At 52.3% G+C, this 53,068-nt stretch carries 38 protein-coding genes; all 38 read right to left on the reverse strand.

Annotated elements, in window-relative coordinates:
- Positions 1–127 precede the first annotated feature (127 nt).
- On the reverse strand, positions 128–823 hold the full coding sequence (locus JNK54_08715) for an FHA domain-containing protein (GenBank protein MBL8024344.1): 696 nt from the start codon (positions 821–823) through the stop codon (positions 128–130).
- Complete coding sequence (locus JNK54_08720; protein MBL8024345.1) at positions 820–1,659, reverse strand: Stp1/IreP family PP2C-type Ser/Thr phosphatase; 840 nt, start codon at positions 1,657–1,659, stop codon at positions 820–822. Before JNK54_08720 ends, JNK54_08715 begins: the two co-directional genes overlap by 4 nt.
- Entirely contained in the window at positions 1,656–4,358 is a 2,703-nt protein-coding gene (locus JNK54_08725; GenBank protein ID MBL8024346.1) for a CHASE2 domain-containing protein, read from the reverse strand. Before JNK54_08725 ends, JNK54_08720 begins: the two co-directional genes overlap by 4 nt.
- Before the next feature lie 54 nt (positions 4,359–4,412).
- Positions 4,413–4,871, reverse strand: coding sequence for a cyclic nucleotide-binding domain-containing protein (locus JNK54_08730; protein MBL8024347.1), 459 nt, complete (start codon positions 4,869–4,871; stop codon positions 4,413–4,415).
- A 20-nt stretch (positions 4,872–4,891) separates the two neighbouring features.
- Positions 4,892–6,601 (reverse strand): proline--tRNA ligase, encoded by a 1,710-nt coding sequence (locus JNK54_08735; protein MBL8024348.1) that lies wholly within the window; start codon positions 6,599–6,601, stop codon positions 4,892–4,894.
- Positions 6,602–6,605: 4 nt separating this feature from the next.
- On the reverse strand, positions 6,606–7,703 hold the full coding sequence (rseP, locus tag JNK54_08740) for an RIP metalloprotease RseP (protein ID MBL8024349.1): 1,098 nt from the start codon (positions 7,701–7,703) through the stop codon (positions 6,606–6,608).
- Entirely contained in the window at positions 7,691–8,920 is a 1,230-nt protein-coding gene (locus JNK54_08745) for a 1-deoxy-D-xylulose-5-phosphate reductoisomerase (GenBank protein MBL8024350.1), read from the reverse strand. Before JNK54_08745 ends, rseP begins: the two co-directional genes overlap by 13 nt.
- A 4-nt stretch (positions 8,921–8,924) precedes the next feature.
- Entirely contained in the window at positions 8,925–9,776 is an 852-nt protein-coding gene (locus JNK54_08750) for a phosphatidate cytidylyltransferase (protein ID MBL8024351.1), read from the reverse strand.
- On the reverse strand, positions 9,776–10,543 hold the full coding sequence (locus JNK54_08755; GenBank protein MBL8024352.1) for an isoprenyl transferase: 768 nt from the start codon (positions 10,541–10,543) through the stop codon (positions 9,776–9,778). The genes JNK54_08750 and JNK54_08755 overlap by 1 nt, the downstream gene beginning before the upstream one ends.
- 55 nt (positions 10,544–10,598) lie before the next feature.
- Positions 10,599–11,174 carry a ribosome recycling factor gene (gene frr / locus JNK54_08760; GenBank protein ID MBL8024353.1) on the reverse strand — a complete coding sequence of 192 codons (576 nt, stop codon included), beginning with the start codon at positions 11,172–11,174 and terminating at the stop codon, positions 10,599–10,601.
- 16 nt (positions 11,175–11,190) lie between these two features.
- Positions 11,191–11,901, reverse strand: coding sequence for a UMP kinase (locus JNK54_08765; protein ID MBL8024354.1), 711 nt, complete (start codon positions 11,899–11,901; stop codon positions 11,191–11,193).
- 5 nt (positions 11,902–11,906) lie between these two features.
- The gene (gene tsf / locus JNK54_08770) at positions 11,907–12,797 is read right to left on the reverse strand and encodes a translation elongation factor Ts (GenBank protein ID MBL8024355.1); all 891 of its coding nucleotides are present in this window, start codon (positions 12,795–12,797) and stop codon (positions 11,907–11,909) included.
- A gap of 15 nt (positions 12,798–12,812) precedes the next feature.
- Positions 12,813–13,610, reverse strand: coding sequence for a 30S ribosomal protein S2 (gene rpsB, locus JNK54_08775; protein ID MBL8024356.1), 798 nt, complete (start codon positions 13,608–13,610; stop codon positions 12,813–12,815).
- A gap of 314 nt (positions 13,611–13,924) precedes the next feature.
- Positions 13,925–14,248 carry a ferredoxin family protein gene (locus JNK54_08780; GenBank protein MBL8024357.1) on the reverse strand — a complete coding sequence of 108 codons (324 nt, stop codon included), beginning with the start codon at positions 14,246–14,248 and terminating at the stop codon, positions 13,925–13,927.
- A gap of 63 nt (positions 14,249–14,311) precedes the next feature.
- Positions 14,312–15,046, reverse strand: a complete 735-nt coding sequence (gene tatC / locus JNK54_08785) for a twin-arginine translocase subunit TatC (protein MBL8024358.1) — start codon at positions 15,044–15,046, stop codon at positions 14,312–14,314.
- Between the two features lie 6 nt (positions 15,047–15,052).
- Positions 15,053–15,256, reverse strand: a complete 204-nt coding sequence (locus JNK54_08790; protein ID MBL8024359.1) for a twin-arginine translocase TatA/TatE family subunit — start codon at positions 15,254–15,256, stop codon at positions 15,053–15,055.
- Between the two features lie 29 nt (positions 15,257–15,285).
- Positions 15,286–16,284: a polyprenyl synthetase family protein gene (locus JNK54_08795; GenBank protein ID MBL8024360.1), complete on the reverse strand. Its 999-nt coding sequence runs from the start codon at positions 16,282–16,284 to the stop codon at positions 15,286–15,288.
- Positions 16,275–17,690, reverse strand: a complete 1,416-nt coding sequence (locus JNK54_08800; GenBank protein MBL8024361.1) for an NADH-quinone oxidoreductase subunit N — start codon at positions 17,688–17,690, stop codon at positions 16,275–16,277. Before JNK54_08800 ends, JNK54_08795 begins: the two co-directional genes overlap by 10 nt.
- A gap of 28 nt (positions 17,691–17,718) precedes the next feature.
- The gene (locus JNK54_08805) at positions 17,719–19,209 is read right to left on the reverse strand and encodes an NADH-quinone oxidoreductase subunit M (protein MBL8024362.1); all 1,491 of its coding nucleotides are present in this window, start codon (positions 19,207–19,209) and stop codon (positions 17,719–17,721) included.
- A 29-nt stretch (positions 19,210–19,238) separates the two neighbouring features.
- The gene (gene nuoL, locus JNK54_08810; protein MBL8024363.1) at positions 19,239–21,212 is read right to left on the reverse strand and encodes an NADH-quinone oxidoreductase subunit L; all 1,974 of its coding nucleotides are present in this window, start codon (positions 21,210–21,212) and stop codon (positions 19,239–19,241) included.
- A gap of 1 nt (position 21,213) precedes the next feature.
- Entirely contained in the window at positions 21,214–21,519 is a 306-nt protein-coding gene (nuoK, locus tag JNK54_08815; protein ID MBL8024364.1) for an NADH-quinone oxidoreductase subunit NuoK, read from the reverse strand.
- Positions 21,516–22,013, reverse strand: a complete 498-nt coding sequence (locus tag JNK54_08820) for an NADH-quinone oxidoreductase subunit J (protein ID MBL8024365.1) — start codon at positions 22,011–22,013, stop codon at positions 21,516–21,518. The genes nuoK and JNK54_08820 overlap by 4 nt, the downstream gene beginning before the upstream one ends.
- Before the next feature lie 11 nt (positions 22,014–22,024).
- Positions 22,025–22,558 carry an NADH-quinone oxidoreductase subunit I gene (locus JNK54_08825; GenBank protein ID MBL8024366.1) on the reverse strand — a complete coding sequence of 178 codons (534 nt, stop codon included), beginning with the start codon at positions 22,556–22,558 and terminating at the stop codon, positions 22,025–22,027.
- On the reverse strand, positions 22,555–23,781 hold the full coding sequence (gene nuoH, locus JNK54_08830; GenBank protein MBL8024367.1) for an NADH-quinone oxidoreductase subunit NuoH: 1,227 nt from the start codon (positions 23,779–23,781) through the stop codon (positions 22,555–22,557). The genes JNK54_08825 and nuoH overlap by 4 nt, the downstream gene beginning before the upstream one ends.
- A gap of 19 nt (positions 23,782–23,800) precedes the next feature.
- A complete protein-coding gene (locus JNK54_08835; protein ID MBL8024368.1) occupies positions 23,801–24,910 on the reverse strand; it encodes an NADH-quinone oxidoreductase subunit D in 1,110 nt (369 codons plus the stop codon).
- An 80-nt stretch (positions 24,911–24,990) separates the two neighbouring features.
- Complete coding sequence (locus tag JNK54_08840; GenBank protein MBL8024369.1) at positions 24,991–25,524, reverse strand: NADH-quinone oxidoreductase subunit C; 534 nt, start codon at positions 25,522–25,524, stop codon at positions 24,991–24,993.
- Positions 25,524–25,979: an NADH-quinone oxidoreductase subunit B gene (locus JNK54_08845; GenBank protein ID MBL8024370.1), complete on the reverse strand. Its 456-nt coding sequence runs from the start codon at positions 25,977–25,979 to the stop codon at positions 25,524–25,526. The genes JNK54_08840 and JNK54_08845 overlap by 1 nt, the downstream gene beginning before the upstream one ends.
- Positions 25,980–26,038: 59 nt before the next feature.
- Positions 26,039–26,392, reverse strand: coding sequence for an NADH-quinone oxidoreductase subunit A (ndhC, locus tag JNK54_08850; GenBank protein MBL8024371.1), 354 nt, complete (start codon positions 26,390–26,392; stop codon positions 26,039–26,041).
- Positions 26,392–27,087 (reverse strand): class I SAM-dependent methyltransferase, encoded by a 696-nt coding sequence (locus JNK54_08855; GenBank protein MBL8024372.1) that lies wholly within the window; start codon positions 27,085–27,087, stop codon positions 26,392–26,394. Before JNK54_08855 ends, ndhC begins: the two co-directional genes overlap by 1 nt.
- Positions 27,088–27,177: 90 nt before the next feature.
- On the reverse strand, positions 27,178–27,360 hold the full coding sequence (locus tag JNK54_08860; protein ID MBL8024373.1) for a hypothetical protein: 183 nt from the start codon (positions 27,358–27,360) through the stop codon (positions 27,178–27,180).
- Positions 27,361–27,453: 93 nt separating this feature from the next.
- Positions 27,454–28,239, reverse strand: a complete 786-nt coding sequence (locus tag JNK54_08865) for a HesA/MoeB/ThiF family protein (protein ID MBL8024374.1) — start codon at positions 28,237–28,239, stop codon at positions 27,454–27,456.
- A gap of 222 nt (positions 28,240–28,461) precedes the next feature.
- Positions 28,462–40,299: a DUF488 family protein gene (locus JNK54_08870; protein ID MBL8024375.1), complete on the reverse strand. Its 11,838-nt coding sequence runs from the start codon at positions 40,297–40,299 to the stop codon at positions 28,462–28,464.
- Positions 40,300–40,399: 100 nt separating this feature from the next.
- A complete protein-coding gene (locus JNK54_08875; protein MBL8024376.1) occupies positions 40,400–41,572 on the reverse strand; it encodes an IS4 family transposase in 1,173 nt (390 codons plus the stop codon).
- 150 nt (positions 41,573–41,722) lie between these two features.
- Entirely contained in the window at positions 41,723–43,144 is a 1,422-nt protein-coding gene (locus tag JNK54_08880; protein MBL8024377.1) for an AAA family ATPase, read from the reverse strand.
- Positions 43,145–43,147: 3 nt separating this feature from the next.
- On the reverse strand, positions 43,148–47,947 hold the full coding sequence (locus tag JNK54_08885) for a DEAD/DEAH box helicase (protein MBL8024378.1): 4,800 nt from the start codon (positions 47,945–47,947) through the stop codon (positions 43,148–43,150).
- A complete protein-coding gene (locus JNK54_08890) occupies positions 47,944–49,512 on the reverse strand; it encodes an ATP-binding protein (protein MBL8024379.1) in 1,569 nt (522 codons plus the stop codon). The genes JNK54_08885 and JNK54_08890 overlap by 4 nt, the downstream gene beginning before the upstream one ends.
- Before the next feature lie 59 nt (positions 49,513–49,571).
- Positions 49,572–50,852, reverse strand: a complete 1,281-nt coding sequence (locus JNK54_08895) for a DUF2130 domain-containing protein (GenBank protein MBL8024380.1) — start codon at positions 50,850–50,852, stop codon at positions 49,572–49,574.
- Between the two features lie 541 nt (positions 50,853–51,393).
- Positions 51,394–52,230, reverse strand: coding sequence for a thermonuclease family protein (locus JNK54_08900; protein MBL8024381.1), 837 nt, complete (start codon positions 52,228–52,230; stop codon positions 51,394–51,396).
- Positions 52,231–53,068 lie beyond the last annotated feature (838 nt).

Consider the following 53,068-nt stretch of genomic DNA (forward strand, 5'->3'; position numbering starts at 1 on the left):
TGAAATGCTTGGGATACAAAACTCCAAACGAGGTCTTCAATTCATGGCTTGGTGCAATAGCCGCTTGAATTCACCGATTTCCTTAAAAACTCAGTTGAATAAGGACAGAGGGAATTCTCCTCACGGTTTATTTGGGGTTAGCCTCCTGCAGGAAAAACATCAATTTGAGGCCTGCTGCGTCCACAAGATCCCCCTCTTTAAGGGGGACCACCGCCTGGTCCATGAGGGGATTACCGTTCAGTTTTACGGTTTTTTCTTTGAGCGCTGTCAGATAATATCCGTCCGATTTTTTTGCCACGCAGGCCGCAAGATCGGGAGCGAAGAGCCCCTTTAATTTTACCTGAGCTTGATCGGATTTCCCAATATACGTGGTCAACTGAGTCAGCGGAAGGGGGACCGCGTTACTCCCCGCCAAAATTCGGAGATAACCCACACGTTCCGTCCCCTTCACAGCGGGAGGTGGGGCCGCCATAATCACGGTCGAGTCCGAAGACACCGGACCCGCCGGTTCGGCACGCGAGGAGGGAGGGACTTCCTCATCGTTATAAAATTCAAGGGTATGTTTGGCAATGGCCAGCTCGTCTTTGTGGTGTAGAAGTTCACGTTCCACCCGTCGTTCCCTCAAAAAAGTCCCGTTGGTGCTTTTTAAATCTTCGACAAAATAACCGGCCCCCTCCCAAAAGATTCGACAATGCTTTCCCGAAACCGCTGGATTGTCGATCACCAAATCGTTCTCCGGTTTTCGGCCAACAAAAATATCCGAACCAACCACCGTCAGTTCCTTCACCAACGCGCCGTTAAATTTCAGAATGAGTTTTATCATGGGAGACCTTCCTTATTCTTTCGTGAAGTAAGCATCTTTGACCGAAAAAATGACCGTGCTCGATCCAACAACCGCTCCCTCCCGACCCGCCCCACAGCGACGGTGACGTTGTCCCGGCCGCCACGGTCCAGAGCCAAACGCACTAAGAACGGGCAAAGTCGTTGGGGATCGTTGATCTCCCGGACCGATTGTTTCAAAATTTCATCGTCCGCCATTTTGGTTAGTCCATCGGAACACAAAAGAAACAGGTCCCCGGGACAGACCGTGGGTTCGGCGGCATCCATCTCGATCGTGGGCCCTACCCCCAACGCCCGTGTCAAAATGTTCCCGGATTCGGAGGCCTCCGCCTCCGCAGGGGACAACACCCCTTGAGCCACCTGTTCGGCCACCAGGGAATGATCACGCGTGACCACGGCCAGTTCCCCCCCCCGGAACAAATAAAAACGGCTGTCCCCCACATGGATCACGGAAAGCCGGGAACCGTTTCGCAAAACGGCCACGATCGTCGTCCCCATCCCTTGACGCTCGACACGTTCCTGGGACGCCTGGTATATCACCTCGTTGGCCGTGAACACCGCCGCCGCCAAAAGACGCGTCCGATCCGACCAGTGAGGCGGAGGAACGCCACAGGCGGGGATCGTTCCGGTCCGAAGCCCATGGGCGACCTGATCCCGAACCACGTCCACAGCCAGACGACTGGCCACTTCCCCCGCCGCGTGCCCCCCCATCCCGTCAGCGACCACCACCAAACCCAATTCATCGTCCAACAAACAGGAATCTTCGTTGTGGTGACGGACCTTCCCCGTGTCCGTTAAAACAGTGGCGACAAAGTTCATGGGGTTCCCCCTCCAGGTTCTTTTCCCAGATCCACGGTCCCCTCCCCAATGGATGTTTTGACCGGGTTCAAATCAATCGCTTCTGGGGAAGAGGGCGGGGCGTGAGGCGCGGCGACAGAACCCACCGCCCGCAAGTCCCGCGCCATGTCTGCCCCGCGTTGGTATCGGCGGTCAGGATCTTTGGAAAGGGCGCGGTCAATCACCGCGCTCAAGGCCCCATTGATCCGATCGGGCCGACGGAGTCGAGGATCAGGATGGGCTTCACTGGCGATCCGGAAAAGAAGGGTCGCGATGCTTTCCCCTTCGAAAGGCTTTTCACCGGTCAACATTTCGTAGAGCATGACGCCCAGGGAAAACAGGTCCGACCGCCCATCAATTTTCTTTCCCGACAGTTGTTCCGGCGACATGTAACTGGGGGTGCCCATCACCGTGCCCGTGGCCGTTTTGGACGCGGAGGTGATCCGCGCAATCCCGAAATCCGTCACCCGAAGCGTTCCGTCCTTCAAGCGCATCACGTTGGCGGGTTTAATGTCCCGGTGCACCACCCCGTGCACGTGGGCGTAATCCAGAGCGTCCGCGATGGTGGCCACATCCTCCACCACTTGGGAAACCGGGAGGAGATTGGCTTTTTCCACACATTTTTTAAGATCTTCACCCTCTAAAAGTTCCATAGCGATAAAGGAGATCTCCCCGTCTTCCCCCGCGTCAAAGATCCGGATAATGTGGGGATGGTTCAGCGTCCCCGCCGATTCCGCTTCACGGAAAAAGCGGTCGCGAATGGCCTTGGCGGAATCGGCGTCTGTTTCGTCATCAAACCGCAGGGTTTTCACCGCCACGGAACGATTGATTTTGGGGTCCCGCCCCAAATACACCACCCCCATCGCCCCGCGCCCCAATTCTTTTTCAATTTCATACCGACCCAGGGTGGGTTTGGCCGCCCCGGCTCCAAAAACAACGGTTCCCCCCGCTTTCCCTCCCAACCCAGCAGCGATTCCGCCCGATTCGCTGGCTTGTTTCGCGGCACGAGACCGCTCTTTTACGTCTTTAAAGAGGGGATCCGTTTGAGCGATGTGATCATACACCACCCCCGCTTTTCCGAACTGACGTTTCCTTTCAAAATCCAGGGCCAAGGTGTAGAGAACACTTTTCATATCGGCGTCCACAGGACATTTGCGCAATTTCTCAAAGGCCATATCCAGGAGCCCCTGGGTTTGATACGACAACCCCAAACTTTTATGGGTTTCGATGCTTTGGGCTTCCACCAATTCTTTCCGCATCTCCGTAAAGAAAAAGCGGCGCACCGTGACCACCAGATACGTCACAAAAAGAAGGGCCAGGGGATAAACGATCTTGATCCAGTAACTTTTGGCCAAAAAGAAGTACCAGCCCGCTCCCAGGGTCATCAAGGCCAAACCCAACGTGATAAAGAAACCCGCCCGGGCCCGCAAGAGCGGCAAACCGAACGTCACAAACAAGCCGACCACGGCCAACCAGATCCATTCCGCCCGCGCGGCCCAGGGCGGGCGAGAAAGGAAGTCCCCTTCCCAAATATTTCGGAGAGAAGAAAGAATGATCCCGTTAAATTGGAACGCCGAATGAACTGGGGTGACAAACGCGCTTCCCAAACCCGTGTCCGTGATACCCACCAAAACCAATTTGTCTTTAAAGGCCTTGGGGGGAATTCCCCCGTTGTCACGCAACACGTCCACGGCTGAAACTTTTTTGATGTTTTCCATTCCCCCCGCATACTTGATCAACATTTTCGATTCGGCGTCGATCGGGATGCTCGTTTTTCCCAACAGAATTTCTCGGCCGGGTCGAACATGAATATCCTTCACTTTAAGATTCAGGCCCACCCGAGCCATCTGGAGTGAAAGGGAAGGAACGCTTTGACCGCGAAACGACATCACGGGGGCCTCTCGCCGAACCGAACCATCGCGATCCTGAATAACCGTCGCGTGACCCATCCCTTCCACACGGCTTGAAAAATCGGCCAACGGAAGGAGGGGCATGGACCCGACCGGCAAAACGCTCCCCGTGGTTTCTTCCACCTGCGCTTGGAGCAACCCCGCGTTTTTCATCCGCTCGATCTCTTCCGGGGGTTCCTCCCCCCCCGGTCGCCCCTGCGATCGAAAATAAAAAGAGAGAAGAACGTTCTTCGCCTTCCCCAAAGTTTTTTTTAAACGCGCGTCACTGTCCAAACTCCGAATCGTTTCTTCCATGGTCTTCCCAAAACCCCGCAAATCACCAAAGGGATGGGACCGAACAAATTTTTTATAACGGGAATCCTTGACCAATCGTTGAAGAAGCGGTTGAATCGCTTCCTCTTCCCCATCCAAGAGGAATTGATACTCCTCCCGTAACTCCCGCAAAGCCACCAGCCCCTGATGATCGTCGGGTTCGGAAAAAACGACCGCGCACCCTAAGGCGCGGGGCCCCCCGGCGGCGATACGTCCCAAAAGTTCGGCCATCACGCTCCGCGACCAGGGCCACCGACCGACGGCTTCAAGGGAAGGCGCGTCAATGGCCACCAATCGGATATCGTCGGAGGGAGGAGGAACTTTAAGGGATCGCACACGAAGGTCGTAGAGTTTATGTTCTAAGGTTTCCGTTAGAGGAAAAGACACCATGGCCAAAGCAAAAAATCCCGCCGTAAAAAGAAACGCCAAGAGCGAATCCCATCCCCATCGGCGTTTCAAGCGAGAATTTCCCCCTGCATGAGGAAACGAACCCCTGGGAAATTCACGTTCAGATTACACCGAGGGCGGGAGAGAGGGGGCACGGAGAGCTTCCGCCTTTTGACGCGCTCGGGCCGCGACTTTCTCTCTTAAGGAGAGTTCAAGGCCCGGGTTTTCTCGAAGGAACCGTTTAAAGGTGTCGTGGGGCACCATCAAAACTTCGGTATCGTCCGCTGAGGATCGAATGGTGGCGTCAGAAGTTGTCGAATCCAGGAGGGATATTTCGCCAAAGAAGTCACCGGCTTTCAGTTCGCCCAAACATGTTTTGTTGCCACTGGATTTGGCGAAAACTTGGGCACCACCGCTCTTGAGGATGAAAAAGTTGTGGTTGATTTCACCCTGAAAAACAACGGTCTGGCCTTTTTTAAATGTTTGGTGGGACAGTTCCGCGGTGATTTGGCGAATTTTGTCATCCGCAAAGAAAGACAAAATGTTTACGTTTTTCTTAATAAACAGCGTGTCATCAAACGGCATACCGCCCTCCCCGTGTCTGGTTAGGCGGCGGGTTTCCCCCTTTTTTCCAACAGGGTTCTTGCCGCTAGATCCAGACTCACATCCAGGATATCGTCCGCGCTGCGCCTTTTTATTTCCACCTGGCCCAGCGCCAACTTTTTTTCGCCCACCGTGATCCGCCAGGGAATCCCCAGCAAGTCGGCGTCCTTAAATTTCACACCCGCGCGCTGGTCCCGATCATCCACCAACACCTCCAGACCCGCGGCGACCAGCTCTTTTTCCAACCGATCCGTGGCCTCCATCAAACGAGGTTCAGCCACATTCAACGGAACCAAAAGGACATCAAAGGGGGCCAAAGATTCCGGCCAAATAATGCCGTTGGCGTCGCTCGACTGCTCGATGGTGGCCGCCACCACACGGCTGACCCCGATGCCGTAACACCCCATGAGGAAAGGGGTCTTCACTCCTTTTTCATTCAGAAACCCCGCGTTCATCGCGACAGAATATTTGTCGCCCAACTTGAAGGCATGCCCCACTTCAATGCCCTTAAAGAAGCTTAATGGGAGTTTGCATTTTGGGCAAGGGTCTTTTTCACGAACCGTCTGGATATCGGCCACCTGCGTCGGGACGAAATCTCGACCGGGGTTCACGTTTCGACAGTGGAAGTCCGTCTTGTTCGCCCCCGCTGTTCCGTTCACGATCCCCATAACACTTAAATCAGCCACCACGGTTCCTTTCAAATTCAAGGGCCCCCCAAACCCAGGGTCACACCCCGCCACTTGCCGGTAGATATCATCATTGGCTTTAAAGAGAGTTTTGGCCCCCAGCACGCGCTTCAGCTTGTGTTCGTTTAATTCCCGGTCCCCGCGAACGAACGCCACGACGGGTTGCCCGTCCGCCTGATAGACGACCATCTTGAGGAATTTTTCTTGAGGCACACCCAAAAGAGTGGCAACCGCTTCCACCGCGCCAGCCCCCGGGGTGGAAACCTCCTCCAGGGGCAACAGCGTTTCCGCGGGGCCCGGTTCCGGAGGGGAGGACTCGGCCCGTTCCACGTTGGCGGCGTAACCGCACCCGGAACAGGAGGCAATGAATTCTTCCCCCGTTTCCGCCAAAACCATAAACTCATGGGACGAGTTCCCCCCAATGGAACCCGTATCGGCCTCCACAGGGCGAAAATTCAAACCACAGCGTTTAAAGATTCGCGTGTACGCGTCGAACACATCCCGGTAGGTGGCGTCGGCACTGGGTTCGTCTGCGTGAAACGAATACCCGTCTTTCATGTAAAATTCGCGGGCCCGCATGACCCCGAACCGGGGACGAATCTCGTCTCTGAATTTCGTTCCAAATTGATAGAGGAATAAAGGCAGTTCGCGATAAGACCGAACTTCCCGTCGAACTAAATCCGTCATGACTTCTTCCGCCGTTGGCGCCAGGCAAAACTCCGTGTTTTTTCGATCCTTTAAACGCAACATTTCCTTTCCGTAAAATTGCCAGCGACCTGTTTCCTCCCAGAGGTTTTTGGGTTGAACCAACGGAAGCCAGACCTCCTGGCCGCCCGCCCGGTCCATCTCCTCCCGAACAATTCGCTCCACGTTGCGGAGAGCCCGCAACCCAAAGGGCAACCATTCGTAGAGGCCGCTGGCCACTTTCCGAATCAGGCCGGCACGAAGCATCAACCGCGCCGAAACCGTATCGGCATCGGAGGGTAGATCTTTTAGCGTGGGGAGTAAATAACGGGAAAGGCGCATGGATTTACCTCGTTGGCCCCGAAGAGGTCGATGGGGTCGTTGGGGTGGGCTTGTTTCGCATCCGCTGAATATCGGAGAACGTGGCAAACACCAGAATTCCCAACAGGAGAGAAAGCCCCGCCACGTTTGCGGCTTGAACCACGCGCCGACTCACGGGTTTTCGAGAAATTCCTTCCCAGAGGAAAAAAACCAAATGGCCTCCGTCCAACATGGGGATCGGAAACAAATTAAACAACCCGATACCCAGGGAAATCAACGCGATCAAAAACAGATAATCCTGGATCCCGCTTTTGGTGGATTTAGAAATAATATTGGCGATCCCCAGGGGCCCCGACAAGTCGGGTTTTTGTCGATTGACAATTTTATCCCCCAAATAGGAAAGCGTGTAACGGGTCCAGAAAACCGTTTGCTGACCACCGGCGACCAACGCTTCCCCTAACGGCATAGGGGAGAAAGCCACCGCCGGCGAAATCCCGATGAGCCCCCGCCCCGACACCGCATCACGAACCGGCGTCAAAACAAAATCCAGGGATTCCCCGCCTTCCCGAAGGACCGATAGGGTGATGGGAGTCTCCGCGTTCTGATGAATGATTTCCGCCACATTCGTCCAGGTGAAAACGGATTTCCCATTGACCGACACCATGCGATCCCCGGTTAAAAGGCCCGCCGCCTTCGCGGGATAAGCGTCAACCAAATCTCCCACAACGGGCTCACTGGACGCTTTCGGGTTTCCCCACAGGAGAAAAACAAAAGCAAACAACACATAGGCCAACACGTAGTTCATGGCCGGACCGGCCAACACAATGGGAATCCGTCGATACCAAGGTTTGGCGAAAAATTCCCGGGAATCCCGAACAACGGATGGGTCACCGCCCGGTTCCATTTCGCCGGCCATCCGAACTTCCCCCCCCAAGGGGATCCACGCCACGCAGTAGCGGGTTTCTCCCCACTGAAACCCAAACATCTCCGGTCCCAACCCAAAGGAAAAACGGTCCACTTGCACCCCGGACTTTTTAGCCACAATGAAATGTCCGAACTCATGAACAAAAATCACCAATCCAAACGCAAACACAACACCTAAAGCCCCAATTAGGAAATCCATGGTTTCACTCCTCCCTTCGTTAACGTTTCGGAACTTAATCGTTCTTTTCCCAAAAAAGAGAGGGCTTCCCGCCGCGCCCACGCGTCCGCTTCTAAAATTCCCCTCAACCCATCCCGTGGGGGGGGCCTTTTTTTGAAACGATTCATCACCTGGCGACACAGACGGGGAATCCCCGTAAAAGGCAACCGGCGACCCAAGAAGGCTTGGACCGCCGCCTCGTTCGCCCCGTTAAAAACAGCGGGCCAGGCCCCGCCCCGCCGCCCCGCCTCCAACGCGAGGGAAAGTGCCGGGAACCGACGAAAATCCGGCGCGTAAAATTCCAGTTTTTTGATTTCATCCAAGGCCAAAGCGCGCACCGGCGAGGGTTTTCGATCCGGGTAAGTGAGCGCGTATTGAATCGGGAGGCGCATATCCGGGTGAGACAACTGCGCCAACGAAGATCCGTCTTCAAATTCCACAAGCGAATGCACAATGGACTGTGGATGGATCACGATCTGAATCCGGTCCAACGGAACGCCAAACAGGTAATGAGCTTCAATGGCTTCCAACCCCTTATTGGTTAACGTGGCGCAGTCCACGGTAATTTTGCGACCCATTTTCCACGTGGGATGGTTCAGCGCTTCCTCAACACCCACCTGGTCAAGGGATCCGGTGCGCCGATAAAAAGCCCCTCCCGATGCCGTCAAAATTAAGCGTCGAACCCCCGCTCCGGGACCCGTCCGCCCCCCCAAACATTGAAACATAGCGGAATGTTCGCTGTCCACCGGAATAATTTTTGCCCCGTAACGGCGCGCGGTGGCCATCACAATTTCGCCCGCGACAATCAACGCTTCTTTGTTGGCCAGTGCCACGGTTTTCTTCGCCCGAAGAGCCGACAAAAGGGGCTGGAGTCCCACGGCCCCCACCACCGCGGACAAAACGAGTTGGACGGCTGGAGCCGAGGCGGCCTGAACCAGACCATCGACCCCGCTCATGACCCGCAAGGGAATTTTCCGGGATCGGGCCCAACGAGACAAAACCTTTGCCGCCGCCTCGTCGCCCACCACGGCCAGGGACGGACGAAAAACCTGAATCTGCTTTTGGAGGAGGGGTACATGGGAATAGGTCGACAACGCCGCGACGCGGAATCCCCCCTCCGCCCGGTTCAAGCGTTGAATCACGTCCAAGGCGTTGACCCCAATCGATCCCGTTGACCCCAGTACCGCGACTTGACGCATGGGGTTACCCCACCTTTCCGATAGAAATCATGTAGAAATAGAGAAAAGGAGCGGTGAGTAAAAACGAATCGAATCGGTCCAACACGCCACCGTGCCCCGGAAGCAAAGAGGAAGAATCCTTCACACCGAAACAACGTTTCACCAAAGACTCCGTTAAATCTGAAATTTGGGCCAGCACCCCTAAAACCACAGCCAACACCACGATCTCTCCCCGCCCAAAAAGATCTTTCATGAACAGCTCTCGAAGGGCCAACGAAAGGAGAACCCCCGCCACCAGCCCCCCCACGGCCCCCTCCCACGATTTCTTTGGACTCACGGCCGGCGCCAACCGGTGTTTCCCAATGGAGAGCCCCACAGCCCAGGCCCCCGTGTCTTGGGTCCAAATCAGCGCCACCAAAAAAACAGTGGCCATCAATCCCCCATTCATAAGAAGCCCGTTGGTGCCCCGCAATTCCCGGATCAGAGCCAGATACCCCAAAGGCCAAACAATGAGAAGGATTCCTGTGAACGACATGGCCAACCGCAACATCGACAACCCCTTGTCCCGGCGGACCATTTCGCGAAGAATCAAGCCCAAAAGAGCGACCATGACCGCAAACGCTGGGGCTTGGGACAGGAACGAAACACTCGACCGAATCCCTGGAAACACGAAAGAAACCGCCACCAACGCGCCCGCACTGATACCGGCCCACCCCTGGGTGGCGTATCCGCCCTCTTCGGCCATACGGTGGAACTCCCACAGGGCTAAAAGAATTAAAATAAAAATAAACGCCAGGAACGGAACATTTCCTAGATAGAGAACCCACAAAAAGAAGGGCGCCAAAACCAGCGCGGTTAAAACACGCGGAAGAACCATCAAACCCCCCCAAACCGACGTTCGCGCCGCTGGTAATCCAGGAGAGCGAGGCGAAATTCGTTTTTCCTGAAATCGGGCCAATAGGTCGGGGTCACATAAATTTCCGTGTAGGCCGATTGCCAAAGCAAAAAGTTCGACAAACGGTATTCCCCGGACGTTCGGATCATCAGGTCGGGATCCGGGAGAGGCGCGGTTTGGAGGTGGCTTGAGATGGATTGTTCCGTCAATGTTTCCCCCGCCGCCACCACAGCCCGGGCGGCGTCCACAATTTCCTGCCGTCCCCCATAATTCAACGCCAGCGTCAAAACGACCCCCGTATTCTGTTCCAACAGAGAAGCCGTGCGCGTCAATTCCTTCTGAACAGAAGAGGGAAGCGCGTCCACACGCCCGATCACCCGCAAACGAACCCGGTTACGGTTCAGTTCCTGGCTTTCCCGCCGAAGGGTGTGGGCCAGGAGAGACATCAGACCTTTCACTTCTTCCGGAGAACGGGACCAATTTTCAGTGGAGAAGGCGTAGAGCGTCAAAGCGGCTATTCCCCATTCGCCCGAAAGCCGGACGATTTCACGCACGCTCTCGGCGCCCGCCCGGTGCCCCATCAAACGAGGGGAACCGCGTTTCCGAGCCCAACGCCCATTCCCGTCCATAATGATCGCCACATGACGGGGCATCTTGGATCGGACCAGTTCCTCCTGTGAGGAAGAATCCTGGGGAGGCCGACGGGACAGAACCGGGGAAGAGATCTTCGAGCGGAGAGGAGGGGGCATGCGGTAAAGGGAAGAGGGGGCGTTCCATCGGAAACCGACAAAGGGCCCCGCTCGCCTAGACGGTAAGAATTTCCTTTTCTTTGTTCGCCAAGGTATCGTCCACTCGACTGATGAATGAATCGGTCAAAACCTGAAGCGCTCCCTCCGACGTTTTGCGATCGTCTTCGGTCATGAGTTTATCTTTCTCTGCCTTTTTCACAATTTCCATGACGTCACGACGATCGTTGCGAATGGCCACACGAAACTCCTCTGCCAGTTTTCGAACCACTTTCACCATTTCTTTACGTCGGTCTTCGGTCAAGGTCGGAATAACGAGCCGAATCATTTTACCGTCGTTGTTGGGAGTTAACTTGAGATCCGAGGTGGCGATCGCACGCTCAATGGCCGGCAACGCGCCCGCGTCCCAAGGTTTAATTTCAATGGTTCGCCCATCCGGCACACTCACGGCGGCCACTTGTTTCATCGGGGTCATGGACCCGTAATAATCCACTTTAATGTGGTCGAGAAGATTCCCCGTGGCCCGCCCCGACCGAACGGATGAGAACTCCTGGGCCATCCGTTCCAAAGACTTTCGCATTTTATCTTCCGCGTCTTTGAACGCGGGTTGAACAACCGGTGAGATGTTTGCCATGGGGGAGTCCTTTCGATTAAGGGGTGACCAACGTTCCGACGTCTTTGCCCGAGATCGCCCGACGAATGTTCCCGGGTTCCTTCAAGTTAAAAACGCGCACAGGAATTTTGTTTTCCAAACAAAGGGAAAGGGCGGTAGAATCCATCACACCCAATTGGTCTCGAAGCGCTTGAAGAAGCTTCAAGGTTTTGTATTTTTTAGCGGTAGGAACCTTCAGGGGATCCGCATTGTAAACACCGTCCACTTGGGTGGCTTTCAAGACCATGTCCGCCTCGATTTCTGAGGCCCGCAAAGCGGCGGCGGTATCGGTTGAGAAAAACGGATTCCCTGTTCCCGCGGCAAAAATAACGATCCGACCTTTTTCCAAATGGCGAATAGCTCGACGGCGAATGTAGGGTTCCGCCACTTTCGCCACTTCCATGGCGGACAGGACTCGGGTGGGAGCCCCCGATTTCTCCAAAGCGTCTTGGAGCGCCAGAGCGTTCACGAGCGTGGCCAACATGCCCATCTGGTCGGAGATGACCCGGTCCAGTTCCCGCCCCTTCCCTCGCCCCCCTCGCCAAATATTCCCCCCTCCCACGACGACGGCGATTTGTATTTTCGTTCGCCGTGCAGAGCTCAATTCATGAGCGATCTGAAACAACGCGTCCACGTCAATACCGCCCCCCCCGTGGCCCAAAAGAGCCTCCCCGGAAAGTTTAAGGACAACGCGGCGAACACCCGTCACGAGGGTCAGTCCTCTTCCCCCACTTTCAAACGAACAAAGCGACGCGGGATTAACGTCGCGCCCACTTTTTTTGACACCAGATCAACCACCTGGGCCACGGTGAGAGCTTTGGCTCCATCCACCGGTTTGACGAAAGGCTGTTCCATTAAACAGAATTGACCGTAATATTGCTGAATTTTACCTTGCACGATCTTGTCCCAAATTTTTTCCGGTTTGTTCTCCCGACGCGCTTGTTCTTGGGCGATCTTTGTTTCTTGTTCAATGACTTCCGAGGACACATCCTCTTTTCGAACAAAACGAGGACTGGAGGCGGCCACCTGCATCGCCAAATCCCGCGCAAGCGCTTTGGCTTCTTCATTTTCCAAAGCCGCCGCCCGGTCTCCCGCGACCCCCAGCTCAAGGAGAACGCCCACCTTTCCAAAATTCCCGGAAGGATGAATGTAAACGGAAAAAATACCGGGGGCCACGCGATCGAACCGCGTAAAGCGGCCGTTGCGCAATTGCACATTTTCCTTCAGTTTGGCCGCCACGTCTTGGACCCTCGCCAAGGGGGCATCGGCGGCGGATTTCCAAGCGGGATTCGCTTGCGCGGCGCTTTTGGCCAATTCTGTGAGGAACCCCTGAAAATCGTCCGTCCGCGCCACGAAATCTGTTTCACAATTCAATTCCATGAGCACCGCCGTTTTTCCGGAGGGATCCACGTAAGACGTGACCAACCCGTCTCCCGTTACTCGGCCTGAACGCTTCGCCGCGGAGGCGGACCCTTGTTCACGCAAAACGACCACGGCTTTATCAAAGTCCCCGCTCGTTTGCGTCAACGCGCGTTTGCAATCCATCAATCCCGCCCCGGTTTTGGCCCGAAGCTTTCCCACCATATCGCTCGAAATCTCTGTCATTGTGTTCACCCTCCGTTAGTTCCCAGCCGGGGCAACCGTTTTCTCCACCGGCTCGGTTTCAGACTGTTCCGTCAAATCGATTTCCTGATCAGACGACGCCTCTACCCCTTCAGCCTGGTTCGCGGGTTTGGCCGCCGCGCGCCCCTCCAGAATCGTGTCCGCCACCAATTTACAAAAGAGACGGACCGAACGGATGGCGTCATCATTCCCAGGCATCGGGTAATCGATTAAGTCGGGATCGCAGTTGGTGTCGCAGATAGACACCACGGGGATCTCCATTCGCCGAGCTTCCGTAACCGCGGTGATTTCTTGGACGGGGTCGACGACGAACATAATATCGGGCAACCGCGTCATGTTTTTAATTCCATCGAGGGATTTCCCCAATCGGCGAATTTCTTTCTCCCGCTGCAACCCTTCTTTTTTTGAAAGCGAACCGAACACACCGCTCGATTTCATCCGCTCCTGCTCTTGAAGGCGTTTCGCCGAACGTCGTACGGTTTCAAAATTTGTTAATGTCCCGCCCAACCAACGATCACGAACGAAGGGGCTCTCGCACCGCGCGGCTTCCTGAGCAATCGCTTCACGGGCCTGTTTTTTCGTCCCCACGAACAAAAAGACTTTTCCGTCTTCGGCAGCTTCGCGAACATACGCCAAAGCCTTCTTTAACTCTTTGACGGTTTTTTGTAAATCAATGATGTGGATATTGTTACGGCTTCCAAAAATAAATTTGGCCATTTTCGGATTCCACCGACGGGTTTGATGTCCAAAATGAACCCCGGCTTCCAACAGCGCTTTCATCGAGACAGTTGCCATAATTCCTCCTGAGTGTCGCGTCTTTGTATCCACATAAAAAAAGCGGTCCCTAATTTAGGACCGCTCTCAAACGGACGCAAACGATGGTTCCAGAACGTAAACGTTCCGAACGACGCGCGGTTTTTTTCGCTTGGGTAAGCGACCTCCACCCTCTTCCCTTCGCCGCTAGCCCCTGAGGGGAACCCTAACGGCAATCCAAGGGTGTGTGAGATAGGGCGGGCCAAACATTTGTATGACCCGCCCTGAGTTACATCAACGACATTCTACCTTTTAAAACAAAAAAAATCTTCCTTCCTCCATCACCCCCCGACTTCTTATTTTGGGGTGATCTTGATCGCGACGACCGGGCAGACGCTCTCACACGCCATGCAGAAAATGCACGCGTCTTCTTTCGCGGGAGCGGCTTTTCGGGCGGAGGCGGGGTGACCCGGGGAATCCACCCATTCGAAAACGTTTTCCGGGCACGCGTCCAGGCAGGCTCCGTCAGCGATACACAGATCAAAATCCACCGCCACCCAGGTTCCGTGAATGCCCAATTTTGCCGGGGGTTCGAAGGGGCTCCAAATCTGATAACCGAACTTCTCATCGTTCTTAACCACTTTTTGATTTTTCTGGAAATCGGGATCAATGGCTGCCATTCGGTTTCTCCTCTAATTTAGTGTTGGATGAAATGCCAATTTACTACAACCGGGTGTTGCCTGTCAAGGCTCTAAGAGGCGCGCCAGCACGACGGAAACCTCAAAGAGAGCGTAGGTCGGCACTGCCAAAAGAAGTTGAGAAAAGACATCAGGCCCCGGCGTAAGAACCGCGGCGGCCACGAGGATAACCAAGAACGCGTGTCGACGGTATCCAGAGAGAGTGGCCGCGCGAACAAAGCCCCAATGAGCCAAGGCGCCAATCACCACCGGAAGCTGAAAAAGGGCACCCAACCCGAACGACGTCCACAGGGCGAACTCCACACACGCTTCCACGGAAAGGGTGGGCTGAAGGTGAGGCGAGGCAAACCCCAACAGGAACCGCATTCCCGCCGGGACGATGACGAACCACCCGAGCGCGGCCCCCGTGGCGAACAACAGATACGAAAGAGGCAACGCCCCTAAAACCACCCGACGTTCACTCAGGGTCAGCGCCACGCCAATGAACCGCCAGGCGTGATAAATCAGGAAGGGCGCCCCGAGCGCCAGCGCCAAAATCAACGCCAATTTGAAACGCACCGCGAACGCCTCGGTTGGGGCAAGAAAAACCATGGGACCAGTGACTCGAGACATTTGATTCACCAACCGTAGACTCAAAAACCAACTGGGCACAACCATCGCGACCACCGCGGCCGCCCCCCACAACAATCGCGCGCGCAATTCGCCCAAGTGCTCGTACAAGGGGCGACCACGGTCGCGAGGGGTATCGGAAGGAAGGGAAACGTCGCCGGAGGAAGACAAAGGAAACTATTTTTTGGGAGGTTCCGGAGAGGGATCCGCGGGGGGAGGGGCATCACTTTCCGAATCGGTTTCACCCTCTTTGATTCCTTTTTTAAAAGCGGAAATCGCTTTCCCAAAACTACGCCCTAAATCTGGCAGTTTTTTGGGACCAAAAAAAAGCAACGCGATAAAAAGGACAAGCAACAATTCCTGCCAACCCATTCCAAACATAAACTGGTCTCCTTCTTTTTTCGGCTTTCCTACACGTTCCGGTCAGACAAACGGCGCGCCACGTCTCGAAGGAGAGACTGGGCAGGACCCGTCGGAAGACGATCCAGTTCGGTCTCCGCTTCTTTCAACAACGATCGTACCTTTTCTTTGGAACGATCTAAAACACCCGACCGGCGCAAATCGGCAATGAACGCGTCCACCCGCCCGTTGGGATTACGAAGAAAATCCTGAAACCCCTTGCGTTCCTTAACGGTGACAAGACCCGCCGCGTGATCAATTAATGGGAGAGTCATTTTTCCGTGAATCAAATCCGTGTGAAGCGTTTTTCCAACAACGGCTTCGTCCCCTTCAATATCCAAAATATCATCGACAATTTGAAAAGCGACACCCAGTCGTTCCCCAAAAGTATCCAGGGCCGCCAGCTGTTCAGCGGAAAGACCCGCCAGAATTCCCCCCGCACGGCACGACGCGGACATGAGAGACGCCGTTTTTTTCTGGAGAAAAGAAAGATAGCTTTTTTCGGAAAGATCAAATTGATAGCGACTCTCATACTGAGCGATCTCCCCCTCACACATGGTCATGGTGGCACCAGCGAAAAGTGTCATGAGTTCCGGCCGACCCAACGCACTCAACCGTTGAAACGCTTCGGCGTAGACGTAGTCCCCCAGAAGGACCGCCGATCCCTCCCCAAATTTAACCCCCACGGTGGGCCGTTGGCGACGGATCACCGCTTCGTCGACCAAATCATCGTGAACGAGTGTGGCGATATGGATCATCTCAACCGCCAGGGCCGTTTGGTTCACCGCCTCACGGTCCGCTTGTCCAAATTGAGACCCCAGAAAAACCAAGGCCGGCCGAACCCGTTTCCCGGATCCCGTCATCACGTAATCGGTCAGTTGAGCCAAAAATCCTGTTTTTGAACGGGAAACGTTCCCCAAAGAATCGTCGACTCCTCGCAGGAAATGCGTCAGTGCCTCAGCGTCGCTCCCTCGCAAGATCGGTTCAAGAAGCTTTAACGCTAGGGCCATACGGACCGAGCCAGGGCCAAGAGAAGGTTAGGGAAAAGACCCGCCACCAACGTCAGGGATCCCGAGAAAGTCAAACACGCCAGAACGGGACCCGAGAGCCCCACCGGCCCCGATCGCACCGCCGGGGCAAAAAACATCACCCGAACAATTGAAAAATAATAGGCCAACGAAATCGCTGTATTGATCGCGCCCACCACGGCCAACCACACCAGCCCCGGGGCCTGCAACGTGGCCGAAAAGAGACTAAACTTCCCGATGAACCCCACCAGAGGAGGGATGCCCGTCAGCGAAAGCAGAAAGAGGGTGGTTGTAATGGCGAGAGGGAGAGACCGAGAGGCCAATCCTGAAAAACCGTCGATCGATTCGGTCTTGCTGTCTTCCCCCACGGCGATCACGCTGGCAAAAGCCCCCAGGTTCACGAGGACATAAGCCACCAGATACACCAAAACCGCTCGCCCTCCCGAGACACCCCCCGCCACAATTCCCATCATCAGATAGCCCATCTGAGCGATGGAAGAATAGGCCAAAAGACGTTTCACATTGTTCTGACGCAGAGCCGCCAAATTTCCCACCGTCATGGTGAGCGCCGCCGCTACGGCCAAAATCATCGAAACATGAAGCGTGGAATGGTTTTGAAAAAATCGGATCAGCATCCCGAACGCGGCGGCCTTGGGCGCCACGGAGAGAAACGCCGTGATGGGCGTCGGGGCCCCCTCATAGACGTCGGGCGCCCACATGTGAAAGGGAGCCAAGGCCAACTTAAACCCAAACCCCGCTAACACAAAGCAAAGGGCCCCGGCCAGAGGGAGGGCGGGAAGCGGCACCCCTCCGGATCCCTGGAGGGCACTGAGCGATGTTTCTCCCGTCAGCCCGTAGAGAAGAGACAACCCAAAAACCATAATGCCCGTAGAGAACGCGCCCACCAAGAAATATTTTAGCGCCGCCTCATTGGAACGACGATCTTCCCGCCGAAACCCCGTTAAAACAAAGGACGTGACACTGATCAATTCAATGGCAATCAGGATGACCAGGAAATCAGACGCGGACACCAAGGAGAATAATCCCACTGTGGAGAGGAGCAGAAGCCCCGTAAAAGTTCCCCACCCAAACGGACGGTCTTCCGTGTCGGAAAACCCACTAAATCCCGAACTGAGAGCCAACACCATCAACACCGCGGCCGCTAACAGGACTTTGAGCAGTCGAGCTGTCCCATCCACAATGAGCATATGAAACGCCGTGCCGTCCGGAACCCCCAGTGTCAAAAGAGCCGCGCCCAGTAAAGCCACCACAGCTCCACCGATGGACAGTCCTTTCCGGGCCTGGCGACCGTTGTCAAGCAATAAGAGGCCAACGGCAATCACCGTTAGAAAAAGTTCCGCGCGCAAGAGAGAGAGAGAAGCCATCATCGGATATCCGTTTTAACCCAACCCCGGTTTATTTTCCCACCACATGCAGGATCAATTGTTCAAGCGTCGGGCCCATCTTTTGGATCAGAAACGTGGGATAGACACCAATTAAAATGGTGAGCGCCACGAGAGGAACAACCGTGATCAACTCCCGCGTTTTCATTTCAGAGAGGACCCCTTCCCAGCGCGGGTTAAAGGTACCCAAGAAAACGTCTTTGATCAGTTTGAGGAAAAAAGCCGCCGTCACGACGATCCCGATAACGGACACACAGACCCAAAACAGCTGCTCCCGAAGCCCAAAGGCGCCCAGGTAACACAGGAATTCGGCCACAAATCCCGCCAATCCCGGTAACCCCAAAGAAGCCATGGCCTGGACGGTTAAAATACCGGCAAAAACAGGCAACCGCGCGCCCAGACCACCGAAATCATCAATGTTACGGGTGTGGGCTTGATCGTAAAGAACACCCACCAGAAGGAAGAGACTTCCCGTAATGATCCCGTGGGTCACCATTTGCATCACCGCCCCCGAAAGACCGGCGGCCGGATTGGTTCCCGTGATGGCGGCCATCCCTAGGAGACAGTAGCCCATGTGGTTCACGGAAGAATAAGCCACCATGCGTTTCATGTCTTTTTGGCTCATGGCGCAAAACGCCCCGTAAACAATGTTGATGACCGCCAACCCCAGGAGGTAAGGCGAAAACCATTTGGTGGCTTCCGGAAGGATGCTAAAGGACACCCGAAGAAGACCATACGTCCCCATCTTTAAAAGAACACCGGCCAAGATGACCGAAACAGCGGTGGGGGCCTCCACGTGCGCCAAAGGCAACCAGGTGTGGAACGGAAACACAGGCACCTTAACGGCAAACCCCACAAAAAGAGCCAAGAACACCCAAATAAAACGGGTCCCCACGAAGGTGCTGGACTGGCGGGTCAACTCCACAATGTCAAAGGTGTGGGGGGCGCTCGCGAAATAGAGTGCCAAAATCCCCAACAACATGAGCACGCTTCCAGCCAAAGTGTAGAGAAAGAATTTCACCGCCGCGTATTCGCGCTTCGGTCCACCCCAAATACCGATCAAGAAATACATGGGGACCAACGTGATTTCCCAGAAAACATAAAACAGGAACATATCAAGGGAGACAAACACCCCCAGCATGCCCGTTTCCAAGAGTAAGAACCAAAAGAAATATTCCTTAATGCGGGTCTCAATGCCAAACGAGGCGATCATCGCCACCACCGACAAAACGGTGGTCAAAAGAATCATCGGCAGAGAAAGACCGTCAATCCCGACGGCGTATTGAATCCCAAACGTGGGAATCCACGAAAACCGTTCCACCAATTGCATGCTGTCCCAACCGCCTGTGGCGGCATCAAATTTCACCCACGCCAGGATGGACACCAGCAAAGCGAGACCGGACGACACCACGGCCACCCCGCGGATCAACTCCTTGCGTTCTTTGGGAAGGGCTAAGATGATCAGACCCCCGATAAATGGAAGAAAAGTTATTAAACTCAGCATGAACGGTCGCTCCTCAGGAAGTTAAAGGTTTATCCAAACACACCCGTGGCCCAGAGCACCAACACCCCAACACCCAAGGCCACAGTTAAAAGATAGTTCTGCACCGCCCCCGTTTGCAGGGACCGAAGGCCCGCCCCAAACCGGAGGGCCAACCAACCAAATCCGTTGACAAAAACGCCGTCGATCACGTGGTCATCCACCCAGCGTTGCACACGGGAAAAAAAGTTTCCCAGACGACCGAAACCATCCACAACAAATTGATCCAAAAACGCGTAGTCGAAGGAAGTCAAAAACCGAGCGGGTTTAAAACAAATCCATTCGGTCAAACCGAGATAAAACCGGTCAAAATAACGTTCCGTTACCAGACGGTATAAAACGGGGAACCGGCCGGCCACCCACGCGGGGTCCGGGGACTTCCACACATACATTCCCACCGCCAAACCCAGCCCGAGCGCCAGTGCCGCCAAGGAGGAGCCCAGGACGATGGCGTGTACGCCATGACCGTCCCCGCCAGAACCAGGGACCAGAAAATCAACCCATGTGTGAAAAGGAAACACGTAATGCAGGAGGAACCCCGCCCCAATGGAAAAGACCGCTAAGACCACCAAGGGAATTGACATGGCGGGACCGCTTTCGTGGGCGTGGCCAAACCGATCCCCATCGCGAGGCGTTCCCCAAAACGTCAAAATCATTAAGCGCGTCATGTAGAACGTTGTGAGAAACGCCGCAAAGACCGCCACCACAAAAAGGGCCGGTTGATGGTTCACCAGGGTGGCACCCAAGATGGCCTCTTTACTGTAAAATCCCGATCCCACGTAGGGAAACCCAATAATCGCCAGCCAGGCGCAGAACATGGTAATGGCGGTAATCGGCATTTTTTTGGCCAGCCCGCCCATCAGGGGCATTTCGTTGGTGTGAACCGCGTGAATCACGCTGCCGGCTCCCAAAAAGAGAAGCGCTTTAAAAAACGCGTGGGTCGTCAAATGGAACATCCCCGCCTGAGGATCGCCCACACCCATGGACAACACCATAAACCCCAGTTGGCTGATGGTCGAATAGGCCAACACTTTTTTAATGTCCGTGGCGGTCAACGCGCTCAGGGCGGCGCCCAGGGCGGTAAGCCCGCCGGTCCAGGCCACAACGGTCTGGGCCAAAGGCGAGAGGGCAAAAAGGAAATGGAACCGGGCCAAGAGAAAAACGCCTGCCGCCACCATGGTGGCGGCGTGAATCAAAGCCGAAACCGGGGTAGGGCCTTCCATGGCGTCAGGCAACCAAACGTGAAGCGGAAGTTGAGCCGACTTTCCCGCCGCGCCCGCGAACATCAAAAGAGCGATCACCGTAGCCAGCGCGGGGGTCACCTTCGTGAGGTACTCATTTCCAATCATGCCGAAGTTCAGGGTTCCCACAGTCACAAAGAGGAGGAGAAGGCCCAGGTAAAACCCCACATCCCCCACCCGTGTCGTGATGAACGCTTTCCGGCTAGCGTAGGCCGCGGCAGGCCGCTCAAATTCAAATCCAATCAATAGATAAGAAGAAAGCCCCATGAGTTCCCAGCCCATAAAGAATTGAAGAAGGTTATTCGACACCACCAGGATGAGCATCGCTGACGTAAAAAAGGACAAGTAGGCGTAATAACGAGAGAATCGAGGTTTGCCGTGTTGATAGTCCAAAGAATAAATTTGAACGAGGAACGAAACCACCGTGACCACCACCAACATCATGGCCGCCATCCCGTCGATCATCACCCCGAATTCCAACCGAGTGTTTCCAATGAGAAACCAATCCCAAGCCATTTCGAAAAACCGGCCTGAGACGCCCACCTGGTTTAACAACTCCGGGTTCACGTAGATGGACCCCAGAATACCAAAGGAGTGAACAACGCCCCACCCCGCGGCCAAAATACCCAACCAAGCCCCCCCGAAAGGCAATCGTTTCCCCAGAAACAGGATCAAAAGGGAGGCCGCGAGAGGAAGGAGAGGAATCAAATACGCTAGGTTTAACATATCACCCTTTCAGAAGGTCCAGATTTTCAGCCAGGACCGTTTTCGAGTTCCGATACATGGCCAACACCAGGGCCAACCCCACCACCGCTTCTGCCGCGGCGAGAGCAATAATGAAAACAGCAAAACCTTGTCCCCAGGGTTCCCCAGGATGCAAATAACGGTTAAAGGCGACAAAATTGATATTCGCGGCGTTAAACATCAGCTCAATACCGATCAAAATCCCCAAAATATTTCGCCGCGCCAAGGCGCCAAAGAGGCCTATGGAAAACAAGGCTGCCCCAATGAGAAGATACCCGGTCAGACTCACCATGAGGCCCTGCCCTTTTTACCAAAATGAATGGCCCCCACTAACGCGGCCAAAAGAACGAGAGAAACAGCCTCAAAGGGAAAGACCATATCCCGAAGCAGAACAAGGCCCAAGGCCCGGGTCACGGGCACTGTGGTCCCCAAGGGATCGGGTTCCGGCAACTGACGGAAAAGGACCGCCAAAAGAGAAACAAAAATGCCCGCCAAAAGGAGACTCCACACCCATTGGGTGTTGACCTGTTTCACCACCCAATCGGAGGGACTCCCCGAAAGCAGAACCACAAAAAGCAACAACACTGTGATCCCCCCCGCGTAAACCAAGATCTGCGCCACAAAAAGGAAATCCGACCCCAACAGGGCGAAGAATCCAGCCACCCCGGTTAAGGAGACCACCAACCACAGCGCGCAATGGAAAACATTTTTCAAGCTCACGGCCAAAATCGCCGGGACCAGAACCATCGTCCCTAACAAAAGAAACACCGCCGATTCAATCACAACGCCCCCATTTAAGCCACCGGGTCCGACGCCGTTTCCGAGGCGTTGGTTTTTGGATCCTGACCCATTTTCTGACCACGGGCCATAAATTTCGTCCAGATCTGTCCTACCTCAGACCCGGAAGGTTGCGGCACGTCCGCCCGCCAATCCATCACAAATTCGTCCCGATGGGTGAAAGACAGTTCATACTCTTTCGTGTGGTGAACCGATTTCGGCTTTGTCGGACAGATTTCCTCACACAACCGACAATAATTACACTTAGCGAAATCAATTTTGTACCAGGCCAAATCTTTTTTCTTGGTTTCTTCGTTTCGTTTCGCTTCCAAGGAAATACAGGCTGAGGGACACGCCCGCACACACATCTCACAGGAAATACAGATCTCAGGATGAAAAGCCAAGGCCCCCCGGAATCGATCGGAGAGCGTCAATTTCTCGTGGGGGTATTGAACCGTGATGGCCGGCATAAAAAGATGGCGAATCGTCACTGTGAGCCCTTTCACAAGGCCCCGGGAAACCTCAAAAACATTTTTGAAGTAAGCGATCATGGTCGGCTCCTCATCAGGAAGAGAAAGCCTGCCAAGGCCACATTGACCAGGGCCCAGGGGAGAAGAAATTTCCAGCAAAATTCCATGAGGCGGTCCACACGCAAACGGGGGTAGGTCCACCGGAAAAGGATGAACAAGAACGCCAAGAAAAAAGCTTTCCCAAAGAACCACACATAAGAAGGGATAAAAGAGAGGGCCGGATGGATCGCCCCGCCCCCCCCCAAGAAAACCACCGCGCCCAAAGCGCACGCCAAAAACATATAGGCGTATTCCGCCATGAAGAACATGGCCCATTTCATGCCGGAGTACTCCGTGTGGAAACCGGACGTCAATTCGGATTCAGCTTCCGCGATATCAAAGGGGGTCCGGTTGGTTTCGGCAATGGAAGCGATCAAATAAATAATAAAGGAGATTTGCCCCACCACTGGATAAAAAATAAACCATTTAGGAAGGAACCCCATCCAGAGCCCCCCCTGTTTGTTCATAATTTCTCCCAGAGAAAGGGACCCGGCCCACATGACCACGGGAAGGAGAGCAATCACCCGCGGAATTTCGTAGGACACCACCTGGGCGGCGGCCCGAAGGCCTCCCAACATGGAATATTTATTGTTCGATCCCCAACCCGCCATGAGGAGACCAATCACCGACAGGCCGGAAACACCGAGAACGAAAAGGAGCCCCACATCCAGACCCACCGGGGCCAAACCCGCATGGCCAAGAGGGATCGGGGCGAAACACACCAACGCCGGCGCCACCACAACCAACGGCGCAATAAAATGCATGATTTTGTCAGCCCCTGCCGGGACCAGATCCTCTTTGAGTAAAAGTTTGATCCCGTCCGCAATGGTCTGCAGCACACCGTGGAACCGCCCCACACGCATGGGACCCATTCTCACTTGGATATGGGCCGCGATCTTCATTTCCCACCAGACCAAGAAAATAGGCAACACTTGGATCAACGTGAGAGCCACCAGACAAGGGACCGTGATGAGAATGGCTTGCCCGATCCAGGCCGGGCCCCCCCTTGACTCAATATATTTCGTCAGGAACCCATGGGCCGCGTGAAAATACTTGTCGGGCTCACCGATCAAAATGGTGGCCGCCAAAAGCGGGAGCAGGATAGCCGCCAAAACAATCAACGAATTCTTATAACGACGGCGTAGGGACTCCGGAGATTGGGACGTTGTCCAGGGACCCGTGACGGACCAGGGGCCGGAAGCCATTAAAAAGTCCCCTTTCGTGTCATCGGTCCACCTCACCCAGTACAATGTCGATGGATCCCAAAATAGCCACCACGTCGGCCACTTTCCACCCCACGAGAATGTCCTGCAACATCGCCAAATTGATATAGGAGGGGGCTCGGAGGTGCAAACGATAAGGGCTGAGCCCCCCATCAGTAACGACGTACACACCCAACACCCCTCGGGCTCCTTCCAACTGGGCGTAAGCTTCGCCCACGGGAGGCCGGAGATTCACCTTGGGCACCTTGCCCATAATGTCGCCAGCGGGAATTCCATCCAACGCCTGTTCCAAAATGCCACAGGATTGTTCGATTTCATCGCGCCGAACCATGTAACGATCCCAGCAATCCCCGTTTTGCCGAACCGCCGGGCTGAACTGGAATTTTGAATAAATCCCGTAGGGCGCGTCCTTCCGAAGGTCCAAAGGAACACCGCTGGCCCGCAGGTTCGGCCCCGACACCCCGTAGGAAATGGCTTTTGCTTTTGACAAGACACCAATCCCCTTGGTTCGGTCCATAAAAATGGGGTTGTAACTTAACAGGTTATCGTATTCTTTCAAACAATTTTTCATGTGGGCCACAAACATCTTTGCCTTCTCCACCCACCCGTCCGGGAGATCGTTGGAAACCCCCCCGATCCGGACATAGTTGTAGGTAATGCGAGCGCCGCAGAGTTGTTCAAAGAGATCCAAAATCATTTCCCGTTCCCGACCAAAGGCGTAAAGAAAAGGGGTAAAAGCGCCGATGTCGATTCCAAACGTTCCAATGAAAAGGAGGTGGGAGGCGATCCGGTTGAGTTCCCCCGCAATCACACGGAGATAGTCCGCCCGCTGGGGAATCTCCACTTTTAAAAGTTTTTCAATGGACAAACAGTAGGACCAATTGTTCAACATGGCACAAAGATAGTCGTCACGGTCTGTCAAAATAATAAACTGGCCAAAGGTCCTGTTCTCTGCTAGTTTTTCCACTCCGCGATGGAGATAGCCCAGATCCGGAACCGCGCCGGTGACCACTTCCCCATCCAGCTTAAGCACCACACGCAAAACCCCGTGAGTGGAAGGATGTTGGGGCCCCATATTCAAGAGCATCTCATGGTCAGAAATTCGCTCCATTTTTGTCTCAAAGGAAGGGCCCGAAAGGAGGGAATCGGCCCGCTCGTTCACGGTTCCTGCCGGAAGACCCAGGTTTGGGCTCATGGCTTTTTTACCTCGCCGCTGACCTTGGGCAAGCCGATTTCACAACCATTATCGTATTTGTCTTGGACGTGCACGTAGTCTTTTCGCAGGGGCCATCCCGCGTAACCATCCCAGAGGAGAATGCGTTTGAGGTTCGGATGGCCCTCAAAGTGAATCCCGAAGAGGTCAAAGGTTTCCCGTTCTTGCCAGTCGGCCGATGCGTACAAAGGGGCCAGGGAGGGAAGGGTGGGAGTTCCTTCCCGGGGCAAATCGGCCTTCACGAAAATCTGGGTCACGGGTTCGTTGGATCGCATGAAATGATAGACCACTTCAAATAGATTCTCTTTCACGTAATCAACGGCGGTGGAAAAATTCAAAAAATCGAATTTCAACGTCTCTTTCAAAAACGCCGCAAAATCCGCCATCTGCGCCGCTTCGATTTTTACCTGCAACTCCTCGTTCCCCTGAACGAATTTAGGATCCAGGGACACAACCTCTGTCACCGTTGGAAACCGGCCTCGAACCTGTTCCAGGAGCGCCGTCTTATCCATCACCCGACCTTCACTTTGAGTCCCGCGTGATACATGTTATCGATTTTCTGTTGGAGAGCCAGGATGGCGTTCAACAGGGCTTCCGGACGAGGCGGACACCCAGGGATGTAGACGTCCACGGGGATCACCCGATCCACCCCTTTCACCACCGAATAAGAATCGTAATAGGGGCCCCCACAGTTCGCACAGGCTCCCATGGAAATAACGAAACGGGGTTCCGGCATTTGGTTGTAAAGTTTTTCAATGGCCGGGGCCATCTTTTTGGTCACAGTCCCGGCGATAATCATGAGGTCGGCTTGCCGAGGGGAAGGACGGGGAATAACGCCAAACCGGTTCACGTCAAAACGGGTGGCATAGGCCGCCATCATTTCAATGGCGCAACAGGCCAACCCAAAGGTCAGGGGCCATATGCTGGATTTACGCGCCCAATCAATGAAAAAGTCCACGGTCGTCATGCTGATTTCACCCAATCCCGGGACTTTGTAAAGGGTAGAGGGCAAAACCTTCTCTTGGATTATTCCCACTTCAGGGCCCCCTGGCGCCAGGCATAAATCAGACCGAAGAAAAGCAGCCCAACAAACACCATGACCGCAACAAAGACTTCAACCCCCAACGCATGAAATTGCACCGCCCAGGGGAACACAAAGAGGGCCTCCACATCAAAGATAACGAAAATCAATGCAAAAACATAGAACCGGATGTTGGGAGACACCCAGGCCGACCCCACCGGGTCCATTCCGCACTCGTAAGGAGAAAGGTCTTTTTTAACACCCCGTTCTCGAACCAACGACGCCACGGCCAACAACATCGGGAAAAAGACCGCCGCTATTAGTGCGAAAATTAAAATGTGGAAGTAATCGAAGGCCATTATTTTTTTCCTATAAAGAGTGACACCACGCCCCCCGATAGGGGCCGATGCTCAAAATGCGAGAACCCACTTTCCTCAAACAACTGCCGCAAATCCTGGGGACTGGGAAGAGCTTGAATGGAGTTCGCCAAATAGGATCCAGGCCATTCCTTCCCAAAAAACACTCTTCCCCATAAGGGCACCATCGTCCGGTTGTAAAGACAATGTCCCCACCTCAACCAAAAGTTACCCGGGCGGGTGAGGTCCAAGAACACGAGACGCCCTCCCGATTCAAGCACCCGCGCGCACTCACGCAAGGACTCAGGGAGCACACCCCCCACCCATAAATTACGAAGGACAAAAGCGGAAACCACGGCATCAAAACATCCGGTTTTAAAAGGAATCCCCGCCGCACTGCCCTGGGACCAGAGGGGCAAACCCCCTTCCCCGTAGTGACGGGCCTGCCTCAACATATCAAGGCTTAAATCGATCCCCGCCACCACCGTTCCGGCCGAGGAACTGGCCTGAATTCCCCAAGCCAAGTCCCCCGTTCCGGTCCCTAAATCCAAAACCCGCTGAGCACCTGAAACTTCCTTCAAAAGACATCGGCGCCATCGGGTATCCAACCCCAGACTGGACCAACGGTTGAAAGCCCGATACCGACCAGCCAACGATGAAAACATCCGCCCGATGGCTGGAGGTGGAACAGGATCCATGCTCTTTTGCAAAGGAGTCGGATTTATCGGCCGGCTCTCACAACCGCCCCCAAAAAGGGGCCCCAACGACTTCTAAATACCTGACGGTTCTTATTGGAGATCTTCCACACCCAAGGTTTTTTTCTTCCCTTCAGCCGTAACTTTCGCCACGGAAGCGTTCAAAATGTCTTCGACTTTTTTGGAGAGGGCGTCGATGTAATCCCCACCCGTCCGGAGCCCTTTCTCTTTCACCGCTTTTTTTACTTTGCTCACCACCACGAAGCTTTCAGCCATAAGTACCCCCAGTCAAGTTTAGAAAGAAACCGGATTAAACGAATTTATGCACCCCTTGTCAACTTAGGGGGAATGTTGAATGAATTGAATTTTTCACGCCCCCGCCGAAACCCGAATCTTTTTAGCAGGTTTCCCTCCGCAAACACGACAATCGCTCCGAACAGGCACCATCCGCTCACGAAATTTCATGTTCAACAGGTCCATCGTCCAAAGTCGACCTGTTCCAGTTTTCTTTAATCCCAACAAAACTTTTAACCCTTCCGTGGCCATCAGCGACCCGATGGTTCCCACCACAGAGCCCATAATCCCCGCGTTGGAACAGGTTTGGGCCAGGGCCGGGTCCGGGGGCTCAGGAAACAGACATTCGTAACAGGCCGTTTGGCCTGGAAAAACCGTCATCACCTGCCCCTCCCAGCGAAGCACGGCGCCCCACACCAGGGGAATCCCCTCAGACACACAGGCCGTGTTCACCGCGTAGCGGGTTTCAAAATTGTCCGACCCATCCAAGACCAGATCAGAGCCAACGAACAACCCGGGAGCATTGGCCAAGGTGAGCCTGGTTTTCTTAACCCGAACCCGAAGTCTGGGATTTAGGGCCAAAATCTTGTCCCGGGCCGAATGGACTTTGGGTGTCCCCACATCCGGTGTGAAGTGCAGAATCTGGCGGTGCAGGTTAGTCAAATCCACATCATCGTTATCAACAAGAACCAACGTCCCGACCCCCGCCGCCGCCAAATAGAGAGCCGCCGGCGACCCCAGCCCCCCGGCGCCGACCAAAAGAACTCGCGCACCTTTTAGCCGTTTCTGCCCTTCCCCCCCCACTTCCGGGAGAATCAGCTGGCGGGAATACCGCTCGATGTCTTTATCATTTATTTTCATGAAGGCAACTTTTAATGGCTTCAGATGAGGGAGTGATCACCACGCGAGGCCATAGGGTTTCGTTGAAGGGCAATGAGCGAGATTAATCTCTCGATCGCTCGCTCCCGGGCCTGACCAGCGAGCTCAAAACACTCTGTTAAAGCTCCGGGTAAATAACTTCCTGTGCACATTATCACTTTTTGAAATGATAGACCTCGAAAAGCGGCTGTTTTAGAGATCTCTCTACGCGTTGGAAGCGAGAACGCGCAGATAATGGAGAAATGTTTGAACAACGTCCCCAAGTGTGACAGCACTTTCCAAAGCCATCCGAAGTTTCGAGTTCTCATCAAGAGAAGCGATATCCCTTCGATGGATCGATACGCCAGCCCCCACCGTCGCCACCGTAGCGGAAGTCTTGCTCAGCCATGCCGACATGTCGTGGTCAAGAGTGTCCAGAACGTCAGCCGACCATCCCGAACGGCTCAGATTCACAGGAAAAAGTTGAACGCCCTTCGCCGCGAGAACAGAGAGTCGGGCCTGAATCTCCCGAGACTGCCCCGCAGGGACCACGAGCCCCACGGACACCCCCGCATCCTCCGACACTCCGGAACGCTCCAGCAGCATTTCAATGGAATTTAGCTCAACAGAGGCACTGCTTCCCATCACGTGGACGTAATTGACGGGTTGCCCTGTGGCAGCCTTGGCCAGTGAGGAGAGCAGTATCAATGGAGTTCCTGAAAGTTTTTGTTGGTCGACCGCCGATTGAACAACCCCTAAAAATCCCGCGCGGAATTCCGTATCCGTCTTCAGCCGCGATAGTATTTCCGTCATGGGGTCAACAGAAAGGCTCCCTTTCCCCACCACCTGTTCCGTGTGATCTATTTCCGTTCCCGGCATCAATACCTCAAAAACTCCTTGAACACGGGACATCCGCCCCACCAACGTCCAAGCCACCCTCTCCCCCGCCTCTCTCGGTTTTTCTGAATCAAATATCGAATGTAAGCCCCCCGCCAATCCCCAGAGGACTCCCGCCGCCTGTACTCCGAAATCCGGAACACCCCACAGGGGAACCGCCCCCAACAGAAAAGGTGTCACCCCAATGAGAACCCCATAAATCAGGCCCATCGTCATAGCCTCCACCACCCCAACGTTAACCCGTGTGACCGGCGCCATGGATTTAGAAATGAAGTGGGACCCAAAAAACAAAACCCCATAAATCACCCCCAAAACCGGAGCCAGAACCCACCCCCATGGGGCCCCCGAAAAAACAAGGGTCCCCACTAAACCCCAAGAAGCAACTTTCGCGCCAACGCTCCACTCAATGAAAGCCGCAAACTGTCGATAGGCTGCCCCAAACCGTTCCCGGCCAACCGCCCCCCCCACCTTGGCCCCGAGCCACTCAGCTATTTTGAGCCCCCACGTGCTCGCGGCTTTTCCCTCATGGTGATTGCCAAACAAATCCATTTGCGTCGAAGATGGGGGACGAAGATCTTTTATGTCCTCGTCAGTAGAGATTCGCCCACGGAGCGCCGCGATGATCGCCGTCCGGTGACACTGACTGGGGTCTTGTTCGTAACAGAGAAGAGCCACCCGTTGACCTTCGATCCGACGCACCAATTCGTCGACGACGTGACGATGGGCGTCAAGATATCCTGCATACTGGCGCATAAATTCTTCGTCATTTTCACCGTGACGATGCAGCTGGCGAATACTTTTCGGCGCGCCAAGAGATTTTTGATGTTCGTATCCAATCCCCGCATTCCCTAATCGTTCTCTCAATGAGCTTGAGAAATCAGGCCTTTGACTATAGGCATTTTCACGAACATCAATGACCAAGGTAATTCCCTGTTCTTTTAATAATTCCAAAAACAATTCAACCGACTGTCCTTGGTATCCAATGCCTCCCAAAAAAGGAACGCGGACGGCATCGCTGGGCATTGTTTCCCCGAAATGATATATGGCTCCCTTGTCGCGGGAACGAACACCGAACAAAGGCTCAAAATATTCCCGCTCTCCGTAACCGCCGGTATCAAATATTTTTTGCCCACCTTTCAACGAAGACGCTTCTTTTGCCAATAGGGTTTTAAACTTCGCCAATGGCTTGGCTTTGGACTTTCGCAAAGCCTCCAATATTTCGTTTTCAAAATCATGGTTGCCCAGATAAAGCGGACGTTCTGGGAATAGCACGGGAGTGCCGTCCTCCATCCGTTTCACTTTAACCACACTTCTTGCCAGAATGTGACCGTTCTGGTCCCGCACAATGGCTAATATTTTATTTCGCGAACCCAAATCATCCACCAACGTTGAAAACTGTTCTGGATTGGCATAGGCATTGAAACAATCCACCAAGCGGGGTTGAAGCATGCCTCGTTGAAGAAGAAGAGCGGGGTTTGTCGTGAATTCGATGGACAGGCGTTCATAACGAGAACGCTCATTTAATTGATTCAACGTACCCAAAAACAATTCAAGATGTTCCGCGACCTTGGAGGCGCCCTGGGTCGTCGCGCGCCCAATAATTTTGGAAACAATCAGACGAAGATTCCGCAATTGCGCGGGAGAGGGAGGCGATGCCGTCAGACGGGACAACCAATGGGACAGAAACAACCAATCCTCCAACGACGAATAGGCGCGTAAACGTTCTTGGATTTTATCAGTCAATTCCTCTGAACTGCCGTGAGAATCAACACCTGCACGGGCCAGGACTGAGCGGTCGAATGCATTCAAATGTCTTCCCAAACGAACTTGGCCCAAAACAGCGGCCAATTCGGCCCGCCCAGGAGACAATGCCTTCCCCGGATTATCAACAGTGCTCAGGGACAAAAATTCTTTCGGAGCCCAATCGCCTACAGTTTCAGCAATGGCGGCATAATCATCTTGTGTCATTAACTCCTGAATTTGACCAACAACTTTATTCAAATGCGCTTGATGCTCCGCAACACCAATTTCAAATCCATTAATGGAGACGCGTTCTTCTTTGGTAAAAATTTCCCAAAATTCTTCGTTAGCTTTTAGAAACTCCACATTCCCCCCGTTTAGGCGCTCCCCCTCTTGCCGGTTCCGCCACTGGGAGAAACGCCCCTTTGCCACTTGGGATAGGACCTCTTGAAGTTGCAGTGCCTCTTTCGCGTATTTTGGGTTTCCATTTAAACTTTTTGCCATTTGAAGCGCCGTCAAAACGGCTGGGAAGGATCGGCAAAGGGTGACTGATTCACTCTGAGAGAGATTGAAAATCCGTTGCGCGGCCCTCTCTGTCGCCCGAACCAAACCGCCATCAAAAGAATCAGCGTCCGCGCGAACCTCCTCTGATAACAAAACTTCTTTCGTTTCGGGAAAATCCAATAGACGGAGCATTTTTTCAAATCGATCCATTCTGTGTGGGACATCCAATCCCGGCCCAACAAATAAATTTAGATATTTCCTTAATAGAGAAAAGAATGTCGTTTGCGCATCGGGACCATTAACATGGAGGAGCCAGAGGCACAGGGACTGATAAAAGAGTCCTTTTTGTTTTGGTTCCATGTCTCGATCCATCCCGGAGAGAAAAGACGCCAATATTTCCCTTTCGGTTGTGGCATTCGCATGTCCCAAAACACAGTAGAGAGGAAAAACGACATAAGGAGCCTCTTCAAATAAGAAGGAAAAATCTTCCATTTCAGTCGCGATGGATTCCCCTTTGCCTACCGTGTAGAGAATCCCCAGAAAATAGGTAATCCGTTCCATCCAGCGAGCGCGCGCAAATTTGTTCGGAATCCGTTGAAGAGCCGAAAGAAAACCGACATTCGATTCTTCTGTTGAACCCAATGTGCGGAGAAGGTCTTCTAGGCCCTTAATTTGCCCCGTTTTGAAATAGAGTTCAGCCAGTTCCAACACTTGGCCCATCTGATCTTGGGATTGTGCCCTTTCATACAAAGGAAGAAAAAGCTCAAGGGTTTTACGAACGGCCGGAGAGCGGAGCGACGAATAATACCGCTCCATGCTTTTGTCTTGTTGAAATCCTGGAAAGAAGGACATCAGCGATTTTCCCATCAATGTGTCTTGCTCTTCGGGTGTTGCCAAATCCGTCATCACCAAACGAAACACCCGTTCCCCCGCCTCATTCCGTTCCAATTGAATTTCAAGTGGAGTGCCCGAAGCGGAAAGTTCCGCCGCCAAGGGCTCGTATTCCGTTCCTCGATACCGTTCCGCCCATCCTTCCGGGAAACGGGCCACCATTCGAATTTTATCAACGGCTTCGTGGGGTCGCCTTAAATCCACACGCACCATTCGCCCGTCTAATTGCCGGTCCAGCGTGTAGGTATCGGGCAATTGAACTTGGACCGCATATTCGGCCGCCGTCAAATCAAGGCCGACGCCACCGGCCTTCATATTCACCACAATGATTCGAACCTTGGGATCCGTTTGAAAAAGGTGCCGTTGATAGGTCTTGGCGTCCACAGCTCGGGCACGGGGGTCAAGGGCGTCGACCACCAATTCTCCAGATTGGTCAAAATACCCTTTCACCACGATTCCATTCTGATCGTGCGCATACCCCGTGATCGAGCCATCAATGCGCGCAACACCATAGCGCCCGTAGCGATTTAAAGCTGCTTCCAACACGGACTTATTGAGGGTAAACAATATCCCCTTTTTTCCGGACGAAGCATAGGATTTAACAACACGATCCAACTCAGCCCACATGGGGGAATCGCTTCCCCCCCCCACACGCCTCGGGTTGATCATCAAATCAAAGGCAAACCGCAACTTCGTAAAAGGATTAATTTGTTCTTCCGTTAAACGCTGTTCCTCTGGAACACGTTCATTATACCAAGCCGCAAATCGCCCAAAATCTTTTACCAACCGAAGCAATAGATCAATCTGTTCTTCGTTGAGAAAGTATCCCCCCATGCTCGTGTAGGGCACCTCGCGAAGATGGGGCAACCGTGCCCCCTGTTCTGCTAACGGGTGAACAGCCGGAGGATCGAACCGCCTCATGACATCGTCCGGTTCTCGACTCAAGCTCACACGCCGCATGGCGGCCCGAAGCAAGCGATAGCCGAGGGGATCATTTCTCGGATGTATTCGACAAAACTCATTATAATCCCTGTATTTGTCTTCCTCGGGGGTGCCACGGGAAAGCGCGTGCAACATGGCGAACAATTGTTGATGGTTGGATCCATAAGCCGTGGCGGAGAGATACCACTTTCGAGAGCTCTCAATCTTCTGCAAGGCTTCCGCCTGTTGAGCGTTCCGCTGATCCCCTTCTCCCCGATAATTAGCGCCCATTTGAGACTCATCAACGACAAAGAGGTCCAGCCCATGGGATAAACCAGACAAATCCTCAACAGTTTTCCCTCTCAAGCTTTGAATGCTTCCAATCACAATGACGCCTTTTTCGTCCCTCACAGAGTCAATGAGCCGTTGTCGTTTCGCCTGATCCCCGGAAAGAACCACAATTTTAATTCCTTTCAACGCTTCCCGCGTAAAGTGTTTGAAAATTTCTTTCTGCCACGAATCCAAGAGCGAGGCGGGTGCGGCAACGAACACTTTCCATTGGGGGTCCATGGCTGCCAGGGCTTCAATGGTTTTTCCAAGTCCTGTGCCATCACCCAGATATGCCCGGGCGTGATGGCTAAGGAAAAAAGCCCCCACCCTTTGGTGAGGCAAAAGGTGAGTTAAAAGATGCGGAGCGCGATATTGAAGGGCTCGGTCCGTAAGGTCACGGGCGGCCAGATAAAGCTCTTCAAAAAACACCCCTTTCGAGCGCGCCTCTTCCAACTGCGCCATCAATAGGGATCCTTTTTTCTCATCCGACAGCTCAATAAATAAAACTTTAAGGAAAACAGAAACCAGCATGCCCCGTTCTTCGACGCTTTTTTTGTTTATGAGACTGGCTTTCTTAAAGAAAAACTCCAACATCCGCTGATCCCGATTTCCCAGTCCCCCTGGCCCCCGCCGAGCCACATCGCCCAAATGAAGTTCTGTAAAATCTCGAACATACTTCTTCACTTGCGCCAAAGGGATCGCTTCCCCATTCAACACCAACAAAAGATCCAAAAGACTTTGGGTATCGTTCCCACAGACTTCCACGGCATCTTTGAATTCTTCAAACAGATCCTGAGCGGGGGACTTTTTGACCGAATTCGTAATTAACTCTGTCAAATCCAATCGACTTAAAAGGTAACTCAGAGACGGGACCCCAATCCCCAATCGTTCCGCCAGAGCATTCCGGCTGGAAGAGGCCCCGGACAACTCCCGAATTTTCTCATTTAAGAATTGAGGAACTCCTTGATCGGCGATTAGTTTATCGACAAATTCTTTAAAAGATTCGCTTGGCATATGGAATTTCTTACACGCTTCTAAATTCCAATCATTCGCTTCTAAATAACGACGATAATCCTCTCCCGTGGGAAACTTTTCTATCCCAGTGAGCGCCATCATGCTTCGCACCCACTGAGTTCCGACCTTCCAATCAGTGGCCATTCTCTGCTTTGTGCCGGAAGTCCTTAACTTATTAAGGACAAAATCCCGAAGGCCGATTTTAAAATCATCCCGTTTTTCAATATATCGAAAAAAGTAAGCTTCCGCTCTATTATCTCCGCCAAAAAAGAACCGTTGCGCTTCCGCCACATTCCCGTCATGCATGGCCAAATACTCCTGCATATCAGCAAAAGCGGGAAATGACTCAACCCCAACAACTTCCACGAGACGACGCATCCATGAAATTTCGACTCCCCAGTCGGTCGCGGCCTGGGCAACCGTCCCAGATGTTTTTAGTCGTGAGACAACACAGTCACGAAGAATGGGCGCATTTATTATCAAACCTTTAAGAACATCAAAAAAATCAAATTCCTGATTCGCCCGGAAGAACAGTCTCACCATGCCAGGGACATCGCCAGAATGCGCCTTTAAGAAGCCAATGACATCCGATACGGAAGGATCAGGATCATTTGACTTGACGCTTTCAAGAAACTCACTAACTGTTATCCCAAATTCATCCGCCACTTTTTCGATGTTCCAATCAGATTCTCTTAATCTTTCCAATATACCCTCGCGAACCACAAGATTAGGGTAACTATCCCTTTGTCGCGAAAGATTAAAGCGGGCATTTTCTTCCAATATTTCTCTACGAAACAATCGAATCCACCGATCGTCCCCATCCTCAGCTCGGCGATTGCTCCGACTATTCGTCACAAATTCGATGACCTTTTTACGTAATTTATCATCATCTTTAACACTCTGATCACCCACTATGTAACCTTCAACAGCTTGACGGATACCCAAGTTTCCATAGAGGTGAAAAATGACGCGATAAAATTCCTCAATTTCCGTATGAACATCAACGGTAACAAATTCTTGATTCAACGCGCCCTTTAGGTATCCGTGCAATGGACTTCCTAAGTCCTTAAGATCCTGCAATGTTGAGGCATTAGTCATTCCACGGACACGGAATAAAACCTTTAGGCTTTCTTTTGAGAGTGGGAGCTCACTTATCGGCGTATCCCACAAATGGTGTTTGGGGGAAACCCAAACTCGATCAGGCCCTCCTTTTTCAAACCAATCCTCTACGGTTTGGATCATTTCTTCCGTCACCCCAGGATGTCGGCTTAATGCATCCTTCAAAGCATCCCGCCTGGGGGACCAATCAAACAAATCGCTATTGGCGTGAATATTCATTAAGAACAATTTGGTCATCACGGGTGACGCGAAGTCAAATGTTCGAACCTTTTTTCCTAACCCGGTTATCGGCATTGGAACGAACTTGCTAAGAGGATTACCTGGGGTGGCAAGATTTTTTATTTCTCCATCATTTGTCTCTCCATCTTCAAAATCCGCCTCCTTCTTTATAAAAAGATTCACATAGGATTCCGCTAATTTCGGGGCTCGTGATTCTTTTGATAAAAGACTTCGCACGGAAATCAATAGGTTTTCATAATTATTTGGATTCGCTTGGGTTTTTAAAAACAGATCGATCGCATCATTTATCTCCGAAAACAGAGGGTCGCTGGAATAGGTATTTTGTTCAAACTCCCTCACGTGTTTAAGGAAACCGAAGATTTCTTTGGTCGCGTTCAGCGAATCGAAAACTTTACCTTGATTCAATCCAAGCAATTGCGGTAAATTACCACAATGAAGAATATCTCCTAGAGTTGTTGAGTCCCCGGTTTTAAAAACCCCTTTAAGCAAGGCTTTCGCAGGCAAAGATAATGGGAGATCAGGTATTTGTATGGACCTAATACCATTTCCCCTTTTTACCCAATAATGTTTGTAATCATACGCCTCAACCCATTCTTTAACGACTCCGGTCTTCCAAACACCAATCCTCTGCAATTTAGATTTTAGACCTTTCCAATCAGAAAGGACTTGGCGGGCTAAGTCAGCGTCTGTCAGAATTCCCATCTTCTCCAATGCGGTGGCAATAGAATAATGAAATTTCCAGGTTTTTTTCTTAGTTTCTCTTCCACCAACTTTTTCTGCTCGCTCCGCAATTGGCTTCTTTTTAATGGCCCATACCAAACCTTGGGCTCCTAACCGCAGATACAATTTTTCATCCCCCACAGTAATTTGTCGAGGGGAATTCATATCGGGCATCCTGTGGGCGAGAGGAATTTGCAATAACAAGTCTTCTGAAACACCTTTGTTCAGATCGGTCTCTTCTGCCGAAAGAGATGGAATGTCGACAAGTATCTCCTCCAAAATGTGCCCGATTAAAGTCGAGTCAACGCGATGGTATTGACCAATGGTATAGTCCCATTTCACCCTCGGGAATACCTCGAGTGAGAAATCACCAATAGAAATGATGTGCGATCGATCAAGCACCCCGGACTCGGTGAGACTGTTTTTAATCTCCTGTTTGGTTTTCTTCAAAAATAATCCAATCATAAAAAAAGCTTCTTTGGCCGTGATATGGTGATTTCCCCGAATTAGAAATCCGTCGCGATAGGCGCGTTCAAAATCTTCATGATGAAAGGCACTTTCATTTGAATTTGGCGGGGGAAATAATAAAAAACAAGCTTTAAATGGTTCCCTGTCTTCAGGAGCCATACCCCATGCATCAAGGGTGGGACCACCTGAAGAAATCCGGAATAATTTAATTTTTTGGCCAGATTCCAATCGCACATGCCCTACGTCGCGTGTTTTGTCCCCATCAATGGCCTCGATCACTTTCATTTTCCGAGGATCCCGACTCCGAACATACTTATTTGAATCAATTTGACACTCAGAAATAATCGTATTTAAACTCACCACATGATCAGGCACTTTGGGAACCGGAACAGTGTCCGTTGCTTGTTGGGAGGATGCCACAGGCTGGGTTTTCGTATTATCTTCAGTAAAATCACCCTTCGCAATGGGAGCGGCAGGAGATTTATTCTGTGACCACAAGAGAAATGGATCTTTCACATTTAGCCGAAGAAGATTTACAAAAACCCTGTATTCGCCATTTGCTTTGTTTGCCAAGGTGCGAATAGAACCACTAATTTCTTCAGCTGGGACTCCTCTTTCAAATCCCGATTGTATAAGTCGGTTCGTTGTATCCCACATCACATCGTAATCACATTGAGAGTCGTTCTCGAAATAATCGAATACGTCATTTAAACTTGAGATGATTTCTTTTTGAGTGGCCATAGCCGGAACAGGGAACATCAAGTTTCCACCCCGATGGGTATTGTAGGCGAGACCCAATGAACCCAACAGAGAAACAATGATCATGAGAACGGTATTCCACATTGGACTGTTTGATATGAATCCAAGCGCAAACGAAAACATTGCCGTTGATGCGAACCCGAACAACACAAACCCAATCGCTACATAAAAGAAATACACCGCCGCGACCCGCCATTTGGATTGTTCCTTTGGGGTCTCCTTCAGCAAATTGATAAACAGATTCCCATGGTAAAGCAGAAAAACAGGAAGGGTTATTGCCAAAGGAGTGAGGGACGATAGGAAAAGAGACAGGGGCCCCATCGTAGGATCGTTTATCCACCCCAGCAGAATTTGTGTGAGGGCGGGCCCAAGAAAGAACAATTCCTTAAATATTTGGCGTGGATTGATTCGTTCGGCCCTTGTAAATTGACGTTCAAGGAAGCGGGTGATGGCTGACCAACGACCGTATTCTATTCCTATCGATTCGGTAACGCTCTGAATGCCAGGACTTCCCTTTTTAACGGTAAACTCAAATACCATTCCCTTGAATTTTATTTTCGCTCGAATTGTATCTTGAACTACTTTCAAGACCGACAGGCTCCCAACACCGCCCAGTGTGGAGTAAATCGCATCGACATCGACCCTACCCATTTGTCCCAAGAGGAAAACCCCCATCAAGGCCACGAGCGCTGGGGCAAGAGTGCTGCGGAAATGTGTCGCAAAGGGAGAAGAAGCGAGAAAGAGTTTTTCCCCTTGGAACAGTTTATCCAGCGGGGTTTTCTCTTGGGTGAATACGCTTAGATACGCTGAGCCCTGGGCGGTGTCGACCTTATCGATTTTGGGAACGTAGGAAATAACGGTCGCGCCTCGATCTGTCAACTTTTTTCCAATGCCTTCGGCGTGGAATCCACCAGTGACCAAAAGCGCAACGGAATGTGAATCAAATTTAGATTGAAGATCCATCCCCGCCAAAAGGTTTTTGGCCATGGCCGTGTCTCGCGCTTCGGCTTCATGGTAAAAGGCTTCAAAAGAGGCGAGCGAAGGATCTTTATTTGTTAAAAGGCTTTCATATTCTTTCCACTCCAGCGGTGTTAAACCGAAATCTACCAGCTTTGAGGTAAGCCAGTCTTGCCGGGATTGGGCGACCAGCGCTTTCTCTTTCAGGGTGTTGGCCAGGGCGTCATAAGCGGATTTTTCCAAAGCCGAGATTTCGTTTAGTAACTGTTCCGCGTCGATCCCGCCACAAAGCAAGACATACTGAACGTATTCGTCCATGGCGGGGTAATCCGACAGGCGGATCTCTTTTTTTCGGCATGTTTCTTTTAAATGAGAGTAGAAGTCGCCATATCGGAGTTCCCCTGTTCGGTAGGCCAGGCTTTTGGCCATTAGTTCCTTGATTTCTTGGGTGTTCAGGGTTCGGGTTAGTTTTTCGATTAACATTGATCTTTCGGCTTCGACCTGTTTAAAGTCAAGCGTGCGTTCGGTTTTTAGGGCGTGGAGAAAGGTCTCGACAATTCCAACGTCTTTGGTTTTGAGTTTTGGCCTTCTCGGTGACATTGGGAGCGCGGGCGTCTCGCCCGCAGATGGCGGGCGAGACGCCCGCGCTCCAGAAACCAAAACCTCGACATAGTCGCCCAGGGAAACTTTGTCGTTTCGGTATCCATTCACTGTTTGATCGAGGGCCAACAGAGTGGGAGAGAACACGGCTTTCTTTTGTTCTTCTAGTTCCCCCCTCCGCTTATTTATCGCCAAACGAGTTTTTTTTAATTCCGGGGCGGAATCTTTGTAAGCTTGGACGTTCGCGGCGTAATGGACAGGGTCATCGATGCCCAGAATTCGGGGGAGTTTCCCCTGAGCCGTCATGGCCGCGTGGATGGGGCCGGAAATCTTGTTTTCCCTCAACAAATAGTCCGCCGTCAATTCAACGGCTTTCCTGTTTGGGAAATCCACGAAGGGTTGGAGGGCGATGTCCTCGGTGGATCCCTCCAGGGCCACCATACCCACCTTTCCGGACTTCAATAAATCCGCCACAGTCTCCCGGATATTCTTCTGGGCTTCGTCGTTCATATGAACGTCTTGAATGTGGATCACCACCGGTCCCCAGGGACCGGCGTTCTTCCCGAGGGAAACCTTGCGCACGCTTCCGTGGGCGGAAGAGAGTGCGTCCAAAAGGTCAGCGTGACCCGTTAAAAACGTGTTGGGAACTGATCGAAAAACCGAGGGGGTGAGCGAAGACCGATGGATTTCAGGCGAGGGAAACTGGGCGGCCAAAGACGTCGGGCCCTGCACTGATTGAGGAAGGGAAGCCAGAAGTGTAGTCGACTCACGCTGGGTGACCCGCCGTCGTTCGGACCAAAAATTCTTTTCAGGCTGATAGGCAAACAGGCTCTGGGTGGCCAGCAGGGCTCCAGAAAGCACAAAACCCGTTATTTTCTTGACATTGAGCGCGGGAAGTTTCACGGTCCGATTATAACACGCCCTCCCAGAAGATCGCCTTAAGATCATGTAACAATTTTGTAAACTTGGCGCCCCGCACAGCTGTCCGGGGAAAGTTTGAAAATTAGGTGGCGATAAACGAAAAATGAAGTTGGGGGTCAAGTTGCTTCAACCGCTTAAGCCTGGGCTCATTTAAATTAAGTAGATCCATCAGGGAGACCCGGTCCAATAGGGTCTCCTTAATCATCCGATGCAAATAGAACAGAGAACGGCCGTATTTGGTTTGGTATTTGATATACGCCAGCAGTAAGTAATAGATCATCGCCACCCATATTTGGCTTAGAACCGCGTTTTCCGTCGTGCCAAGGAACGACTTGATCTTTAGGTTCTGCTTGATCCACTTGAAAAACGCCTCGATCTGCCACCGCGCCTTATAGATCGCAGCGATCGTCGTGGCCGCAAAGGTCGTGTTGTTGGTCAGAAACTCCAACACCCGATCGTTCTCCTGATCGTAATACCGGATCAGCCTTAACGGGCAATCCTTCCCCGCGAAATCCCCACTGGCTCGCTCAATCGTCGCGTCCATCAAAACACCGCGGTTTTTCAAGCATTCCTGCTGTCCGGTTACCCGGTAGGTCAGGTTCTTTTTCACCCGCGTCACGAACGTACATCCCATCTCATGTAACCGTCGAAAATATCCGAAGTCCACATAGGCTCGATCGAAACAATAGATGCTGTCCGGTTTAATGGGAATATCTTTCTTCGCCACAGACACATCGTTCTCCCGCCCCTCCGTGATCACCATTAAGCTCGGGATATGCCCCGCGTAATCCAGCTGATAATGGAGTTTCAGGCCCCCCTTCCCCGTTCGATAACGAGCCCAGGGGAAAACGCTCAGGCACAGGCTGATCACCGTCGAGTCAAGGCTATACAGCGGATTTTTAAACCGGAACTTGTGCTTCGGCGTCACTGACCGGCACCGCATCAACAGTTCCCCAAACACTCCCCGAAAAATCTCCCACTTTCGCCGCCCGTTCGCGTCCGCCAGCGTCGTCCGCCTCACAGGACCCGCCAATCCCACGTGATAGGTTTTACTCTCTTGGGTTTCAAGTCCCTGCTCGATGTCGCGCAGGCTGTCTTTCCCGCTCGCTTGGGCATACAGCATCACCGTCAGCTGGTTCCACGTGGTGAATGTTTTCGAATATCGGTCCGCTTGGTGGGCTTTGACCAGTCGGTCGAATTGATGTCGGGGAATATGAAGCAACAGCTGGTTTAAAATCGTGTTATAATGGGCCAAGGGAATCCTCCGTCGATAAAATGGATTGTTCGCACAATCATTTTACCACGAACGGGGGATTCCCTTATTTTTCCCCGGACAGGTGTGAGTGCATGTGAAGTTACCGAACACGGCTTTTAGGGGGAAAAGTTTAGGCGAATAACCGGTTTTTTACAGTGACAAACTCGGCTTTCCTCTTTCATTCAATGCCTCATAAAACCTTTTTATCACAGGATCGCATCGAATGTCGGATTTATTCATTGGCTTTGCCAATGAAATTCCACTCATCGCCTTGCATCGGCTCAACGCCACATACACCTGCCCATAATCGAAGGCGCCCGATCCCAAGTCGATCCGGACCTTGTCGAGCGTCTTCCCCTGGCTTTTGTGAATCGTCACCGCCCACGCCAACATCAGGGGCAGTTGCGTGTACTTCCCCATGGAAACGGGCTTGATCGCCTCATCTTTGAGCTCGTATTTAAACGTTTCCCATTCCACCGGCCCCACTTCGTAAGCCCGGCCTGTTCCGTCCAAAATCTCAACGGTGGCCGATTCGTCTTTTAATTCGACCACTTTTCCCACCGTTCCATTCACCCAGCGTTTGGTTTCATCGTTTTTCGTAAACATCACCTGCGCGCCCACTTTCAGCGTCAAATTCATTGGGGAGGGGAGTTTCGTTTCTTCCACCGCAAATTTTCCCGTCACGCTGCCCATAAACGTTTTTTCTTCCGACTCAATCCCTTTCAATTCCTCGTCGTTAATGGCGTCCGCCACCCGGTTTGTCGCACACAGAGTAATCACGCCCTCCCGCGTTTCCCCGTTTTCACTCAAGCCATTGATTTGGTTCAACGCCTCCTCGTCCACATCCCCTACCCGGACACGGTTAAGTATGCGGATAAACTCTTCCTCAGATTGCCGATAAAGTTTTGTCAATTCTTTCGTTACCATAGATCCACTCTTCAAAACCTTCGCGCTGAAAAAATACGGGCTCTGGTACGCCATTTGTGCCAAAACGTCCCTTTCAATGGACTGCACCACCGGCGGCAACTGAAACAGATCCCCAACCATCACCACCTGCACCCCGCCAAACGGCTCCTGCACTTCCCGATTCAATTTCAAAAATTGATCCATCGCGTCCACCACATCGGCCCGCACCATGGAGATCTCATCAATCACCAAAAGTTTAAGTTTTCGATACAGCCGCCGATCCCTCACCAAATGGATATCGTCATCCGTGGCAATCCGCGGCGGCAACCGAAAAAAGGAATGGATCGTCGCTCCCCCCACATTCAAGGCCGCCACTCCCGTTGGGGCCACCACCGCCATATTTGCGGGGAAGCAATCGCGTAGGTATTGGATAAATGTGGATTTGCCAGTCCCCGCCTTTCCCGTCACAAACACCAAGGGGGCTTTGGCGTCCAACCACCGCATAATTTCCGTGTATTCGGGGGTTACTTCAATGGAGGGGCTTCGCGGTTTCGTCGGTGCCTTCACCGGTCGGTTTTGTCGCCGAAGGGCCTTCTGTTCCAAATCCTTTACTTCCTGAGGCTCAACTCCGAGCGCCTTTTTAAACCCCTCCCAAATTCCGGCCATGGCTCAAGTTCGCTCATCCAGCGGGGGGAGGGCTTTCACAATTTTCATCGTTTCCACGCTTACCGTCACAACCCGTTTCAAAAGGTTGAGTATATATTGCGGATCCTCGTGCTCCCTCGCCCAATCGTTGGGGTCGTTCACAATCCCGCTCTCCGGGTCCTGGCTCACCTGGTAGCGCTCCATCACCCATTCAATCGCGGACTTGCCGTTGACCACATACTCATAGGCTTCCAAGGGAATGCCGGTTATGGTGATATGGCTGTTGAATTGAATAACCGTTTTGTCCTCACCACTGGCATTTTTGCCAAACCGCATTTTTTGAACCTCGTAGAGACGAGCCGAATCCAGCGCCAATTCTTTGTTGGCCACCTTCACCGGGTATGGCTCTATGTTCTCATACCCCAAATGCAATTCCGCCAACTTGCGTCCCGCTTTGCTGAAAGCCCAAAAGTCCTTCGCGAACGGAATCCGTGGTAAAGTTTTTGCCAAATCGGCTTTAAATCGTTTTTTGTACTCCGGGGAGTGCAGAAGGCCATAAACAAAGTAAAACACATCTTCTTTTTGAACCTTATTGTCCTCGTATTTCAAACGGAATTGCTTCAGGGCGAAGTCACTAACATTTATCGTCTTTTCCTCTTGTCCAAAATTCAATTCCCCCGACTTCTCTCTCTTGGTGTGGTAAAAATAGAGTGGGAAACATTGCGACTTCGAAATGATTTCAAGATCCGGGATGATGTCCACAATCAGCGCTGAGAAATCTTTTGTTGCACCTACCCCCGTCACACAAATCGCGAAATTCCTTTTCTCAGCGTCCGGGAAAAACATCGGCATTTTACCAGGCCGATGAATGAGGTCGGAGGCGGAATAGATTTGTTGCTTAGTGAATGGCCTGTATGCAGCAGGGCGAACCGCCGAATTATTAAATTTAATGTGCACTCCCCGCTGACAGTCACCCAACAATGAGGATGACCACTTAATTTTCTTCGAGTCGTTAGTTATTACGTCGAATATCTTTATCCGTGGATTATGTTTTTGACTTTTATTCAATACCTCCACTTGCTGGTTATACACGTCAATCATATGTGAAATGTTTTTTGCGACACGGTTTTGTGAGTAATTATAATTCCACGCGTCCCGGTTTGTTTGAGTTCCCAGTGAATATGACACAAATATTGATTCCACATCTGAGCTTCCTTTGTCCACCTTAGATCCCAATGGAATAAACTTTTCAAACTTTTCATCTCGCTTGTTTATCCAATCGTGGTTTTTGTCTGGATCAATCTCTGCCCATCCAATATTTCTGATATCCCCAAATTGCTGAATGATTAACAATTTCTCTTCTCGTGATAAATAATCGCCGATGTCGTGATAAAAGATTTTACCAGGCGATTTGTGCTGTTTGTTTTTTATAAAGAGCGTTATTGCAATTTGCGCGCGGCTTCCAGAACCAAATATCTTTCCACCCTCTTTCCTTGAAAGCTCGCCAGATGTTCTTTGATTGCCTCGCAGGTTGAAGCAGTAGATGCGACTGAATTCGTCGTGTATGGTTTTTCTTAACCCACTCATTGTTTTGGTATCAATAAACCCCGCATTACTAACAAAACAAATTATGCCCTTATCTTTTATTCGATCACTCGCCCATCTTATTGCTCGAATATATGAGTCATACAAGCTATTAATGTTTGCTGATTGCGCGTTGGCCGCGTAGGTATTGGCTATTCGCTGGTCCAACCCTGGATATTTGAGATTCTGGTTGTTATCGTTTTGGCTGGTTTGCCCTGCGGAATATGGCGGGTTCCCCACAATGACGCGAATGTCCCGGCGGTTTTGTTTGTCCGCCCGTTCGCTGTTCACCTGGAAATTGGGGTCTTCAAACGCCCCCTTCCCTTCCGACAGCTGGAACGTGTCGGTCAGTACAATCCCCTCAAACGGCTCGTATTCCGCCTTTGCCCGCCCATGATAGGCTTCTTCAATGTTTATGGCCGCGATGTAATAAGCCAACAGAATAATTTCGTTGGCGTGCAACTCCTCCCGGTATTTCCGCACCAAATCCTTTTCGTTGATAAGCCCACTTTGCAAAAGCCGAACTATAAACGTCCCCGTCCCGGTAAACGGGTCAAGCACATGAACATCTTTGTCCGACAACCCCACCCCAAATTCTCCGCGGAGCGCCGCGTCCGCGCTTTTCAAAATAAAATCGACCACTTCCACCGGTGTGTAAACAATTCCCAACCTTTCTGCCATTCGGGGGAACGCCGTTTTGAAAAACTTGTCATAAAGCTCAATGATGATCTTTTGCTTCCCCTCTACGTTGTCGATCCCCCGCACGCGTTCTTTCACACTTTCGTAAAACTTTTCCAATTTCTCTGTTTCTTTCTCTAGGCTTTGCCCCTCTAAAAGGTCCAGCATTTTCTGCATGGTCTTTGAAACCGGGTTCCGTTTCGTAAACTCATATCCCTCAAAAAGCGCGTCAAACACGGGCTTTGTGATGATGTGCTGGGACAACATTTCGATGGCGTCGTTTTCACTAATGCTCGGGTTTAGGGTTTTCCGCAATCCATTTAAAAAGGTTTCAAACTTTTTCCGGTGGACAGAGTTCGCCGTTTCCACCAAGGCCTTAATGCGCGTGGTGTTCCGGTCCGCAATTTTGGCCACATCCTGCGCCCAACTTTCCCAATACCGCCGGTTCCCGCACTTCACCACAATCTTTGCAAAGATGGCATCCCGCCATTCTTCCAGGTGGGGAAAGTTAAAAACAGTCTGGACAGCACTACCCGACCCCTTTTCCCCTTCCTTATTTTCTCCCACCCCAATGATTTGTATTTGCCCCGGCCGCTGTTTGTTAATGTCAATCTGGTTGATCATCGCGTTAAAGCGGTCATCGTGCGCCCGCAACGCTTGCAACACCTGCCATACCACCTTGTATTTTTGATTGTTCGCCAAGGCCTCTTCTGGGCTCACATCCGCCGGTACACCAACCGGCAGGATGATGTACCCGTATTGCTTCCCTTCCACCTTACGCATCACCCGCCCCACGGACTGCACAACATCCACAACGGAGTTCCTGGGGTTCAAAAACATCACCGCGTCCAACGCCGGAACGTTTACGCCTTCCGACAAACACCGCGCATTGCTCAAAATCCGGCAAACATTCCCATTCTTTGTCGTGTCTTCTTTCAGCCATTGCAACCGCTTGTTTCGGATCAACGCGTTGTGCGTCCCATCCACGTGATCCACTTCGCACCTCAAATATTTCCCTTCCTCCGCCTCTTCAGAACCCGCCGCCCTCTCCCCCACGTAATTCCTCACAATCCCTTCAAAAAGCTCCGTTATCTTTTTCGACTCCTTAATCGACCGATTAAACGCCACCGCACGGCGCATCGGCGTTTGGTCCATCACCCCCGCCCCATCCCCGTCCACCGGAAGGATCTTCTTCTGTAACCCGTTATAACAGCCGACAATTTTAATCACATCATCCAAATTCAATTCTTTATTTCTGTCCGCAATCTGGCTCTGGAACGCCTTCGACACATGCTTTTCATCCACCGCCAACACCATCACCTTGTAATCCGACAACAACCCTCGCCGCACCGCTTCCGAAAAGTCGAGCCGATACAGCTCTTCCCCATATACCGATGGATCATCCATGGAATAAAGGTCAATATCCGCATCTTTGGCTTTCCCTTTTGAGACGTCGTCATAAATTCGTGGCGTCGCCGTCATGTACAGCCGCTTTTTCGCCTTAATGAAATCCGGCTTGTGTACCAACACAAAAGCCGACGCCCCCGCCTTGTCGTATTCCGTTCGTTCTATCCCCGTCGTTCGATGGGCTTCGTCGCAAATCACCAAATCAAAAACCGGTGTCCCAAACTCTTGTGACTCCTGAACCACCGCAATGGACTGGTAGGTGGAAAAAATAACCGTGACGTTTTTCTTCCGTATTTTCCGCAGGGCTTCGATCTGATGCCCCAACAGTTTCGGATTCGTGTGCGCCGGGAACGCAAGGTCGTGGGTGGAAATGTCCTCTTCCTCCCCCGATTGCCCCGCCTTGGGGTCGGAACATACCGCAAAGAAACTAAACTTAGCCTCCGCCTCAGCCGCCCATTCCGCCACGGACTGCGAAATAAGCGAGATCGAAGGGACCAAAAACAGCACGCACCCCCCGGCGGGCGCCATCGTTTCCGCAATCCGAAGTGAGGTAAAGGTTTTCCCGGTCCCGCAGGCCATGATCAGTTTCCCACGGTCGGCCGCTTTTAACCCGGCAATCACCTTATCATGGGCTTCTTTTTGATGGGGTCGTAGATGTTTTTTGTCTTTGAATTTTATTTCCGTTGGCCGGTCCGGCCGCACCGCCGCCCAATCCACCGGGCTCTCGTCCAAATCCTGAACCCGCAACCGGCTTACCGGTATTTGCTGATTCTTGCACGCGTCCTCGGCGTGTTTGCTCCAATTATCCGTCGTAGAAATAATAAGCCGCTTTTTAAAAGGGTCCTTCCCCGACGCCGTGAAAAATGAGTCGATGTCCGCCTTTTGAAGGGTGTGTGCCGGATCAAAAAATTTACACTGAATCGCCCAAACATCCCCACTCCCCCGCTCCTGGGCCACAATATCGATCCCAACATCCGGCTTATTCCCTCGCTCCGGCCACTCCCCCCACAACCACACCGCAGAAAACAAATCCGAATAGACCGGATCCTTTTTCAAAAACCCCACCATTAATCGCTCAAACCGATCCCCCAGGTCCCGATTATTTCGGGCCTCTTCGCGAAATTGCTGGAGAATATCATTGATAGATTTGGTCATGAACAAGGTGGGGCAGACGAGGAAGGAATGGGATTCACCTGGTTGTTGATATACGCACGATCCCAACATTGATTTATTGCGTTATATACCACGCTCATCTTTTTTTCAAATTCATCTTTGGTAATTTCCTTAGCAACTCTTTCGGCCCAAACCAACTTCCCGAGGCCTAGGTTCTTCCACCTATCAGGATAATATTCCTCCAATGCCTTAACAGGAAGCACATATATCTGTTTGTTCTTGTCCAGCCTCGGATGCTCTGACCGAAAATTATTTAGGCGCCTCTTTTCAGTATCACCGTAAGGTTCGTCGATAAGAATTGTAAGTTTGTCCCGATAAATGGGAGTGTCAAGGGGTTTGAAAACTAGATTAATGGCGTCCATGCTTTGATGTGCCCGTTCGTCATTGCCATAGGCAGCGACAACTTGGATCGATGGTTTATCCCGATAAAAGCGTGAGATGAGGTTCTCAAGAAATAATTTGTCGCTTGGGCCTTCTACAATCAAGAAATTAGCTGGCAACAGCAAATCAGCAGGGCTGCCCCCCAACAATTGAAAAATCACGTCCTGCTTGGATTGCCCGGCAACCGGTATTATCTCGGTCTTCCCGCTACATTTCTTCACACGAAAAACGCTTTGCTTCTCATGTTCGTCTACCATTAATACGGATGAGTGGGTGTTGATGAATACCTGATCGGAGGCTTGCGATAAATCGAATAAGGCTTTTTTAAGGTGTCGTTGTGCCCCTGGATGGAGGTGTAGTTCGGCTTCATCGATGAAGAATATGAAAGCCTTTCCTAAAGCATCATTTCGCCGATGATCTGCATGCGCCTTAATTATTGCCAGCATAAGGGCGCGTTGCATCCCGTCGCCCTTGTCTTCTGCGGCAGTCGGGACTCCATCGTTTAATCGAGTTGTGAAGTTTTCGAACAAATCCTCAATCGATGGCTCCCCAACCTCAAATTGAACGTCCGAGCAGTCTGGGAATTGCTGTTGAAGATGGCATTTCACATCATCAGCCAATGCCGCCAGTTTTTTGCGAATGCCTGACTTCTCAGATTGAAAGACAGCTTCAAAGGAAGCTTTGAACTTTTTGTATTCCTCATCACCCTCAAGAATGCCGGTGAGGACTCCTCCAAGGATTTGCCCGATGGGGGTTTTGGAGGAGTAGCCCGAAACGTCTTTGAGATGTTTTGTGGCTTCGATAAATTCAAAACGCGGGATGCAATTGTTGAATGCCGGGTCAGTTCCCGTTGGTTGCTTTTTCCATTCATTCGTTTTTGGGTGGAATACGTAGCGGGCCTTGGGATCCCCGGTTGTTCGCCGAACACGCATGATGTCAGATGTTTCAACAATAGCTCGGAGCTTGGTCTGATTCTCGGCGTTACTTATCTGTTTGATTCCATCCTGAACACCAGAGAAAGTTAGTTCTACAACGATTTCACCGTTTGGAGAGAATGTAGAGCGAATTTCATTTAGTTCTCCCTTGCCGCCATAAAACCATTCCAACGCCTTGAAAACATTGGTTTTGCCGTGGTTATTTTGTCCAACCAAAACATTAAAAGCCATAGGTTGGAAATCGACTTTCTCTATTGACCTGAAATTCTCAATGTGAATGTGGCTAATTCTCATTCGTCTTCATCGCCTAATTCAGGTTCATGGGTTAACGCAGACAATTCAAGCCCCTCAATTTCCTGCAACGTCTTCCCCGCGATCCCCTGCAAATCGCCATACATGCCGACAGTCCCCTGCATAACCCGTTCGATCTGCTCTTCGCGTTTGGCCCATTGTTTGGTGATTACTTTTTTTTCCACGTCCAGGTCGGTCTTCATGGACGTAAACGCCTCAACGATGCCCTCCACCCGTTGCCGGAATCGCGGCCCCGTAAGGTATTGATAGATTATCTGGGTTTTGGTTTGTTGTCCGTCGGAAACTTGGCGGGCGGTGTTGACCTCGATTAGGATTTGGCGAAGCATGGCCGCCACGGGCAAAGCCACTCTTGGATGGGCAATCCAGACGCCCTCCACCTGATCAAAACTTTCCACCCCCTTCGGCAGGGCTTGGGAGATGAGGAGCGCTGCTTCGGCCTTGGCCGCCCGCTGATCCTCCCGAAGTTTCGGGAGCCAACCATCGGACCAATTCTTTGTCCTCTTTGATTCCCACAAAATCGTTCCACACGCCTGCCCCGTCGGGCCAACAACTTTGTGAATGATGTCCCCGCCGAATTCACCTTTCGGCACCGCGTCAACGGTATCCCGAGGGAACTTGCTTCGAATCAACGCTTCAAGCTCCAACTCCAGAACTTCACCCTGAAGCTGTTGCGATCCTTGCTCGGCCCGTCGCTGGGCTTCTTCCAACTGTTTCTTCATTGAAGCGATGGTCTGCTCCTTCTCCATCAGGCGGAGATTGAGGGACTCTTCGGTCTCTTTGCGGGCCTGTTCGCGCACGGAGGCCAATCCCGCTTGAACTTTTTTTTCGACATTCAAATCCATCTCGCGCTTGGCGTCGTCAAGCTCGCGTTGCTTGCGCAACAAATCCGCCTGGGCCTTTTGAGCCTCAGCCAACTTGGCATCCCTCGTTTTCAAGACCTCTTGAAGGTCGTTTATTTCTTTGGCCTTCTGATCCAAATCCATCGCCAAAGTGAGACGGGCCTTGGCGGACTCCTCCGCCACGATCTTCGCCCGTTCGGTCTTGACCTTTGCCGCGACCTGTTCGTCCAAAGACGCCTTGGCCTTTGTGATGGCATTTTCTCGTTCCCGAAGCTCGGTCTCCCGCTTCGCGGTAGCAGAATCTTTTTCGGCTAAACGTTTCTCATAATCGAGGCGAATGGTCTCCACCAGCGGAGCGGCCAAAGACTCCGTCAGTTTGATTTCTTGCTTGCACTTTGGACATTCAATGGTCGGGTCCATTCCACCCACTCCTGTTGGCGTTAATGGCTCATGGTTTCGTATGGTCGATGATCCTGGATGATAACAAATTGGGCTCTATAATTATTTTAGGCCGATAGCTGTTTCTGTAAACAATTAAAGGTAAATTGTTTTAGATGTAGGTTTGCTAGTTAAACCCGGCGGGCCCATCCGCCACGTTCCTCGTGTCTGCCCGGGCTAGCCGACCTTCAAAAAACGTGGAATGGAATTTTTGCGCGCGAAGAATGAAAAGAAGCTGAAAGGGGGAAGCTGGAAAACCGAAGGTGCAGGAGGAAGACCGAAACGGCGGTAGGATATTGGGAAGATATGTTTTCCTGTCAGGCTAGAGGAGCGAACGGCCGTGGTTCAGTCGCCGGAGGGAACAAATTAATTGAGACAGCGGGGTGGAGAACATGAGAGAGGATTCGCCGGGGGGCAGATTTCGGCGGGGGTGTTTGGTTTCGTTCCGAAGAAGCGAGTTGTTGTCAGAAAAAGTGCCATCACAGCAAAGATGAAGTTAACTCGAACCCTGTAAGCCACCAGACTAGTAGACACGGGCATACCCCTTATCCAATAACTCTTGATTTAGCATCACCCCTTCACGGTAAATGTCGTCTTTGTCCATTGTTTCGTCCAGCGAATAGAAGATGTGGCCAAGGAAGCGGCCGTTGATGTCCACCTTGGTGGTGCGGAGCATCACGAAGGGGAGGCGAGACAGTTGGGTTCGGACGTATTCGGCGGCTTCGCGGCCCTCCTCCGTGGTGATCTCCGGGCAGTCGATTCCCGCCAGGCGGATCCGCTCCTTCTTTTTGATCTCGAAGCCGCAATCCACATCGAGGACCAAAGTATCACCATCAACGACGTCCAATACTATCGCCTTGAAAACGTATGTGGCACCGGCGGGGCGGGGGAGTTGTTTCGCCTTTTTCCCCTTCTTTCCCTCCCCATATCTGTCACCCTGAACTGCCCTCAGTAACTGGTCCCGCGTCCAATCGTTTTTCTCCGCCTGGACCGTGTAGTATTCCCGCTCTTTGGGATCTTTGATCGTTAGTAGGACCCTGTAGTGCGCCCAGGCAAGGACTTCTGTCTCTGGGACGGTCTTGTATGTCTCGTGGAACTGAACACACCGATAGAGGGTGGTCATATCGGTTTTGATGTCCTTGGCCAGCTGTTGCATGACCGACCTTGCATAGCCCGCATTTTCCGTCAGTTGTTCCTGCGCGATCCTTCCCCCCATTTCCCAATAGGTTCGAAGAGCCTCCTTCGCAATAGCTCGTCTCGCTCTGGTTTTCCCTGTTTCCCAGAGGGTGCGAAGGTCATTGATGAGGCGCTCATAGGCGTTGGCGTCAATGGATTTACCGACGACTAGGACGTTTTTCATTGGCGGGGTTGGTTCCTCTTTTATATTGCCATTTTGACCGCACCGTAAGTTTATGAAATTGAGGGCTTAACCGGAGGACAAAGGACGGTATTTAAACAACTGACAAAGGCACCCACAAACCCACCACGTTCCACGTGTCGGGCTTTGTGGGCTAAAAAAAACATAAGAAAAGGCGTGCGCGCGCCAGGACGAGGAGGCCGAGGGCCAACCCTTAAGAATTGTTAGGTTTCCCGAGCACCGGAGCGAACAACTATCCCCCAGCCCTGGGGAGTGGCCCCGCGGCAGACAGCTCCAGTGAACAGGGGCACACAACCCAGGGTCCAGCAACTGTCCCCATTTGTGGATAGGGGCGGGGCCGCGAAATGAACGGTGGAGCCCGGGGTTAGAACGATTCCAACGGAGCGGGGGTGGTTCAGTCGCGGGTACGACGGAGCGGACTGGTCCCGCGCACGTCTTTTGTGCGGGGCCGGGGAGCGACCCGGGGGCTGGAACGAATCAACCGCCAGCACAGCGGGGCGAGGCTGGGTCGCCGCGCGTTTTTCGTGACGGCGCGGCCGAGCGGCTTTTCGGCGGGACCAGCGGGGGGCTGTTTCTTTTCCCGCCGATTAAGGGACGGAGGCGGAACTGGGCCCGACGATTGGGAGCCGCACCGAACCGAAGCAAACGACGTGGCCGGATCGGCCAACCGGGGGAGGAACCGCGCGATTGGCTACACGTCGTGAACGAGGGGAAGGGCACGGCTGTCGAAACGGGACGGACGAGCGGGCGCGGGCTTGCGCCCGCGAGTGGTGGCCCAGTGCTGTTGGCTGTGTCTCTTCTCTCTCTACCGACACGGTGG

Source organism: Elusimicrobiota bacterium (genome assembly GCA_016788905.1).
In the GTDB taxonomy this organism is placed as follows: Bacteria; Elusimicrobiota; Elusimicrobia; order FEN-1173; family FEN-1173; genus JADKHR01.

Bases quoted from the DNA above. Each gene is read 5' to 3' on its own strand.
- JNK54_08715 (MBL8024344.1), bottom strand. From the start codon at position 823: ATGATAAAACTCATTCTGAAATTTAACGGCGCGTTGGTGAAGGAACTG.
- JNK54_08720 (MBL8024345.1), bottom strand. From the start codon at position 1,659: ATGAACTTTGTCGCCACTGTTTTAACGGACACGGGGAAGGTCCGTCAC.
- JNK54_08730 (MBL8024347.1), bottom strand. From the start codon at position 4,871: ATGCCGTTTGATGACACGCTGTTTATTAAGAAAAACGTAAACATTTTG.
- JNK54_08735 (MBL8024348.1), bottom strand. From the start codon at position 6,601: ATGCGCCTTTCCCGTTATTTACTCCCCACGCTAAAAGATCTACCCTCC.
- rseP (MBL8024349.1), bottom strand. From the start codon at position 7,703: ATGGATTTCCTAATTGGGGCTTTAGGTGTTGTGTTTGCGTTTGGATTG.
- JNK54_08745 (MBL8024350.1), bottom strand. From the start codon at position 8,920: ATGCGTCAAGTCGCGGTACTGGGGTCAACGGGATCGATTGGGGTCAAC.
- JNK54_08750 (MBL8024351.1), bottom strand. From the start codon at position 9,776: ATGGTTCTTCCGCGTGTTTTAACCGCGCTGGTTTTGGCGCCCTTCTTT.
- JNK54_08755 (MBL8024352.1), bottom strand. From the start codon at position 10,543: ATGCCCCCTCCTCTCCGCTCGAAGATCTCTTCCCCGGTTCTGTCCCGT.
- frr (MBL8024353.1), bottom strand. From the start codon at position 11,174: ATGGCAAACATCTCACCGGTTGTTCAACCCGCGTTCAAAGACGCGGAA.
- tsf (MBL8024355.1), bottom strand. From the start codon at position 12,797: ATGACAGAGATTTCGAGCGATATGGTGGGAAAGCTTCGGGCCAAAACC.
- rpsB (MBL8024356.1), bottom strand. From the start codon at position 13,610: ATGGCAACTGTCTCGATGAAAGCGCTGTTGGAAGCCGGGGTTCATTTT.
- JNK54_08780 (MBL8024357.1), bottom strand. From the start codon at position 14,248: ATGGCAGCCATTGATCCCGATTTCCAGAAAAATCAAAAAGTGGTTAAG.
- JNK54_08790 (MBL8024359.1), bottom strand. From the start codon at position 15,256: ATGTTTGGAATGGGTTGGCAGGAATTGTTGCTTGTCCTTTTTATCGCG.
- JNK54_08795 (MBL8024360.1), bottom strand. From the start codon at position 16,284: ATGGCCCTAGCGTTAAAGCTTCTTGAACCGATCTTGCGAGGGAGCGAC.
- JNK54_08800 (MBL8024361.1), bottom strand. From the start codon at position 17,690: ATGATGGCTTCTCTCTCTCTCTTGCGCGCGGAACTTTTTCTAACGGTG.
- JNK54_08805 (MBL8024362.1), bottom strand. From the start codon at position 19,209: ATGCTGAGTTTAATAACTTTTCTTCCATTTATCGGGGGTCTGATCATC.
- nuoL (MBL8024363.1), bottom strand. From the start codon at position 21,212: ATGTTAAACCTAGCGTATTTGATTCCTCTCCTTCCTCTCGCGGCCTCC.
- JNK54_08825 (MBL8024366.1), bottom strand. From the start codon at position 22,558: ATGATCGCTTACTTCAAAAATGTTTTTGAGGTTTCCCGGGGCCTTGTG.
- nuoH (MBL8024367.1), bottom strand. From the start codon at position 23,781: ATGGCTTCCGGCCCCTGGTCCGTCACGGGTCCCTGGACAACGTCCCAA.
- JNK54_08835 (MBL8024368.1), bottom strand. From the start codon at position 24,910: ATGGAGCGAATTTCTGACCATGAGATGCTCTTGAATATGGGGCCCCAA.
- JNK54_08840 (MBL8024369.1), bottom strand. From the start codon at position 25,524: ATGGATAAGACGGCGCTCCTGGAACAGGTTCGAGGCCGGTTTCCAACG.
- JNK54_08845 (MBL8024370.1), bottom strand. From the start codon at position 25,979: ATGACGACCGTGGACTTTTTCATTGATTGGGCGCGTAAATCCAGCATA.
- ndhC (MBL8024371.1), bottom strand. From the start codon at position 26,392: ATGGCCTTCGATTACTTCCACATTTTAATTTTCGCACTAATAGCGGCG.
- JNK54_08855 (MBL8024372.1), bottom strand. From the start codon at position 27,087: ATGGATCCTGTTCCACCTCCAGCCATCGGGCGGATGTTTTCATCGTTG.
- JNK54_08860 (MBL8024373.1), bottom strand. From the start codon at position 27,360: ATGGCTGAAAGCTTCGTGGTGGTGAGCAAAGTAAAAAAAGCGGTGAAA.
- JNK54_08865 (MBL8024374.1), bottom strand. From the start codon at position 28,239: ATGAAAATAAATGATAAAGACATCGAGCGGTATTCCCGCCAGCTGATT.
- JNK54_08880 (MBL8024377.1), bottom strand. From the start codon at position 43,144: ATGGCCGGAATTTGGGAGGGGTTTAAAAAGGCGCTCGGAGTTGAGCCT.
- JNK54_08885 (MBL8024378.1), bottom strand. From the start codon at position 47,947: ATGACCAAATCTATCAATGATATTCTCCAGCAATTTCGCGAAGAGGCC.
- JNK54_08890 (MBL8024379.1), bottom strand. From the start codon at position 49,512: ATGGCTTTTAATGTTTTGGTTGGACAAAATAACCACGGCAAAACCAAT.
- JNK54_08895 (MBL8024380.1), bottom strand. From the start codon at position 50,852: ATGGACCCGACCATTGAATGTCCAAAGTGCAAGCAAGAAATCAAACTG.
- JNK54_08900 (MBL8024381.1), bottom strand. From the start codon at position 52,230: ATGAAAAACGTCCTAGTCGTCGGTAAATCCATTGACGCCAACGCCTAT.